Raw genomic sequence first — 57,671 nt, 5'->3', positions numbered from 1 at the left:
TCTCCGCCAGCTGGCGCAAACGCGCAGCCCGGCGGCTGTAGAGTTGCTTTAGCCGGGGGAAAAGGAGCGGCGGAATGGTCTCCGCCGTCATCAGATCGCTTTTCTCCAGCGAGTCCTGCGGGATAATGCGAATGGTCATCAGGGGCCTTTTTCCTGTTGTTTTTGCCGGTGTTGCTGCTCTTGCTCGCTACGATACCAGCGCGGATGGTGTTTTTTGGCCCAGCTGGCGGTGACCCAGCCTTCGACCATCGCGGTTATCGTGCCTTTTACCCACAGGGCGGCATAGACATGCACCATAATCACCGCAATCAGCACCACTGCCGCAACAGAATGCACCACCAGTGCGGCACGGATCAGCGGAATACTGAAAGCAGGGGCAAAGTAAGGCCGCCAGATAACAATGCCGCTGGCAAGCAGCAGTATTAAGCTGACGATAGCAGCCCAGAATACGCACTTCTGTCCGAAATTATAGCGCCCGGTATCGCCCACTTCCTTGTTTTGCACAATTTTATGGATGTTTTTCATCCAAATCATGTCCTGCCTGTCGAACAGGTTGTGCCGCCAGTAACGGAAAAACATCCGCAGGAAGGTGATAAACATCACGGTGCCCACAAAGGGATGCAGGATGCGCGCCAGTTGCGGCGTGCCGAAGATGTTCATCAGCCAGTTAAAGGAGGGAAAGAAAAAACCCAATCCGCTCACTGCCGCGAGAAGAAAACAGAATGCCATCAACCAGTGATTAAGCCGTTCTGGTGCGCTGTAGCGCTGAATACGCTGACGTGGTTTCATGGATTTTCCTCCTCATCCTCTTCTTCGGCCCGGTTTGGTCCCACCCCGACATAGTGAAACACGGCTGCCGCAAACGTGGCGGCAAAGCCCAGTGCGGCCAGTGGTTTCCACACCCCTTTCCAGAAGGTGACCGCCGGGCTGATAGCCGGAGCCTGCGGTAACCCGTGATAGATCGTGGGCCGATCCGCATGATGCAGCACATACATCACGTGGGTGCCGCCGACGCCCGCCGGATCGTACAGACCGGCGTTAGCAAAACCGCGCGTGTTGAGTTCGCTAACGCGTTCTGCCGCCCGCGTTTTCATCGCCTCTTTACTGCCGAAGTGAATGGCGCCGGTGGGACAGGTTTTCACGCAGGCCGGTTCCTGGCCCACGTTGACCCGGTCGACGCACAGCGTGCATTTATACGCCCGATTATCCTGCGGATTGATGCGCGGCACGTTGAACGGGCAGCCAGCAATGCAGTAACCGCAACCGATGCACTGCTCAGACTGGAAGTCGACAATGCCGTTGGCATACTGAATGATCGCCCCTTCTGACGGACAGGCTTTCAGGCAGCCAGGATCGGCACAGTGCATGCAGCCGTCTTTGCGGATCAGCCACGCCAGCCTGCCGTTCTCCTCCACTTCGGAAAAACGCATCACCGTCCAGGATTGGGCGCTCAGATCGGCGGGGTTGTCATACACCCCGACGTTACTGCCGACCTCGTCGCGCAGGTCGTTCCACTCGGAACAGGCCACCTGGCAGGCTTTGCAGCCAATGCAGGTGGTGACATCGATCAGCTTAGCCACCTCCTGCTGATGGTCGCGCGCCTGCGGCGGCGGCGTCAGGCCGCTGGTGGCCGAACGGCGAATGATGTCCTGTGATTGATAAGCCATCGTTTAATCCTTCTCCACGTTAACCAGGAACGCCTTAAACTCCGGCGTTTGTGTGTTGGCATCGCCAACAAACGGCGTCAGGGTATTGGCGAGGAAGCCCTGCTTCGCCACACCCAAAAAGCCCCAGTGAATCGGAATACCGATGGTATCGACCTGTTTGCCATCAACGAGCAGAGTGCGCAGGCGTTTGGTGACCACCGCTTTGGCTTTGATGTAGCCGCGCTGCGAACTGACTTTGACCCGATCTCCGTGCTGTATGCCCAGCTTGCCTGCCAGCGTTTCGCCGATTTCGATAAACTGCTCCGGCTGCGCGATGGCGTTGAGCCGCGCGTGTTTCGTCCAGAAATGGAAATGCTCGGTAAGGCGGTAGGTGGTGCCGACATACGGGAACTGCGTTGCCTGGCCCATATTGTCCAGGTCGCCACGGAACACGCGGGCAGCCGGGTTGGACACCACAGACGGGTGCAGTGGGTTAGTGCCAATCGGTGTCTCAAAGGGTTCGTAGTGTTCCGGGAAGGGGCCTTCCGCCATTTTATCCAGCGCAAACAGTCGTCCCATTCCCTCCGGCTGCATAATAAACGGACCCGCCTCACTGCCCGGCGGCGCGGTACTGTAGTCGGGAATATCCTGCCCGGCCCATTTTGCGCCATCCCAGTGCAACAGCTGGCGTTTCGAATCCCAGGGTTTGCCCTGCGGGTCGGCAGACGCACGGTTATACAGGATGCGGCGATTAAGCGGCCATGCCCAGCTCCAGTTCGGCGTGTTGCCCAGCCCGGTGGGATCGCTATTATCGCGTCTCGCCATCTGGTTACCTTCCGGCGTCCAACTTCCGGCGAAGATCCAACAGCCGCTGGCGGTACTGCCGTCGCTACGTAGCTGGGCAAAGCTGCTGAGCTGCTGACCTTTTTTCACCAGCACATTGCCGCTGGCGTCCGAAAGATCGGTCAGCGCGCGGCCATTGCTCTCCCGCGCCACCTCTTCGGAGGCAGGGGCTTCAGGCGTCTGGTAATCCCAGCTCATGTTTAAGACGGCTTCAGGTAACGCACCGCCTTCCTGCGCATACAGCTGACGCAGGCGCAGGTAGATGCCGGCTAAGATCTCCCCGTCATTACGTGCTTCACCCGGCCCGTCAGCGCCTTTCCAGTGCCATTGCAGCCAGCGTGCGGAGTTCACAATCGACCCGTCTTCTTCGGCGAAGCAAGTGGAAGGCAGACGGAACACTTCGGTGCCGATCAGCGACGGGTCGGTGCGGTTAAACTCGCCGTGATTTTCCCAGAAACTGGCGGTCTCGGTAGTGAGCGGATCGATGGTCACCAGGAACTTCAGTTTTGACAGTGATTCAGCCACTTTCTGCTTGTGCGGGAAGGATGCCAGCGGGTTAAAGCCCTGACAGATGTAGCCGTTAACCTCGCCGCGATGCATCATCTCGAAATACTGCAACACGTCGTAGCCCTTATCCCACTTCGGCAGCCAGTCAAACCCCCACTGATTTTCTTGCTGGGCCTTATCGCCGTAGAACGCTTTCATCATGCTGATAAAGAACTTCGGATAGTTGCTCCAGTAGTTGACCTGGCCGGGCAGCAGCGCTTTTGGCGTGTTGGCGGCAAGGTAATGATCCAGATCGGGCTGTTTGTCTGAAGGCAGCGTCATATAGCCGGGCAGGCTCTGGGAAAGCAGGCCGAGATCGGTCAGTCCCTGAATATTGGAGTGGCCGCGTAGGGCGTTAATGCCGCCGCCTGCCATGCCCATGTTGCCCAGCAGCAGCTGGATCATCGCCATGGTGCGGATGTTTTGTGCACCGACGGAGTGCTGCGTCCAGCCCAGTGCATACAGGAACGTGGCGGTGCGGTCCGCCGCGCTGGTGGCGGTCAGCAGTTCGCAAACGTACAGGAAGTCGGCCTGCGGTGTGCCACAGATGCGCTCAACCAGTGCAGGCGTATAGCGGCTCACATGGTTTTTGAGCAGATTCCACACACAGCGCGGGTGCATCAGCGTGGTATCACGCTGCGCAAAGCCCTGCTCATCCAGCGCATAGTGCCAGCTGGTTTTGTCATAGCTGCGGGTTTCCGGGTCATAGCCGCTGAACAGTCCATCATCGAAGCTGAAATCATCGCGCACGATGAGGCTGGCATTGGTATACGCCGCAACGTATTCATGCTGGATAGTGTCGTGTTGAATCAGATAGCGCAGCACGCCCGACAGGAACGTGATGTCAGTGCCGGATCGAATAGGCGTATAGAAGTCAGCCACCGATGCCGTTCGCGTAAAGCGCGGATCGATAACGATCAGTTTTGCGTTGTTATGGATTTTGGCTTCCATCGCCCAGCGGAATCCTACCGGATGCGCTTCAGCGGCGTTGCCACCCATCACAACAATCAGATTGGCATTGCGGATATCGACCCAGTGATTGGTCATCGCACCGCGACCGAACGTTGGAGCAAGACTTGCTACCGTAGGTCCGTGTCAGACGCGCGCCTGGTTGTCGACGGCAAGCATGCCGAGCGAACGGGTCATTTTCTGGGTTAAATAACCGGTTTCATTGCTGGCCGCCGAGGCGCACAGCATCCCGGTACTCAGCCAGCGGTTGACGGTGACGCCGTCTTTATTGCGGGCGATGAAATTGGCATCGCGGTCATCTTTCATCAGGCGGGCGATACGGGTAAAGGCATCATCCCAGCTAATACGCTGCCATTTATCGGAGCCGGCAGCGCGATATTCCGGGTATTGCAGGCGGTTCTCGCTCTGAATAAAGTCGAGTAATCCGGCACCTTTCGGGCACAACGCACCACGACTGACCGGATGATCCGGGTCACCTTCGATATGGAAAATACGCTCTTTCACGTTTTTCGCACCGTCACCCATGCTGTACATCAGCAGGCCACAGCCCACCGAGCAGTAGGTACAGGTATTACGGGTTTCACGGGAACGCAACAATTTGTACTGGCGGCTTTCTGCCAGCGCGGCCGTGGGTACAAAGCCCAGAGCGGCAGCGGTCGTACCTGCCATCCCACCGGCGCAAATTTTAAAAAATCGTCTTCTGCTGACTTTCATCATGTCATCCCTGGTTCCGTATGAGCCAATATTTTTGCGCAGCGTAGGTGAGAGGTTCACAATGCGCACAGGCGCTTTTCTAACGCGCATGAAGCAAAATAATACCACAAAAAAAGTGTGGTTGAATGGGGCGAATGGCACTCAGTGAATGAAGAACAGCACAAAAAAGAGATAAACCCGGCAGAAATTTCCGGCGCACGCCAGATAACGGTCTGGCAGCGTGATGCGTTGCAGCAGGCGCAGCCGGACTGGCTGGCAGACGAGGTGCCCGTTGCGCTGGTGTACAACGGCATCTCCCATGTGGTGATGATGGCGACGCCGAAAGATCTGGCGGCGTTTGCGGTCGGCTTTTCCCTGTCGGAGGGCATTATTGGCTCCCCGGCCGATATTTTTGGTATTGACGTCGTGCCGGTTTGTCAGGGGATTGAAGTGCAGGTTGAACTGTCCAGCCGCCGCTTTGCTGCCTTAAAAGAGCAGCGACGGGCGATGGCCGGGCGCACCGGCTGTGGCGTCTGCGGTGTAGAGCAATTGGCCGAGATCGGCAAGCCACTACAGCCGCTGCCATTTACGCAACATTTTGATTTTCAATACCTTGATCATGCACTGCGTCAGCTAAAGGATTTTCAACCGGTCGGCCAGTTGACCGGCTGCACCCACGCTGCGGCCTGGGTGACACCCACGGGAGAACTGAGCCTCGGCTGTGAAGATGTCGGCCGTCATGTGGCACTCGATAAACTGCTGGGGATGCGCAGTAAAGTGCTCCCGGCTGCGGGCGCGGTACTGGTATCCAGCCGCGCCAGCTATGAAATGGTGCAGAAATCTGCGATGTGCGGTGTTGAAATCCTGTTTGCCGTCTCAGCCGCGACACAACTGGCGGTGGAGGTGGCGCAGCGTTGCAATCTGACGCTGGTGGGCTTCAGTAAACCGGGGCGGGCAACGGTATATACGCATCCGCAGCGGCTGATTTAAGCCAGAACCACCCGCGGCAGCACCTGCTGTAAGGCGGCGAAAGCAGGCAGGATGGCCGCACTGCTGTCGGTGACGAGCGCGCTGACCTGCTCAATACTGGCATAATTCATGCGGCTGTTCAGACCGAGTTTGGTATGATCGGCCAGCAAAATCAGCCGCCCGGCTTGCCGGGTCATGGCGCGTGCGATGGCCGCTTCATGTGGCTGAAAACTACTGGCGCCGTGTTTGGCGTCCAGCCCGACCGGGGAGAGCACCGCGACGTCAGCGCGAAAGCGATAGATCTCACCCACGGTCAGTTCCCCGCGCGTCTCCTGCGCCCCGGCCAGCATATTGCCACCCAGCAGGATCACCTGATTATTCAGCGTTTCATGCTCTTCTGCGGCACAGAGTTTGAGAGCTGCGTTCAGGCTGTTGGTGATAATGGTCAGGCCGGACATCGAGCGCAATTCTTCGGCCAGCATGGTCGTGGTGCTTCCGGCATCGAGAAACACGGTCTGACCGGGCTCTAACAGCTGCGCGGCCGCGCGTGCGATGGCGCGTTTCTCTTTCGCCATCACGGAACTGCGCACCGTTAGCGGTGGTTCCGGTATGGCATTCAGCGCCACCACACCGCCGTGAACCCGTTTCGCCAGCCCCTGCGCTTCCAGTTCAATAATGTCCCGGCGGGCAGTTTCACGCGAAACCCCCAGCTCTTTAATGATCCGTTCGGTACTCACCTGGTTGAGGGTGCTCAGTAGCGCCCGGATGCGATGTAAGCGTGTTTCCTGCAGCATAAGTCTGATTTCCTGACGATAACTCACCGACATAGCCTAACCGACAATGCTGCGCTCTGCATGTGTATTTTATTGCATTTGTGTATTTTGTTGCATTTGACGTGGAAGTTGCCATGATGAAGGTCAGACATTGCTGACTGCCTGTCACCAGGCAAACCTCAATTTTGCAACGGGAGTGATTATGGCCACACGTTCAACCATCATGGATACCAACAGTTTCCGCGCCGAGCATGCCGACGGCCTGGATGCGGATGTGCGTAAACTGACCGACAAGCGCAGCAAGGTGCTGGGTGAGTCTTACCGCCTGTTTTACCGTAAGCCGGTGCATCTGGTCCGCGGGAAAGGCCAGTATCTGTGGGATGCCGCCGGGGATAAGTACCTGGATGTGTACAACAACGTCGCCAGCATCGGCCATTGTCACCCGGCGGTGATTGATGCGGTGTATCAGCAGATGAACCAGCTGAACACCCACACCCGTTATCTGCATGAAGCCATCCTGGACTACTCCGAACAACTACTGGCGACGGCGCCTGTGGAAATCGACCGTGCCATGTATATGTGCACTGGTTCGGAGGCCAATGACCTGGCGATCCGCGTGGCGCGTGCTTACAGCGGCGGCACCGGGATTATCGTTACTCAGGAGTCTTATCATGGCACCAGCGACCTCACTTCCGGTGTTTCTCCGGCGCTCGGCAGCGGTCAGCCGCTGGCCGCAACGACCCGTCTGGTGCTGCCGCCGGACCGCTACCGTGTAGATGCCCCGGATCTCGGTGCCTGGTTTGCCGGCGAAATTCAGAAACAGATCGATGATATGGCGGCGCACGGCATTAAATTTGCCGGCTTCCTCGCGGATTCCATCTTCTCTTCCGACGGCGTGCTACCGGGTCCAAAAGGCTTCCTGAAGCAGGCGATAGACGTGGTGCACAAAAACGGCGGCATCTTTATTGCTGATGAAGTGCAGCCCGGTTTTGCCCGTACCGGTGAGGCATTCTGGGGTTTTGCCCGTCACGATGTGGTGCCCGATGTGATCACCACCGGCAAGCCGATGGGTAATGGGATCCCGGTGTCCGGCCTGCTGGCGAAAAGCGATGTGCTGGCCGCATTCAGCGATGAGATACCTTACTTCAATACCTTTGGTGGCAACCCGGTGGCGATGGCAGCGGCGCAGGCAGTGCTGAAAGTGATCAAAGAAGAAGGATTGCAGGAGCACAGTCGCGTGGTGGGGGCGAAACTGCTGGCGGAGCTCTCCACGTTGAAGGATAAGTACGAATGCGTGGGAGATGTGCGTGGTGCGGGTCTGTTTATCGGCTTTGAGCTGGTGAAAGACAAGGCCAGCAAAACGCCGGACAAACAGCTGGCGCTGGATGTCACTGAGATGCTGCGTGAAAACCACGTACTGACTTCAGTGGCAGGACCGTATGGGAACGTTCTGAAATTACGCCCGCCGTTGGCGTTCCAGGAAAGCGATATTGACTGGTTGGTCGGTGCGCTGGATAAATCACTGGCGGCACTGGGGCGTTAACCCCGGGTCGGGCATGCCCGACCCCTACGGGGATTGTCGGGTGAACGGGTCGGTATGCCCGACCCCTACGGGGATTGCCGGGTGAACGGGTCGGCATGCCCGACCCCGATATGTTGCTCGTAGGGGCGAGGCATGCCTCGCCCAGGCTGACGAAACAATCGCTTAGATCATTTGGTTGTAACAAGACAGGTAAAAGGTATAACCACGCTGTCCCGCCGGCTGTCATCTATACCCTTATCAACATCGGGGCATTGATATCCCTTTTCCCGATCATTTATTTAACTATAATGATCCGACTGCTTACGCGGTGCTGAACAGCGAGCGCCGCCCATAATCTGAATGGAGACGATGAACATGAGTTATTCACTGCCATCACTGCCTTATGCGTATGACGCACTGGAACCGCATTTTGACAAGCAGACCATGGAAATTCACCACACTAAGCATCACCAGGCTTATGTGAACAACGCGAATGCTGCGCTGGAAGGGACTGAGTTTGCCAATCTGCCCGTTGAAGAGCTGATTGCTAAACTGGATCAACTGCCTGCGGACAAAAAAGGCCCACTGCGTAACAACGCTGGCGGCCACGCTAACCACAGCTTCTTCTGGAAAGGTCTGAAAACCGGTACCTCTCTGGGCGGCGACCTGAAAGCAGCTATCGAGAAAGATTTCGGCAGCGTTGACGCGTTCAAAGCAGAATTCGAAAAAGCGGCAACGACCCGTTTCGGTTCTGGCTGGGCGTGGCTGGTCAAAAAAGGCGACAAACTGGCCGTCGTTTCTACGGCTAACCAGGACAGTCCTCTGATGGGCGAAGCCATTTCTGGCACATCCGGTACACCGATCATCGGTCTGGATGTGTGGGAACACGCCTACTACCTGAAATATCAGAACAAACGTCCTGACTACATCAAGGCGTTCTGGGACGTGGTTAACTGGGATGTAGCAGCAGCGAACTTCAAAGCGGCTTAATCTCCTGAGTTATCGATGACCCTAACCGGCGACCTGTTCGCCGGTTTTTTTATATCTGTCCTCTGGCCGTGTCCGCTTTGATGCAGCATAACAACGATGCATCTGGTAATTATCTCCCGTTTTTCCACTGGTTATCGGCGGCATGCCAGCGCTTCTCCCTGTAGTGTCTGGACATCTGGATGGCTAATAACATTTTGTGTTAGCTTATGCCCTTTCAATCGTTGCCTGCCGTGACAATCCATTAAAAAATGCGGCGCACCCCTTAATTTATTGAGCTTGAGAAAACACGCCCATGACCGCGATAAATCGCCTTGAAATGCGCAAGATCTCCATCGCTTTTGGCGGTTTTTCGGCGCTTAAATCCGTCGACATCACTCTGGAAGGGCACTCCATTCATGCGCTGACCGGCGCCAACGGTGCCGGAAAATCCACGCTGATGGCGGTGCTCTCGGGCGCATACGATCACTATAGTGGCGAGATCTTGCTGGATGGTCAGCCCGTCTCTATTCGTTCCCCGCGTGATGCAAAACAGCTGGGCATCCACCTGGTACAACAGGAAGTGGATGTGGCGTTGGTTGCCGGCCTGAGCGTGGCGGAAAACATCATGCTCGACCGCCTGGCTGAAGGTGGTCAGCTTTATCGCTGGGGCGAGATGCGCCGTCAGGCGCGGGCACTGCTGGCGCAGTTAGATGTGCAGATTGACGTGAAGCGCCAGGTTGAACAGTGCACGCTGGCGGAAAAACAGCAGATCCTGCTGGCACGTGCGCTGTCGCATCACTGCCGTTTTCTGGTGCTGGATGAGCCGACTGCCCCTCTCGACCAAAATGAGAGTGAAAAGTTGTTCGCCGTGGTGCGTCAGCTGCAAAGCCAGGGCATTGGCGTGGTATTTATCTCCCACCGTATTCACGAACTGAATGCCATCTGCGACCGTCTGACGGTACTGCGTGACGGCGAACTGATTGAAAGCGGCCCGATGCAGGGATTAAGCGGTGAGCAAATTGTCGAGAAGATGCTGGGTCATCAGCTTAATGATATTTATCCCCCATCGCGTCCGCCGTTCAGTGAGGAAACCCTGCTGCACATTGCCGGGCTACATGATGAACACCTGTTAAAAGATATCAGCCTGACGCTGAAAAAAGGCGAGATCCTCGGTATTGCCGGGCTGGCTGGCGCAGGAAAAACGGAGCTATGTAAGGCGCTGTTTGGTGCCAGTAAAAGCCGGGTTCAGCATGGCGAACTGCACGGCAAACCGTGGAAACCCACATCCCCACATGCGGCGGTAGATAACCGCATGGCGCTGATCCCGGAAGAACGCCGCAAGGAAGGCATCTTTATTGAAGAATCGGTGGTGATGAACCTCAGTGTGACGGCGGATAACAGCTTTTCCCGCTGGAGCCTGTTTGGTCACCGCCAGGCGTGGCGCTGGGCAGAAGACGTCATTGGCAAACTGGGCATCCGCACCACCGGACCCAGGCAGACGCTGCGTCGCTTGTCCGGGGGGAATCAGCAAAAGGTGGCTATTGGCAAATGGCTGCGCAATAACGCTGATGTACTGATTTTCGATGAACCGACCAAAGGCGTGGATATTAAGGCCAAAACCGACCTGTTTGAGCTGATCGACGGGCTGGCCCGCCAGGGAAAAGGGGTGATTTACGCCTCTGGCGAATTTTCTGAACTGGTTGGCCTGTGCGACCGCATCTGCGTACTGTGGGACGGGCGCATTGTGGCGGAAATGGCGGCAAGTGACGTCGACGAAGAAACACTTTTACTTTATTCCACCGGAGGAACGCCTGCGTGAGCAGCAAAGAAATTTCCCTGAAGGCGGCACCGTCCGTCCGGCACCAGCTATTTGATTTTCTCTATAAGTGGGGAATGCTGCTGACAGTAGTGGCGCTGATCGCGGGCTTTGGCCTCGCCTCAGACAGCTTCCTGGAACCGACCAATATCATCAATATCCTGCGTTCAATTGCTATTGTTACGGTGATTGCCATTGGCGTATCGATTTCGCTGACTATCGGTGGTTTTGATCTGTCCGTGGGGTCGACAGCTTCATTGGCGAACTCGCTGGTGATCTCCCTGTTCGTCTGGGACGGATTCGGCCCGACGCAGGCGATTGCCCTGACGCTGCTGCTCTGTACCCTGGTCGGTCTGTTTAATGCTTTTATGATCGTCGTGCTGAAAATCCCTGACATGCTGGCCACGCTCGCCAGCCTGTTTGTGGTGCAGGGGGTGGCGATGACCTACAGTTTCGGTGGTTCGATTACCGAGAACATGGTGCTGCCAAGTGGCGATATGGCCGAAGGCACGATCCCGGCAGTGTTTTCATTACTGGGCCAGGTGCCGATTATTGTGATTGTGATGCTGGCGGTGACGGTGGTGGCACAGCTGCTGCTGTCGTTGACTAAACATGGTCGCCGTATGTACGCGATTGGCGGTAACCCGGAAGCCGCCAGGTTATCGGGTATCCGTACCACGCGCTATCGCGTGCTGGCCTATGTTATTTCGTCATTGCTGGCGGGGCTTGGCGGTATTTTACTGGCTTCGCGTATTGGTTCCTCGCAGGTGAACGCCGGTGGCGGGTATCTGATGGATGCGGTGGCAGCGGCCTGGATTGGTCTGTCGCTGGCGGGTGCTGGAAAACCCAACGCGCTGGGTACGCTGCTCGGCGCAGTGATCCTCGGTGTATTACAAAATGGTCTGGTGATGCTGTCCGTGCCTTATTACGCGATGGACATCATTAAAGGCCTGGTGCTGGCGGTTGCGCTGGCCATTACCTACGTACAGCGCCGTCAGGCGTAATCTTTTCAGACAGGGTAAATAATAATGAAAAAAATCACGACATCGCTGCTGGCTCTGAGCCTGCTGACTGCATTGCCTGCCATCGCTGCAGATACCCCCGTTCCGGCTGCCATCGCCAACCACGAAGGGCCTGTGCGTATTGCGGTGATCCGCAACCTCGGATCTGACGATAACACCACCCAGTTTGTTGCCGGTGCCATTCAGGAAGGTCGTAAGCTGGGCTTTAAAGTCAGCACCTTCCTCAGCAACGGCGACGACGCGCGTTTCCAGGATTTCGTTAATCAGGCTATCAGCCAGAAATATGACGGTATTATCCTGTCTCACGGCAAAGATCCTTACTCTACTGCGCTGGTAAAACGCATCACCGATGCTGGAATCAAAGTCTCTGTGTTTGATACCCCAGTTAACCAGCCGATCGATGGTGTAACCGTGACGGCACAGGACGATGCCTCTCTGGCACAGCTCTCCCTCGATCAGCTGGTGAAAGATACCAACGGCAAAGCCAACATCGTCAAGCTGTGGGTAGCAGGCTTCCCGGCAATGGAACGTCGTCAGGTCGTTTATGAGAAAGTGCTGAAAGCAAACCCGGGTATTCATCAGCTGGAGTCCATTGGTGCGGTGTCTTCCGATGTGCAGGGTGATACGGCCAACAAGATTGGTGCCATCCTGGCGAAGTACCCTAAGGGTAAGATTGACGCGATTTGGGGCTCGTGGGATGCCTTTGCTCAGGGGGCGTATAAAGCCTTGCAGGAAAATGGCCGTACCGAGATAAAGCTGTACAGCATCGATGTGTCGAACCAGGATCTACAGCTGATGCATGAGAAGAACAGCCCATGGAAACAGACCGTGGCTGTCGACAGTAAGCTGATTGGTGCAACGAACATGCGCCTGGTGGCAAACAAGATTGGCGGTGAAACCACGCCGGCAACATATCAGTTCACGGCATCAGCGATCTCTCAGCAACAGCTGGCTACCCAGACCGGAGCGGTCAATGTGGCCAACCTGAATAAAATCATCCCTGGTTGGGGCACATCAACCGATTTCGTGGCGCCGTGGTTCGCGACCCTGGAAGCAAAATACGCGAAGAAGTAATTCTCTTCGTTGTTGAATAAAATTAACGGCTTATCTGCGCGAGTGGATAAGCCTTTTTTTATGCCTTTTTATTGTGCAATGCAGATATACAGCGGGGTGCGGGTATCTGAGACCAGCAGTGCGTTATCACTGAACTGGGACAGCTTCAGAATGGACAAGTGGCTTTGCAGGATGGCATGAAAGAAAACATCCTCTGGCGCGGTATCAATATCTCTGACATGACTGCTCGCATAGTTCAGCTCCAGAATGTGGTTTTCCGGATGATAGCGATAGTCCATCATCAGCGTTCTGCTGAGGGTAAAGTGCCCTTGTTCAGTGAGTAACTGCCCTGAGAACTCTAATGCCAGTCGCTTGTCACCCAACGTGGTCAGGCTCATACTCCCTTTCATCACGACCGTGGAATTGGGCCTGACAAGATCAAAACTCACGTTCCCTTTGCATAAAAGACTCAGTTGGGGTTTATCTAAATCAGCCTTTTCCCAGGATAAGCTGATGAAGTAAATGACCATTAAAACAATGATAGCTCCGCTGGTTAAAATGATATTTCTCATGGTTTTTTTATAGTGGCTGAAAGGTAACTCTCACAATGTGTGAGCCTGTTTTTTCTGTCCAGATGACACTGAGTAAGAAAAATAGTGCTCTGCTCGTAATTTTTCTTTGGAAAGAAATTACTAAACCTAAAGTAGATCGTGCTTTTACCTTTTCTACAGTCGATCTTGTTTTTTTTTATTAAAAACTCTAATGCATTTAATTTTTATACTCTATTTTTTTTTTTTTACTCTGCTAAATCCAGTAACTGACATGTTCCTATCTCGATAAAATCCGCTTTATTTGAATTGAACGAGTAACGAATTAAGATAAGAGAAATAACAATAAGACTGATAATGATCGCTGAAACTAAACGCATTTTCTTGATTGTCGGTTTCAACGTGCACTTGTTCGATACAGACACAATAGAGGATACAATCTCATTCATCTTTTCGGCTTTTGTAATAGAGTCATTGTCAGAATGATGATTAAACCTGGTGAATGTCGTCTCTGCATCCAGGCGAAACCCTTTCTTAGGCACGGTAATAATGATGTTTTCAGTCATTCCAAGCTGTGAAAATGTTTTTCTCAGCAGGCTGATGTGGTTGCTTAAATTACTCCCTGAGGGTCTCAGGCCATGTTCTTCCCATACTAATCGGAGTAACTCTTCACGTGTCATTGTGTTACCACAACGCGTAATGAGTTCAGTCAAAAGTCTTGAACCTGGCCTGGAAAGTTGAATGATTGAATTATCATTATCGATAAGTTTAATTAATCCATTTATCGAGTCAAAATGGATGATCTGATTAATAAAATAGTCCATTTTTTACTTTTAAATTATATTCCATTATTTACTCTTCGATTATCTTAATCCTAAGCAGGTATGTCAATGTTTACCCCGTAACCATATGTTGGTGTTCTGCCAGGTAGCTGCGTTTACTTTTTATTATTAATTCAATATTAAGATTAATTGTTACAGTTTATTGATTTAATGGTTTTACCAGAAAAGGGGGTAAACGGTGTTTTGTTCTTTAAATTTTGGTTTTTGCGGGTTTTAATCTTGGTTAGATTTAATAATTGATATTAAGTTTTGTTTAATGTGGCTGCGTACTATCATGGCTTCGTTGTGAATTTACAGGGTTTAGTTTTATAACATATTTACTCGGCAGGAGCCGGATATATCATAAGGAGCATAACCATGAGTGAATCAATGGCTAAGACCATACAAAGAAGAGCATCAGTTGATAGGGTAATAACTGCACTGCATGATTTCTTTGAAGAGAAAGATTCCACCAATTCGTCCGTTGTCTTTGCCAGCACAAGAGATGTTGCTGATCGGTCTGAATTGAGTATTTATAATGCCAGACACATTTTAATAAAACTCGAGAGAGAAGGTGTAATCACCTCGATCAGGAAAGAAAATAGCAAGAGTTTGTACTGGAATAAAACTGACTCTTTTAAAGTGTAATTTTTTATGGCGCATCCACTCTATTAGAGGATGCGCTTTTTTTTAACATCCCATCATCGTACAAAATTCCAATCCCTACACGATCAGCGTATCATTGCATTTCTATATTTTATGGGTATACCTCAGCAATTCTCAGGTCATAAATTATCGTGGCATTTGGCGGGATTTTAGGTGGATAACCTTTATCCTTATATGCCAGTTCTGGCGGTACGACAATTTTAATTGAACCATGGTTTTTTAGTTTCTGTAATGCTTCACGGAAGATCGGTGGGAAATCAGCTATCGGCTGAGTTAGCATCGTATTAGTAGAATCCATATCAGTAACAACAACGCCATTTGTCAGACTTTCCTTCACGACGACATCAAGAGTTGCATTCTCTGGTATAGGTGCATCACCTTCGTAACTGATGTTATACCAGAATCCGGAAGGTGATTTTTTTGTCTTTTTCATTTTAGTGAAATTATTTAAGTACTTTTTAGTGGCTTCATCTAAATGAGAGATTAACTTTTCCTGATCTTTTTTCTCCCGGTTGCTGACTTCCGATAATGTATCTTGCAGTACATCAGTAGATAATTTTGCCTGGCCCTTGAAGGCATCAACGATCCCGGCCAGCACAAGGTTCTTCTCTGTTGCAGTGCCCCAGTTGTTATTGTCTTGCTGCATCTGCAAAATCTCATCGCCAAGAGACATGCCAATAGCGTAGCCTTCACGAGCACTTTTTTTCTTCAGTTGTTCTGGCGTGATGCCCGGCAGGTGACTGGTGGTTTTCACCTCTACTTTCTGATTTTTTACCGTAGCCAGTTCGGCCAGTGCTGCGTCTAACTTGGCCTGAAGTTCCGGGAGCTGCTTATCGTTGTCCTTATGACCTTCTTTTGGCGACGTTTCTTGGGGTACAGCACCGGCGACAGCAGGCTCAGGTTGCTGTAATTGCACCAGGTCCATCTTCGATTGTAGTGATTTCGCTATGAGCTGGCTCTCGGCTAACTGTGCTTGCAACTTATCTTTATCGCCTTGCAGCGCGGTTTTCAATTGCTGTGCCTCGGAAAGCTGCTGCTGCAGCGCTTGCTGTTGCTTCACGCTGTCGGCGAGCTGGCCTTCGGCCGGGCTTCCCTGGGCGATCTGGTCCAGAAGCTGCTGTTTTTCCTTATCAAACGCCTGTTTATCAGCGGCATTCTCAGCCGCTAATTGCTGCTCTTTGGCGGTGATTGCGTCGCGCTCAGCGGTAATCTTTTCAATGTCCTGGCGGCTGGAAGTGAGGTGCGCTTCCAGCTCGATGATCCTGGCGTTGTGCTGCTCGATCTGCTGCTGCAGTGCCTGCTGTTCTTTCATGCTGGCGGCGAGCTGGCCTTCGGCCGGGCTTCCCTGGGCGATCTGGTCCAGAAGCTGCTGTTTTTCCTTATCAAACGCCTGTTTTTCAGCGGCATTCTCAGCCGCTAATTGCTGCTCTTTGGCGGCGATGTCGTCGCGCTCAGCAGCAATCCTTTCAATGTCCTTTTGGCTGGAAGCGAGGTGTGCTTTCAGCTCGGTGATCCTGGCGTTGTGCTGTTCAATCTGCTGTTTAAATCCCTCTTCATGCGCGTTGACGATGCGATCTTTGCCCTCATTAAGTGTTTTAAGCTGGCTGCGCAGGGTGGCTTCAGCAAGCTGAACCTCTTTAAGTTGTTCTTTTGCCTGCGCTAATTTTGTCACCAGCGTGTTATGCGTTGGATGGAGGCTGAAAACCTGGCGTAAATCCTTAACCAGATCCAACATCGCCTCTTTATCTGCAGGGATTAGATGGGGTGCTTCATTGACTGCATCCGGGACGTGTGCTGTTTTTTTGAGTGCAACAATCTGCTTCTCAAGCGCGCTGATGGCTCCATTTTTTTGAGCAATTTGCCGGGTTTTATTTTCGATATCTCGTCGTAAGGCGGCCATCTGGCCGCGATCTACGGAGGGCTTTGCAGGGGTCGGCTTTTGCTTAGGTTTGGTCGTTTTACCGGGTTCGCTGGCTAAAGATGAAGGCTCAGGTACTTTGGCCGAAGACTGCTGTTGCTGCTGCAGATAGGAGGTCGCAAAGTTCAAAACGGCAGGCGCTTCGTGCTCTGCTGCATACAATTTACTCATACCCAGACATGCCACTACCAGGGCAGCGGCGCCTGACAAAGCATGGGGAATAGTATATTTACCAATCATGGACGTGCTTCACCTTTGCTGGTTAGGCTATCCATCAGTGTTTGTGCAATGCGGGCACAAAGCTGATTTGCGCGATAGTGATAAAGTGAGTCCACAGTTTCCTGAGTATTCTCATCAACGCTTTTACGCAGGCCAGTGTATTGAGCTGCGCTGTTCATCAGGTTGTCGAATGCCTTTTGCATTCTGTTGTGTTCTGACGGGCTGACGACTTCCAGCGCCTGGAGCTGAGTCTGGCACTTTTTCAGGTTCTCATTTTGTTTAATGTATTTTGCAGTGTATGCGGCCTGTGCGGACTGCGCGGATGCCGCACGCATTTTCTGCGATGTTGCCTGGCAGCCAGAAAGAGAGAAAATGAACAATATAGCGGATATATTGATGATAAATTTCAATGAAATATTACGAATTGCCATCATAAAAATAACTCTAATTGAATAACTTTACGGATGATGATTCACCCCGATAGGGTATCGGGATATCGCATTTTTGCGCTGTATCACATCCTGCCAGAATTAATGAAATTGGTCGCCAGTACGAATGGATTCACACCAGCCTTCCTGAATTAACCAGTAGTTCAGTTCAGCAGGGCGAATCATATTGAGTTTGCACATAATATTCCGTTTATGTGCACTGACGGTTTTTTCGCTGATATGGAGGAAACGTGCCACCCCACCATTACTGATACCGCGTGCCAGATAGCGGAGAATCTCTGTTTCACGTCTTGTCAGATTCGTATCCGTACGGCTAACCACTGAACACGGTTTAACAAAGGCGCTACGCGTACTATTGAGCTGCTCCAGTTGTTCATTGACCACCGATAACATGCTCTCCACTGGTTGGTTGCGATAGAGGGTGGTGTAGTGACTAATATTGTGCACTATCCCCTCTGATGGCTCGTCATCACTATCGCTATTTTTAATAATGAATATACACATCGGTCGTATCGACATCCGGCGATTTAAATAATGTATATTGGCGATGGAAAGTGATTCCTCCGCCAGGAAGATCATTTTTGCCCGGCTGTTAAAAGCACAATCGGTAAAATCAGTATGAATGTTATGGAGAGAAAAGTTTTCAGTAAGACAATTCGTTAACCCTCTAATATAAAAGCGATTTGGGTCACGGATGACAATGGTGATGTGATTTTTTCGCATGATTAATACCTGAAGTTGTCCTTAACCGGAGACGCCTTATCAATGTCCTGTAAACGTCTCTCCGTGCATTCTCAATACTACGCTTGTGGTATATTATATTGAATAAATTATCTTAGCGGTATCAAACTTCATTGAAAATTCCTATTGCGATATTTAATTCTGTTATAGGTGTTAATTCGAGCCTATGAATCGCAAGAGTATATGAATGGGGGTTTTTCGACATTTAATATCGGTGTGATATCTTTTTCGGAGACGGAATAATCATTGGAATAATATCGGAGCGTAAAAAAACAGGGTGCCAGGACCCTGTTTTTTCATCGATGGGATAGAGTTTTAAAAGGCCGTTTTTGCGAAGCCCGTCATCTCTTTCAGACCCATTTCACGGCCCAGTGCGGTCGTCGGATGTACCACCACAATGCCACGAACACTTTTCTTCAGTGCCCCCATGTTCGCCTGCTCTTTCTTGGTGATGGGGCGGCTAAACGGTAGCTTCTGTAACGCCTGGGCTTCTTTACTCAGGTTCTCGGCACGCACGCCGCGCAGACGCTCGATTTCTGCTTCTAATTTGTCTTTTTCTTTCAACAGTTCACCGAGTTTCTCGCTGTCGCCGGACGCCAGCAGAACGGGTTCTTTATGATTGAGCGCATCCAGCTTGTCGCTGAGGTCTTTGATTTCTGACTGTACTTGTTCTTTCATGACGATTGACCATTAAATTGATTCATTGCTGCAAAGGATACACGAAAGCGGAGCAAAGAGGGAAAAGGGCGGATTACTTTTTGAAAGCTTGCTTGAGACTGATTTGTGAAATCAGCGTGGTCAGTGACAGGACCATCGTGGAGCGCACCACCTGCTGATAGCGTTGTTGCTGCATAGCACGCAGTTCCGCATCGTCGCCGGCGAAATCAGGACGAGGCGGCAGGCCACTGACGCAGTGAAGCTCACCAAACGGCCCAAGAATTTCGTCATCAGTGAAACGATATTCGCTACCGTCATAATTCAACTCTTCGCGCAATGCCATGAGCAGTTCGCAGTCTTCGTACTCGCTACGGTTAATCATGCCGAGGCCGTAGACCAGCTTCAGGCGTACCGACAATTCACCCAGCGGACCATCGCCCAGTAGCAGCGGCTCCACGGCATATTTGACGGCATAATCATCCTTACGGAACACCTGTACCACCAGTATGTTGACCGCTTCTGCCAGCAGTTCAACAGTGGCGATCAGAAAGCTTCTTACCGATCGTCCGGCATTCAGGCGTTCGAGCACCCGGTTTTCAAAAGCCTGAGGTTGTTCCATGAGTGCCTGCATATCATTCATATGGCCTAATAACATCTGCGCGGGCACAGCAGCAGTGCTGTGCCCTGATTGTTCGTCCGTGAGGAGCGCTTGCGCCGACATTATGCCATAGCGTTCCAGGCCTTCACTACCGCCTTGACCACATCGCTGTCGATATCCAGACCGGAAATTTGTGCCAGCGTCGTCGCGACATCCTGGCTTGCCAGCAGGGCAGCCAGTTCCTGCGCCTGCGGATCGTGCTCGCTGCGATAATGCAGTGCGGCGGCAATCCCGGTGACCAGGTTGTCATGCGGCAGCTGGTACTCCAGTGTGCCCAGCGTTGGTTTGATCAGGCGGTCGCCTGCGCTCAATTTACGCAGCGGCTGGCGGCCCACACGCTCAACGTCATCTTTCAGATACGGGTTTTCAAAACGACCGAGGATTTTCTGGATGTAGGCCGCATGTTTTACCGCGTCAAAATCATAACGTTTGATCAGCACTGCGCCGCTCTCTTCCATTGCGCCCTGCACGACGGCACGCACTTTCTCATCGAGAATGGCTTCGCGAATGGTTTGATGACCGGCCAGCTGCCCAAGATAGGCGGTAATAGCGTGGCCGGTGTTGAGGGTAAACAGCTTACGCTCAACGAATGCCATCAGGTTATCGGTCAACTCCATGCCGGGGATGGCAGGCAGGTCGCCTTTGAACTGCGTCTGGTCGACGATCCACTCGCTGAAGGTTTCTACCGTCACTTCCAGCGGATCGCTGCTGCCGGCTTCAGAAGGCGGCACAATGCGGTCAACGGCGGAGTCGACGAAGCCTACATGTGCTTCGACCCAGGCGTGATACTGCTCAGGCAGTGCATTCAGCACGTGGCCTTTCAGCTGTGTGGTGCCGCGCACCATATTCTCGCAGGCAATAATGTTCAGCGGACGGGTATTAGCGCTATCACTGCGTTTGGCCAACCCTTTGGCAATGCTGGCGGCAATGCGCTCAAGGATCTGTGGACCAACCGCCGTGGTAACGATATCAACCTCTGCTACCAGCGCAATAATATCATCGCTGGTACTGTTAACGGCGTTCACACCTTTAACAACCTCAACCTGCGCCTGCTCACCGACCACATGCACCGGGTATTCGCCGCGCGCGTTCAGGGCATCCAGCACCACCTGATTGACGTCTGCGAAAGTGAGCTGAATGCCGGCATCAGCCAGCAATTTACCGATAAAGCCACGGCCGATATTTCCGGCGCCAAAATGTAATGCTTTCATAATTATTCCCGTATCAAAGATGTAAAGTTCGGACATGCCCAAACCAAAAAAGGGCCGGGCATGCCCAGCCCTACACAGAGGTGTGATGATGAAACCGGCTTACGCGCTGGTTTTACCGGACAGGAGGTCGAGAACTTCCTGCACACTGGTCGTGGTCGCCAGACGGGCGATCACGCTGTCATCATCCAGCGCATTGGTCAGGCTGGTAATGACCTGAATGTGCTCGTTATTACGTGCCGCGATACCAATCACCAGGCGCGCGATATCGTCCGGCTCTTCGCCAAAGTGAACCCCTGCCGGGTACTGGCAGAAGACCACGCCAGTTTTCAGCACACGGTCTTTTGCTTCCACGGTGCCGTGCGGCACGGCGATGGATTCACCGAGGTAAGTCGGTGTCAGCTTTTCACGTTCCAGCATTGCGGCAACGTATTCCGGCTCAACGTAGCCGCCTTTCACCAGTTGCTCACCGGCAAAGCGAATGGCCTGCTCTTTATTGTCCGCATGGTTACCCAGGAACACATTGCTGGCGCTCAGTTTGAACAGGTGATCCTGGCCTTCGTCAAAGCTGTCGCTCAGCGTGGTGCTCACTTTCTCACGGTGACCCGCGCTGCGTCCGGCTTCCACCAGGCGCGCTGTCAGGTCGTTATACAGGCCGCTGTCGAGGAAGTTGGTCAGCGAGATGTGCTGGGCATGAGGTGCCTGGCGCATCGCTCGTTCGGTCAGATCGCGATGAGTAATCACCAGGTCGACATCGCCCGGCAGGCTGTTAATCGCCGTGTTGGTCACGGAGATGTTGGTCAGCCCGGCATCGTTCACTTTCTTACGCAGTACACCAGCACCCATGGCGCTGGACCCCATACCCGCATCACAGGCAACGATGATTTTGCGTACGTGGCTCAGGTCGCTATGCAGGCCATCGGCAGCGCCAGCAGGCGCAGCAGACTGGCCTTTAGACTGGGCTTTCATTTCCTGTACGCGACGTGATGCCGCTTCGATGTCGTCATCTTCTTTCACTTTGCTGGTTTTCAGCAGAATGGCAGAGACCACGAAGGAGACAGCAAAGGCGGCAAAGATCGCGGCGATGTTCGCGAAGTAAGCCCCTTTTGGCGTCATTGCCAGCACCGCCAGGATGGAACCCGGTGAAGCCGGAGACACCAGGCCGCCGTTCAGCAGAGTCAGGGTGAACACGCCAGTCATACCCCCGAGGATCACCGCCAGAATCAGGCGCGGGTTCATCAGCACATACGGGAAGTAGATTTCGTGGATACCACCGAGGAAGTGGATAATGGCAGCGCCACCGGCAGACTGCTTGGCATTACCACGGCCAAAGAACATATAGGCCATCAGTACGCCCATACCCGGGCCCGGGTTCGCTTCGATCAGGAAGAAGATCGACTTACCGGCTTCGCTGGCCTGCTGGATACCCAGTGGCGAGAAGATACCGTGGTTAATGGCGTTATTCAGGAACAGGATTTTTGCCGGTTCCACGAAGATCGAGGTCAGTGGCAGCAGGTTGTTCTGCACCATCAGATTCACGCCTGCGGCGAGAATATGGGACAGACCTTCTACCAGTGGACCAATTGCCAGGAATGCGAGGATAGCCAACAGCATGCCGATGATACCGGCAGAGAAGTTGTTCACCAGCATTTCAAAGCCGCTTTTGATTTTACCGTCAACCTGGCGGTCGAAGGTTTTAATCGCCCAGCCGCCCAGAGGACCGGCAATCATGGAGCCGAGGAACATCGGCATGTCCGCACCCACAATCACGCCCATGGTGGTGATCGCCCCCACCACGCCGCCACGATCGCCGCCGACCAGACGACCACCCGTAAAGCCGATCAGCAGTGGCAACAGGTAGGTAATCATTGGGCCAACCAGTTTCGCCAGTGTTTCGTTTGGCAGCCATCCGGTAGGAATAAACAGTGCGGTGATAATACCCCAGGCGATAAACGCCCCGATGTTTGGCATTACCATGTTGCTCAGAAAGCGACCAAAGTTCTGAACCTTGATCTTGATATCTGATGAGGACATAAAAAACACCCCTTATTGGTACGCGCCGCCAAATAAGAGAGCGCGTTGAATTTTTGTTTTAGACCCGACAGTGGGAAGCCGTCAGTATCACTGTATGCAGGCGGACTCTATCACGCGAATATGACGCTGCGTAGCTGTCGGGATAAGTGTGATGTAGATCACTATGTTAGGTGGGGTGCATGGGTTGTTTTAGTGACGGTGATCACATTTAAGGAGTGTATGAAAAGGATGGTGGATAATATTTGAACAATAACGGCTGCATTATGTGATTCTTATCACAAATGTAGGTTGTTTGTTTGTTTTTGATTTGTGATGTTGATCACAAATTATTTGGAGGCCGAATGCGTGCGATCACACTTCTTCTGCCCGTCGAAACATGAGATGCGTCTTCTGTAAGAAAGTGACAGGTGGGAGGGAAAGGAAAATCAGAGCTGACGACTGCCAGCTCTGATGCTGTATTTACTGGAAATTGCCCTTCAGCGCGGCCTGCGCCTGGGTCAATGCCTGGGCATTGGTGCTCAGATTGCTCATCAGCGTATTGTACTGCGTGGCCTGAGGCTGGGTCGGGAACTGGATCGCCGAACCGTTAAAGCTGACGTTTGCGCCCTGTTGTTGCAGGAAGTCACCGGTCTGTACCGCGTCCTGGCTCAGGGTTTGTAACGCGGGCAGCAGCGGTGCCAGTGTCGCAGCAGGTTGAGTGACCACTTTGTTAAACACATTGTCGTACACGGTTTTTAAATCTTCCGGCTGTTTCAGTGCTGCCTTGCTGCTGTCGGCCTGCATTTTCGCGGACTGAATCTGCTGGGTCAGTACGCCAAGAGAACCGCTCACCTGGCGCAGGGCATCACGGCGTGTCAGGTAATCCTGCGGAGTGTGGATGGCTGACAGCTCATCAACCACCGGTTTCAGCCCGGAATCCACGGCGCGGTTCACCTGCTGAGAAAAACCGTACAGAATCGCGTAATCGCTGACGAAGGGACCAAATTTCTGCTTCTGATCTTCGCTCAGGCTGGGCAGATGTTCGCCGCTGCGCATGACGGTGTTTTGCAGGAAATCGATAAAGGCTTTACGTTGATCGGCTTCGTTATCGCCACAGCCAGTGAGTTGTAACACCATAAACAGCGCCATAACGGGCACCAGCAGACGCGTCAAGATGCGTGATGATCCTGTCATCATAAGAAATTAACTCCTGTTAACAAATACTTATCGGTTTTATTCAAACTACAAATGTTGGGTAAAGAATAGTCGAAATCACTTTTGATGGATAGCGATGTCTGTGTAACTTATTTTTGCGTGGCATTTGTGAGGCAGGTTGCAAAGCAAGATCGAAAAATAAACAAAAAATATGATCCCGATCTCGCAAAATGATCTCATACTTAGAATCCTGGCGTTTCCCTGTGCTGCCCCAAAAAGCGTCCCAGTGGCTGATGTATGCCAGCATTGAGAACCTGGATTTAAGGTTCTTTCCCTCTGGTTGTTCACGTTTAGTGAGTTTTCGAGGAGTGCTTATGGAGACTTGTGATCCAATGTCTGAACTGCTTTCCAGTCTGGAGCAGATTGTCCTGACCCGTAATGTAATGCATGCTATTCCTGCCCTGAAAAGTGATGTGGCATCCCCTGAACCCAAACGAGTTCGGGAAATTACCGGCATGCAGATTGATGAATTTGCTCAGGCGTTAGGTGTCAGTGTTTCTTCAGTCAAAAGCTGGGAAGCAAAAAAAACCAAACCGTCGGGTAGTGCGCAGAAATTAATGCAGTTGATTCAATCGAATCCGTGCCTCAGCAGACAGTTGCTGGGCTGACAGAAAAAACCCGCCTTCAGGCGGGTTCTTGTTTTCTGGGAGATGATGACTATTTCCCGGCTTTCATATCAATCACAAAGCGGTACTTCACATCCCCTTTCAACATCCGTTCAAATGCCTGCTCAACCTCATCGAGACGAATCACTTCCACATCGGACACGATATTGTGCTGACCACAGAAATCCAGCATCTCCTGCGTCTCTTTGATGCTGCCGATAGAGGTCCCGGAAATGCTCAGGCGTTTGAAGACGATAGGCGTAACGTCCGGCGACGTGTGCGGTGAGTCAGGAATACCCACCAGCACCAGATGACCATTGGTTTTCAGCGCGCTGAGGTACGGGTCAAGATCGTGCGGTGCGGCAACGCAGTCCATGATCATATCCAGGCTGTTTTTCACGCTGGCCATCTGCTCCGTATCTTTCGAAACCACAACCTGGCTGGCGCCGAGGCGCAGTGCATCGGCCCCTTTGGCTGGGGAGGTGGTAAACAGCACCACTTCCGCGCCCAGCGCAGCAGCCAGTTTCACCGCCATATGGCCGAGGCCACCCAGGCCAATGACGCCGACGCGCTGGCCTGCCTGAATGTTCCAGTGCTTGAGCGGTGACCAGGTGGTGACGCCCGCGCACAGCAGGGGGGCCACGGCGCTGAGTTCCAGGTTTTCCGGCACCGCCACCACAAACTTGCTGTCGACCACGATACTGTCGGAATAACCCCCAAAGGTTTTGCCGCCGATCACTTTCTCGTCGCTGTTGTAGGTCGCGGTGAAGCCTGCTTCACAGTACTGCTCTTCACCCTCGTGGCACTGGGCGCAGTGACCGCAGGAGTCGACCATCACGCCAACGCCGACCAGATCCCCGGCTTTAAACGCGCTTACCGCGCTGCCGGTGCTGACCACGCGGCCAACGATTTCGTGGCCTGGCACCAGCGGGAACTGGCTGACGCCCCATTCGTTACGCGCCATATGCAGGTCGGAATGGCAGACACCACAGTAGTGGATATCGATGTGGATATCGTTAGCCTGGAGTTCTCGGCGGGTAAATTCGAAGGGTTCCAGCGGGGTGTTTGCTGCTTTGGCAGCGAATCCATAGGATTGCATGATGTCTCAACCTGGTTGGCGAAAACCGCACAGGGTAAGGAAATGGGGGGAGGAGGGCAAGGCGGAATTGTAAAGCGGGATGTCGACGAGCGAAAAATACGGTGGGTGCAAACTATCGGCACGGGGCGACCGCAAAAAATGGTCGCCCCCTACGGTTCGGGGCAACCTGGATCCCGTAGGGGCGGACACCTGTTTCGGTCCGCCCGTAACAGCATCACATTACTGCAGCAGAGAGATATCCGCTACCTGCAGGAACAGCTCGCGCAGTTTCGCCAGCAGCGTCAGACGGTTGATACGCACTTCTTTCTCTTCGGCATTGACCATCACCTTGTCAAAGAAGTTGTCCACCGCTTCGCGCAACTGTGCCAGCTCAATCAGTGCATCCTGGTAGCGTCCTTCCGCGAAGAACGGCTGCAGTTTGCTGCTCAGCGCCGACACGTAGGTCGCCAGCTTGATCTCTTCATTCTCTTTCAGCAGTGACGCCTGCACGCTGTCGTTCAGCGGTTCAGTCGCTTTAGCGAGAATGTTGGAGACGCGCTTGTTGGCACCTGCCAGGCTGGCTGCCTGCTCCAGTGTACGGAAGTGAGATACTGCCTTCATACGCGCATCGAAGTCGGCCGGACGCGTTGGACGACGTGCCAGTACCGCCTGAATGGTATCGACGCTGTGGCCTTCTTCCTGGTACCAGGTACGGAAGCGACCCAGCATAAAGTCGATCACTTCATCCACTGCTTTAGCGTTAGACAGCTTGCTGCCATACAGGCGCACGGCTTCTTCGGTCAGGGTTTGCAGATCGAGCGGCAGGTTCTTCTCAACGATGATACGCAGCACGCCCAGCGCAGCACGACGCAGAGCAAACGGGTCTTTATCGCCTTTCGGATGCTGACCAATACCGAAGATACCCGCCAGGGTATCCATCTTGTCAGCGATAGCCAGCGCACAGGCAACCGGGTTGGACGGCAGCTGATCGCCGGCAAAGCGCGGCTGATACTGCTCGTTCAGCGCCACGGCCACGTCTTCGGCTTCGCCGTCATGGCGCGCGTAGTGCATCCCCATCACACCCTGGGTGTCGGTGAACTCAAACACCATATTGGTCATCAGGTCGCACTTGGACAGCAGGCCTGCACGGGTCGCGTGATTAACATCCGCACCGATCTGCGCAGCAATCCAGCCCGCCAGCGCCTGAATGCGGTCGGTTTTATAACGCAGCGATCCCAGCTCTTTCTGGAACAGCACGGTTTCCAGACGCGGCAGGTTATCTTCCAGACGACGTTTACGGTCGCTGTTAAAGAAGAACTCGGCGTCAGCGAGACGTGGACGCACCACTTTCTCGTTACCGGAGATAATCTGCTGCGGATCTTTCGATTCGATATTGGTCACGAAGATAAAGTTCGGCAGCAGCTTGCCCGCGTTGTCGTACACCGGGAAGTACTTCTGATCGCCCTTCATGGTGTAGACCAGCGCTTCGGCCGGTACCGCGAGGAACTTCTCTTCAAACTTCGCCGTCAACACCACCGGCCACTCGACCAGGGAAGTGACTTCTTCCAGCAGACTGTCGCTCAGATCGGCAATACCGCCAATTTTTGCCGCAGCGGCTTCAGCATCGGCTTTGATGGTGGCTTTACGCACGGCGTAATCCGCCTGCACCTTGCCGCGCTCCAGCAGGATCTGCGGATACTGGTCCGCGTTATCGATGGTGAACTCCGGCTCGCCCATAAAGCGGTGACCGCGAATGATACGTGCAGAGTCGATACCCAGAATTTTTGCCGGGATCAGCTCATCACCCAACAGCAGCGTGACGGTATGCACCGGGCGCACGAACTGCACCTCGGACGCGCCCCAGCGCATCAGTTTCGGGATCGGCAGCTTCGCCAGGGAGGTGGCGATCATCGCGGGCAGCAGGGCCTGGGCACTTTCGCCAGTGACCTGAGCGCGATACAGCAGCCATTCACCTTTATCGGTGCTCAGACGCTCGGCCTGATCAACGGTGATGCCGCAGCCCCGTGCCCAGCCTTCAGCGGCTTTGCTCGGGACGCCATTCGCATCAAAAGCGGCCTGAATGGCCGGGCCACGTTTTTCCACTTCGCGATCCGGCTGCGCAGCGGCCAGATTCGCCACTTTCAGTGCCAGACGGCGCGGCGCGGCAAACCAGCTGACTTCGCCGTGGGCCAGGCCAGCGGCATCCAGTTCAGCGGTAAAATTGGCGGCAAAGGATTCTGCCAGGCTGCGCAGTGCTTTTGGTGGCAGCTCTTCGGTGCCGATCTCCACCAGGAAGGTTTTTTCAGTCATGGCTGCCTCTTATTTCTTGTTATTGCACATCGGGAAGCCCAGTGCCTCGCGGGAGGCATAGTAAGCTTCAGCCACGGCTTTCGTCAGGGTGCGGATGCGCAGAATATAGCGCTGACGCTCGGTGACGGAGATCGCTTTACGCGCATCCAGCAGGTTAAAGCTGTGTGCGGCTTTCAGAATACGTTCGTAGGCAGGCAGCGGCAGGGGTTTTTCCAACGCCAGCAGGCTCTGCGCTTCCTTCTCGTACTGCTCGAAGCAGGTAAACAGGAAGTCGACGTCAGCGTATTCGAAGTTATAAGTGGACTGCTCCACTTCGTTCTGGTGGAACACATCGCCGTAGGTGGTTTTCCCCAACGGACCGTCGCTCCAGACCAGATCGTAAACGCTGTCCACGCCCTGGATGTACATCGCCAGGCGCTCAAGACCGTAGGTGATCTCACCGGTAACCGGTTTACATTCCAGGCCGCCAACCTGCTGGAAGTAGGTGAACTGCGTCACTTCCATACCGTTCAGCCACACTTCCCAGCCCAGACCCCAGGCACCCAGCGTTGGGTTTTCCCAGTTATCTTCCACAAAGCGGATGTCGTGGATGGTCGGGTCCATGCCCAGCTCTTTCAGGGAGCCGAGGTACAGCTCCTGAATATTGTCGGGTGAAGGCTTGATGATCACCTGGAACTGGTAGTAGTGCTGAAGTCGGTTCGGGTTCTCACCGTAGCGGCCATCGGTCGGGCGACGTGAAGGCTGCACATAGGCAACGGCCGTCGGCTCCGGACCCAGCGCACGCAGGCAGGTCATTGGGTGAGAGGTACCAGCGCCCACTTCCATATCCAGAGGTTGGATGATGGTGCAGCCCTGGCGTGCCCAGTAATCCTGTAAGGTCAGGATCAGCCCCTGAAAGGTCTTGGTATCAAACTTTTGCATTTGGATTCGCACGCGATACGAGTGGTGATAAAAAGTGGGCGTCAGTATACCCTTTGACCGTACCTATTACCAAAATGCCGTGAGGGGGGATTCAGGAATTTTTGTCGCCTCCACCACATAATCCCTTCATCCTGGTCCTATTTTTCCCCTCTCCGGTTGTTGAAGCGCAGCGACCTGGCTACCCTCTTTCTCGCATTAATGCAGATTTTGCCGGGAACAGAGGACGAAATGTCGCAAAAGATAGGATGGATAGAGAATTTACGCGCAGTTGCCTGTCTGATGGTGATTATGATCCACACCACCACCTGGTATGTGACCACCGGGATGTCGGTGGGTGAGCACAGCTGGGATCTCTCCAACCTGCTTAATTCGGCTTCACGCGTCTGCGTGCCGATCTTCTTTATGATTTCTGGTTACCTGTTCTTTGGCGAACGCAGCGCCCAGGGGCGGCATTTCCTGCGCATCGTGCTGTGCCTGCTGTTCTACAGCACGGTGGCGCTGATTTACATCACGCTGCTGACACCAATAAATGAAGCGATGTCGGTGAAGCATCTGCTGCAAAAGCCGGTGTTTTATCACCTGTGGTTCTTCTTCGCGATTATCGTTATTTATCTGCTGTCACCGTTGATCCAGGTGAAGCCGGTACGGGCGGGTTATCTGGCCGTGGTGACGTTGGTGATAGCCCTGCTGGCTAACCCCAACACCGTCGACAGCTCTATTGCCCGCTTCCACTGGCTGCCGATCAATCTGTATATCAACGGTGATACTATTTATTACCTGCTGTACGCCCTGTTTGGCCGGGCGATTGGGATGATGGAAACGCAAAAACGCGGCGTCTCCTGGCTGGCGGGTGGGGTGTTTGTGGCCTGTGTGCTGATGATTGCCTTTGGCACCAAACGGCAGTTCGCGATCAATGGGGCTTTTGCCGATACCTGGTACCTTTACTGCGGCCCGGCGGTATTTTTCGCCGCCGTCAGCCTGTTGGTGCTGTTTAAAAACACCCTGAACGACCACGTTAATCCGTTCTTTGCCCTGATTTCCCGCTGTTCACTGCCGATTTACGGCTTCCATGCGCTGTTTATTCACTTTATGCGCACCCACGACCTGGATAACACCGACCATCCGCTGATCGATATCCCGCTGATATTCGGCATTACCCTGGCAGGCAGCCTGCTGCTGGCACTCGGCTTGCAGAAGCTGGATAAACGCCACCTGGTTAGCTGACATTTTTCCCCTGCTCCGGGGCGTTTTTCAGCGGACGCAAACGGCGGATGCGTGGATTAAGGATCACCCCGGGCATGCGTACCAGCCTGCGGCGGTTAGGGTTAGGCAGCGGGCGCTCGTGCCACAGTTTAAGCAGAATCACCGTCAGCGCCAGCAGGGAGGTAATGCCGTTGGCGACCATCACTGGCACATCGTTCATCCGGTGGCCGTACCACGTCCAGCAGGAAACGCCAAAGAACAGCGCTGCCCACATCCCCAGCGACAGGCCGCTGGTATCCTTATTTTTCACGATATGCAGCACCTGCAGGCAGAACGAGCCGGTCGTCACCCAGGCCGCCAGCGTCCCCAGCCAGACCGGCCACGGCGACAAAAAGTAAATCGACAGCAGTGCCAGCGCCACGGTAGCGGCAACAATTAACAGGTTCTTCATAATGATGTGCCTCGTATTTTGTTAAGCCGGAATCGCCTCTTATGGTAGCTAAATCGGTTTAGCTTTTGAGGCGAATAAGGGCAAATGTTACGAGTAACACTAGCACAAACGTTGAGCAAATTGAAATCGGGTGGGGTGCTCACTGGTGAGAGTGAGCAGAACGGCCTTTTTTCTGACGACGATTATTGCAGGGTTTTATCACCCTCCTTTTTCACGCCTGCCAGCGCTGTAGCGCACGGCGCAGCTGGCGCGAGGAAGAGAACCCGGCCGACAGTGCTGCGCGTTCATTGCCTTCGCCCTGTTGCAGACGCTGTTGGGCAATCGTCAGCCGCAGCTGTTCGTGATAGTCACGTACGCTGATGCCCAGATGCTGGCGGAACAGACGCGTCAGATGGCGTGCGCTGACGTGCACTTTGGCGGCAATATCCTCCAACGGCCACTCCTGCTCCGGTTGCAGGGTCAGCAGATCCTGCGCACGGTGGATCGCCGGATGGATATGGTTGCGATAGCGCAGCCAGGGCGACAGCTGCGGATCTTCCCCCGAACGCCGGAAATAGACCACCATTTCACGTGCCACATCCATCGCCGTCTGCGCGCCGCACAGGCGGTTAATCAGATGCAGTGACAGATCGATCCCGGCGGTAATCCCTGCGCTGGTCCAGATCCCGCGATCTTCAACGAAAATGCGGTTTTCTTTCACGATCGCACCCGGTTCAGCCACTTTCAGTCGCTCGATCACCTCATGATGGGTGGTGCACTGTACGCCGTTCATCAGGCCGGCTTTTGCCGCCAGCAGGGACCCGGAACAGACGCAGACTAAGGTCACCTCGCGGGCATGAATGGCGGGCTGAATGCGCATCAGCCAGTTGCGGGCTGCCAGCGCCTGCGGCGTGTCGAACCACACTTTCGAGTCACTGACGCCGGGGATCACCAGCAGGCTCCCGGCGGGCAATGCCTCCGGCAGCGGTTCAATGCGGCTGATAACCATCTCTGTGGAGGTGAGAACGCTCTCATCCGGGCCGATATAGCGCAGTGAAAACGCATTCCCCGCCAGCTTCAGTGTTTCCGCCGGACCGGTGAGGTCCAGCGTCATCACACCGGGCAGGGTTAAAAACCACACCGGGGTTGTCATATTATGCAAGCTCCTGCAGGAGGCCCTCAACGGTACGGATATCGGCAAAACGATTGATCAGCACGCTTTCGGTACGGTGACGTAAATCGGCAATGCTCAGGGTAATCCCATCATGGGTGATTGGGAAGGTCAGCGTCGCTTCCGTCACATAGGTCACATGGTAGCCGAAGTCCGACGCCACGCGGGCGGTGGTTTCACAGCACTGCTCAGAGCGCAGGCCGGTGATAATCACGTGCTTCACCGCATTCTGCTCCAGCCACTGCTGCAGGCCTGACTCCGTCAGGGCGTTGTGCACTTTCTTACGGAAGCTGGCGACCGGTTCGTGATCCAGGAACGGCAGACGCACCACCAGACCGGATTCCGGCGCAAAGGCACCTTCACTTTCCACATGGAATACATCCACCACCGGAATGCCCTTCGCCTGGCAGCCCGCGACCAGCGTGCTTAACGCTTTTTCGAATGCCGGGGTTTCCGGGGCTTCATTGTAGCCACGCTCATAGAAGGATTGCTGCGCATCAATCACTAACAGTACGGTATCGGTCATTTCTGGACTCCTGCTGAATGGGATTAACGCTATGATGGACGGGATTAGGCAAGGAAAGAAGACCAAAAACGGACAGCTTACTGTCGGTGGCGGACATCAGTGAAACAATGCTAAAAACCGGAGTTTATTTGTGGTCATTGGCGATGCTATACTCAGCGCCTCTGCAGTAAGGGAAGATCGTCGTCTCCGGTGAGGCGGCTGGACTTCAAATCCAGTTGGGGCCGCGAGCGGTCCCGGGCAGGTTCGACTCCTGTGATCTTCCGCCAATCAGCATCTCCTGAACTCCACTATCTCAAGTAAATCCATTATAATACAATAAATTACTGCTAATTATGTTCTCCCGAGGTCAACTGTCTCTACCGGAATAAAGTGCATTCTGGAGTCAAAATGAAGCCATTCCTAACATCGGAGTGTACTAATCAACGGGGAGCAGGCCACCGTAGCCGCAGCTGATGTGGTAATATTTACACTTCAAAAGTTATTTAATTATTGTTTTTTGTTTTTCTCGAGGAAGTTATTTATAGAAAAATAACTGGAGAGGAACATACATACAAAAAAAACACAGTAACTTATTGAGAATTTTATAAAAACTCCACTTTCATTCTCTATGGAAGATGTCATCATTGAGTAAAGTGCTGAGCACGTCACACCAATAAATATCAAAGTTAAGTAACTAAAGACTCTCGCCAAAAATATTCTATGCTTATAACTTGATGGTTTTATTAGTACGACTGTTGGTTTTTTAGCAAAAGATTTTTTAACCATCCATAAAGAAACTATTATGATCAATAAGAAGAGAAACCAATTTGGTGGGTTATTTCCATTCTCTGGCCTATCTATGACTGAGTATATCATAGCCCCTATGAGGGATATGCTTAGAGTGCTTAAATACTCTTTCATATTGTGATAATAGAAGTGATTTTCGTCGTTGATTGGGATTAGGTATTGTTTGAACATTTTTAAATATTCCATGCTGAGAAAATATAGTCATAGGTCGTAGAAGTTCTGGTAAACCTGGCCGTTGATGGCGTTCTCATCCGGGGTCTGACCCGGATGGGCTTTCACCCAGTCTTTCTGCGCCCTGTCCCGGTCTTCCTGGCTGATACTGCCCATCTTGTCCCTGGCATCTTTCGCCGCGCTGATGGCGCCCTGGGTACGCACGATATCCGACACCTGGGTGCTGATTTCGCCAATCAGCTGGGCCTGCTGAATGCGCTTCTGCTCTTTCTCTTTGTCGAATATCTGGCTGATGCTGCCGTTGGCGTTCTCCGCGTCGCGGCTGAGGTTCGCCACGTCCTGGGCCTGTTTATCCTGGTCGCGGATGAGCAGGGTGCCCTCGCTGACGGCGGCTTTCGTGGTGCCGCTGTCGTGGCCGTCTTTGTTGACGCCCGCCAGCAGGGTGTTGGCCATGTTGCCGATGGCCTGGCCGCCGATGCTGCCCCCGGTGCTGAGGCCGATACTCTGGTGCTCGACCTTATAGTCGGCCCGGTTGTGGATATCGCTGAAGCCGAGGGTGCCGGTGTCGAGCTTATTGTTGTCCGCGGTGGCGGTGGAGCCGATGACCGCGCCGTTAAGCTGGGTGTGTTCACCGACGGTGACGTCAAAGCCGCCTTTGCCCGCGAAGATGCCGGTCTGCTCAACCACGCTGTCGTAGTTGCTGTGCATTTTGTCACGGCTGAGGTTGACGCTGGCGGAGCCGGTCATGGAGCCGAAGGTAAAGCTGCCGCCGACGCTGGCGTTCTGCTGCTTCGAGTCGTAGCGGTCGCTGTCCTGCTCGCTGGTCATCGTCAGGTTGCGGGCGACGTCGGCCCTGACCGTCTCGCCGCTGACGATACCGTCGATATTCCGGTGCTCAAGCGTGATCGTTACGATTGCCTGAAACACAGCCGCGACTGACAGATCAATAGATCCCGGCGGTGTTGGCCGGGATTTTTGCAATTATCTGCTACGTTGCATATTGGAACGGTATCTATACCAAGTATATATAGCGCATATTCCACCACCACCAATGCCGAGTTTTACAGCCAGGCGACACATCTCCCACCATGGAAAAAATAACTCTCCACTCTTGAAAGCTGAAAAAGCACACACCAGAACAATCAATATAAAGAAAGTGATAGACATCATCAGAACAACAAAAGCAACAATAAAAACAAAGAGGCAGATTTCATTTCGCATTATCCGCAACTTTTTTCTTGAGATAGTCAACAATTTTAGGCCCTCCCTGTGATCCACCTTCAGTTGCCGCCGCAGCGCCGGCATTACCTGATATCCCTGGTACATTACTAGGCAATAACGGCCCGCTAATCCCCATCCCCATGTCTGTCCATTCCCAATTTTTCCAGTTCGGATTGAGAACCTTATTCAACGGCGTTTCAATGAGATATTTACCCATCCCATAACCAAATGCAGATCCCGCAGCACCCCAGCCAGCCCCAGTTAACGGATCATCACCCTTCAGATAATTCGATGTCGCACCACCTGTTGCATTCCATCCAACCGTTCCCCAGAACCCAGAGCCTGCTGTGGCAGCCCCAATATAACTTGCTATCAGCACATCTGTCGGATTGATCTCGCCATTGATAAGATACTGAATACCCGCGTTTGCTGTTCCACCAATCCCGGCGGTCATTTGCATCCCTCCCGGCAGATAAATCAGGCCAGCAGAAGCCAGCGCACCCGCATAGGCTTTATTTTCCGCAATTCCTCGCTGGCAGGCATCTCCTCCGGGATTATCCGAGCAGGAGAGAACATCCGCACCATGTTCTCTGGTTTTTACTTCGTGAGTCCATTCAGTCCCGCCCATCAGGTTATTCTCCGCCGTCGTCTTCCCTGCCTGCGCGGCATAAACTGCACTTCCGGTACTGTCTCCGGCCAGGCCACCGGCCAGCCCGGATGACAGGGTTGCCAGAGCGCTCAGCGTCTGTTTCTGCGTTTCGGTCAGGTCCGCGACCGGGGTATCACCGTACAGCTGGTCCTTCAGTATCCCCGCGGTTATCTCGCCGAGCGCCGCGCCGGTCGCGCCCGCCGCCGCATTCTGCCCCTGGGCGGCCGCCAGCGCTGCGCCGACGATGGCGTGGGCCACCGCTTTTGCTTCGGGGTTATTGTCGATACCCATTCTGTGACCAATCGCCTCGGCCAGATACGGTGCTGAACCGTTAGCGATGGCCGCAGCGATATCGCCGCCCCCCAGGCCCTGCACCACGGCGGTGGCGGCCTGGATACCCTGCTGGACGGCGCCGCCGGTGCCGAGCCCGGTGGCGTTAAAGGCCTGGTCGTAGAAGTTCTGGTAAACCTGGCCGTTGATGGCGTTCTCATCCGGGGTCTGACCCGGATGGGCCTTCACCCAGTCTTTCTGCGCCTGGTCCCTGTCGGCATCGGTGATACTGCCCATCTTGTCTTTTGCATCTTTCGCCGCGCTGATGGCGCCCTGGGTACGCACAATATCCGACACCTGGGTGCTGATTTCGCCAATCAGCTGCGCCTGCTGAATGCGCTTCTGCTCTTTCTCTTTGTCGAATATCTGGCTGATGCTGCCGTTGGCGTTCTCCGCGTCGCGGCTGAGGTTCGCCACGTCCTGGGCCTGTTTATCCTGGTCGCGGATGAGCAGGGTGCCGTCGCTGACGGCGGCTTTCGTGGTGCCGCTGTCGTGGCCGTCTTTGTTGACGCCCGCCAGCAGGGTGTTGGCCATAAAGGGCCGCTGGATGGAGACGTTTGGGTTTGATACCGGTAAGCTGGCGATTATCACCTTGGAGCTTGGGCGCATGGTGATTAACTGAATATTAATATCTGAACAGCAGGCAAAAATCCCAGCCAAACGGCTGGGATTTTCAGGGTTAATGAGAATCTGATGGCGGCTTTTTACGGGCTTTGCGTTCATCCAGTTTGGCGAAAAGCCATGAACCTGAACCTCCTGCAACCCCTGCAATAACACTTACAACTATAATATCTATGATTACTTTTCTGGTTAAAATTACCTTGCCATCAAAAATTAAATCAATAGCAGCATTAGCTATAAAAAAGAAAATAAAACAACAAAAAGTAAGATAAAAAACACTTAAAAATAAAAGTGTTAAAGTTATCTTATGCTTTTTTTTATTTAATAACATTATTAGTATCCTTTTCATTAATTTTATCTTTCACTTGATTACCAATAAACTCTCCCCCAACAGAGCCAATAACCTCACTTACAAAACCAGATCCGGGGCCTAAAACTGGATCTAATATCGGCGGTGCAATCGCACTAACTACACTACCAACTGCCCAGCTAGAGGCTGTTCCGGTTAAAGCGCCTTTATCTAGGCCATCAGTAAAGAGCGTCCCTCCCGCTGAGATCCCTGCGTTCTGCCACACTCCCCGCCCCGGAGCAAGCGCTCCCGTAATTCCTGCTGAGATACTTCCCTTATAATCCCAGGTTTTCTTTTCGTTTCCAGGCTGGCTCAGATCGAACCACTGATAACTGCCGTTGGCAATTTCAGATATTATTGCCCCACCCACCACTTTACCCGCCGATGCCGCTGGCCCTAAATAAGCCGCACCCGCGACCAGCGCGATATCCGTATAACCCTCAACGATAGCCTTCGTTATATTCGCACCATCGGGTAAGTCCCCTTTCACATTTTTGCTTAATGCCGCATTCACTTCTTCCGTTGTCACTCCGGCATCGATCATCGACATGCCAAGCGTAGAAGCCCCCTGACTGTAGTCGGTCATACCTTTTGGCAGACTGAACATCTCGTTATTTTCTGCGGTATTTTTCCCGGCCTGCGCTCCGGCTAATGCTGATGTGCTGCTATCTCCCGCAAGTCCGCCTGCCAGACCACTTGCCAGTGTCGCCAGTGCACTGACAGTCTGTTTCTGCGTCTCTCCCAGGTTATTGAAGTCATCCGTACCATACATCGCTTTTGCAATCGCTGACGTCCCGATGGCTGCTGTAGCCGCTCCGGCAGCAGCACCTGCTGCGTTTCTTCCCTGCACCTCAGCCAGCACTCCTGCAACCACAGCATGAGCCATCACACGACTCGCTTCATCGGGTGCCCGCTTATGGATTTGTTCAGCCAGATACGGGGCCATACCGCCCGCTATCGCGCTGGTGATATCACCGCCCGCCAGGCCCTGCACCACGGCGGTGGCGGCCTGGATACCCTGCTGGACGGCGCCGCCGGTGCCGAGCCCGGTGGCGTTAAAGGCCTGGTCGTAGAAGTTCTGGTAAACCTGGCCGTTGATGGCGTTCTCATCCGGGGTCTGACCCGGATGGGCTTTCACCCAGTCTTTCTGCGCCCTGTCCCGGTCTTCCTGGCTGATACTGCCCATCTTCTCTCTGGCATCTTTCGCCGCGCTGATGGCGCCCTGGGTACGCACGATATCCGACACCTGGGTGCTGATTTCGCCAATCAGCTGCGCCTGCTGAATGCGCTTCTGCTCTTTCTCTTTGTCGAATATCTGGCTGATGCTGCCGTTGGCGTTCTGCGCGTCGCGGCTGAGGTTCGCCACGTCCTGGGCCTGTTTATCCTGGTCGCGGATGACCAGGGTGCCGTCGCTGACGGCGGCTTTCGTGGTGCCGCTGTCGTGGCCGTCTTTATTGACGCCCGCCAGCAGGGTGTTGGCCATATTGCCGATGGCCTGGCCGCCGATGCTGCCCCCGGTGCTGAGGCCGATACTCTGGTGCTCAACCTTATAGTCGGCCCGGTTGTGGATATCGCTGAATCCGAGGGTGCCGGTGTCGAGCTTATTGTTGTCCGCGGTGGCGGTGGAGCCGATGACCGCGCCGTTCAGCTGGGTGTGTTCACCGACGGTGACGTCAAAGCCGCCTTTGCCCGCGAAGATGCCGGTCTGCTCAACCACGCTGTCGTAGTTGCTGTGCATTTTGTCACGGCTGAGGTTGACGCTGGCGGAGCCGGTCATGGAGCCGAAGGTAAAGCTGCCGCCGACGCTGGCGTTCTGCTGCTTCGAGTCGTAGCGGTCGCTGTCCTGCTCGCTGGTCATCGTCAGGTTGCGGGCGACGTCGGCCCTGACCGTCTCGCCGCTGACCTGCGCGCCCGTCAGGGTGGTGTCGCGGCCGCTGACCAGGTTCACCGCCTGCCCGGCGTTAAGCAGCGTCTCCGTATGGGTGGTGCCATTGCCGCTTTCGTGGCCTTTGCCCTTGTTGAGGCTGGCGGAGACGCTGATGCCGAACCCGCCGGAGCCAACGCCGATGCCGACCCCGACGCTGCCGCCGCTGCTCTTGTTGCTGCCGGTCAGCAGGGAGGTGTTCTGCGCGGACGTCAGGGTGATATCGCGGTTAGCCGTCAGGTCGATGTTTTTTCCGGCCTGCACGGTGGTGCCCTGGAGGAGGATATCGCCGTCGGTACCTTTGTTGCCGCTGCCGTTAGCGGTGATTTTTACGTTATCCCCGGCGGTCAGGCTGCCGCCCCGCGCGGTAACCTGCTCGCTGTGCTGGGTAGAGGTCGACGACTGAGAACCGTAAGAGAGGCTGATCCCGACCGTATTGTCTGACGCGCCCGGCGTCCCGGACTGGGCACTGGCCAGGCTCGCGGCCTGAGCGGCCTGCACCCCGGAGAGTGCCGCTTTGGTCTGCTGCAGGGCGGCGATGCGGCTGTCTTCGGTTTCCTGCGCCTGGTTGGCGGTCTCGACGGCGGTATTGAGCGCGCTGCCGACGGCGCCGGAGAGGGCGAGGGTAAAGCCGCTCTGTTTCTGCTCGACCCTGTGAGTCTGTGCGCTGCTGTCGCTGGCGGCGGTAATGGCAACGTTTTTGCCCGCCAGGCTCATCTCTTTCGCGGCAATCAGCTCAGCGCTGCGGGCGGAGAGGTCGTTGCCTGCTTCAAGGCTGAGGCTGCCCGCGCTGCTGCCGACGGTGCTGATGGCGTGGGCGGTGCTGTTGCCGTCGTCGGTGGTTTTGACGCTCTGACGGCCGTAAGAGAAGCCGATACCGCCGGTCCCCATCAGGCCGGATTTGCTCTCTTTGATAAGATGGTTTTCCTGACGCTGCTCTTCGGCGGTGTCGAGGGTCAGGTTATTGCCCGCCGCCAGCCGGACGTCGTTTTCGCCCGCCACGTTGCTGCCGCGTACCGTCAGATTGTTACCTGCCAGCAGGGTCACGCTGTCGCCGGTCACGTTGCTGGCGGTTGCCTGGGTGGCCTCGATCTCATCGTGGGTCTCCAGCGAGCGGCCGGAGAGGAAGCCCTTGCTGGTCTGCCTGCTGTGTTCGGTCAGATGATACGCGGACTCCCCGGCCACGATATTCATATCGTTCCCGGCCACCGCGCTCAGGGCGTCGGTGGCATTGATCGAGGCCGCAAGGGCGTTCAGGTCATTGCCTGCCGACAGCTGCACGCTGCCGTTGCCGGCGATCTGGCTGCCGACGTCGCTGCGCTGGGTGAGGTCGCGATAATTATCGCCGCCCCAGTCGCCGCGTTCGCTGTGGGTGGTGGCGATCGTGCCGAGATTAATGTTGTGCCCGGCGCTCAGCACAGTGGTGCTCTCTTTGCCGTTATTACCCACCAGAGTGGCGTTAAGGTTGATGTCGTTCACGCCCTGCAGGACCAGTTTGCCGCTGTCATTCTGGACATAAATCCCGGCGGTGCGATCCAGGCTGCGGTTGCTGTCATCGCCGCTCAGGGTGCTGGTACTGTTCAGGTTGCGTCCGGCAGTGACCTGCAGGGCATCGTCCGCCAGCAGTGTGCCTCCCACGTTGTTGAAATCGGTGAGGGTGGCGATATCGATCGTGCCGCCGCGGATCAGACCGCTGTTAGTGACGTTGTTCGCCGCGATGGCAGTGATCTCGCGCCCGGCGAGGGTGCCGCTGTTGTTGAGGTCGTCTGCGGTCTGCAATGCCACGCGGTTGCCCGCCATCAGGGAGCCGTTACCATCCACGTCGCCCTCTTTCACCCGCACATACACCTGCGGGACCAGCACGCGCTGGCTGCTGCCGTCCGGGAGCTGAACGGTCTGCTCTACCATCCACACCATATCTGATGTCAGCAGGGCCATCTGTTCCGCGCTGAGCGCCACGCCCGTGGTGAGGTTGTGCTCACGGGTAAAGGCGACACCGGCATCCATCAGGGCTTTGTACTGGGCATTATCATCGTCGAAGCCGCTGAGATAGCGCTGGCCGGTCAGGCTGGTGACCTGGTTGCGGATCAGCTGCTGTTCATAGAAGCCGTCGCCGAGGCGTTTAAGGATCGTATCCCCGTTCGGTGACAGGGCGTTCTGCATATAGTCGGAGCCCAGCCAGGTGCGCTCTTGGGTAAAGCGCGGATCGGTCTCCACCAGGTAGTGGCTGGTCGTGGAGGCGTGAACCGTATAGAGGCTGCCTGAGGGAACGCGGGTGTCCCCGACGCCGGTGCGCACGACTTCGCCGCTGCTGTTCTTCGCGCTTTCCCACGTCTGGCCTGCAGGCAGCGCCACCGGGCGATCGCTGCCGCCCTGGGCCGGGTTATTGTCTTCCCATGCCATCGTACTGAGGGAGATAGCCTGGGTCACCGGAGAGGGACGGTAGCTGTTGGTATCTTTCCCCTGCGAGGTTTTGGTACCGCCCAGTTTCTTTTTCTTTTTCTTCGCATACCAGCGGGTCTGGCTGCCAATGTCGGTGATGATTTTCACCCCACTGGTGGCATCATTATTGAGCAGGCTAATCACCCCACCCAGCACCTTCGCGGCGATGACCTGGCTGTCCAGGTTATTCATCTGGTCGCTGTTAATGGTGAGGTTGCCGCCGGAGAGAATTTTCCCCGGATCGCTCTCAATAACACGCGTTTCCTGGACGGTGCGGGTGTAGTTGTATTCGTAGAATTTATCGCTGCTGCTGCCGTCCGGCATTTTCGCCGAGTGGACGCCGTACTTATTTTTCTGACTGGTGTTAACCTGGCTCCAGTCGTAGCGCTGAGTCTTGCCGCTCAGCACGGCTTCATGGTGGCGGCTGGTCCCCGTCACCACCACGTTCGTCACCAGATGGTTGTTCAGGTTATGGATAGTCTCCATATCAAGGCGCATATCGCCGCCCGACTCAATGGAGGCACCGCGATTGGTCAGCACTCCGCCGCGCCCGGTGGCGTTCAGATTCGTGTCCAGGCTGCCGCCTATGCCCATCGCACCCGCGCTGTAGATCAGGCCATGGCCGGTGTTGTTCAGCGCCCCGGCGGCGATATCCAGCCGATCGCGGGCCGCCAGGGTCGCGGCCACGCCGGTTTCTGCCCCGTTATCCAGGGTGTTCGCCTTAATAGCGATATGGTCGCCGTAAATACGCCCGGCGCCGAGGTTGGTGAGGGTGCCGGTGTCAATATGGGTCAGGGTGCCGTCGATCAGGCCCCGGTTGACCAAAGAATCGCTCAGTAAGAGATGGGATTCACCGCCCCCCAGCTCCGCGTCCCGCGCATTGGTGGCGCTGGCGGCCTGCAGCGTCAGCGTCTTACCCGCCAGCAGTTTGCCCTGGTTGTCCACGGTGCCGCCGCTGGTCAGCGTCAGGTCGCCATTTGCCAGCAGCAGGCTCTGGTTGGTCAAGCCCTGCTGCAGGCTGAGGTTCAGATCGCCTTCGGAGAGGATTTTTCCGTCGCCGCTGACCGTATCCGCCGTGATGTCCATGCGCTGCCCGGCGACAAGGTTGCCCTCGCGGTTAGTGATGCTGCGGGAATTGAGGTCCACATTTTTGCCGCTCAGGGTGCCGCCGTCATTCAGCAGGCGGCCTGTGCTGCGGGCCTCAAGCTTGCCGGTGGCGTCCACGCTGGCCAGGCGGAGATCCAGATCGCCATGACCGGCGTCCAGGGCGGTATTGCCTGTTGCCGTCCGGCTGCCGCTGGCATCAATCCCCTGAGCGTTGGCGGTGAGGGTGCCGCCGGCAATATTTTGTCCCTGCAGGGTCAGGCGACCGTGGCTGGAAAGGGTGACGTTGCCATGCTCGCCTGCCTGCCCGTCTTTATCGATACCGGCGGCAACGGTGCTTTGTGCGGTCGCGGTGATGCGGTTTCCGCGCAGGGTCAGATTATCGGCGGTGGCGAGGGTGCCGCTGTGTTCGATTTCGCCGCGACTGTTCACCTCCGCACTCCCGCCAGCGTAGATTTTTCCACTATTTCTGACGCTGCCTGCGGTCAGCCTCATATCACCCGCGCTGTTCAGGTTGCCGCTGTTGTCAATCTGGCCATCGGCGGTGACCACCACCGTTCCGGCCTGGGCCCCGATATTCCCGGCGTTGCGCACGCCGACACCCGCTTCGCTCCCGGTGAGGCGGATTTTTCCTGCATACATTCCGCCAAGGCTGGCGACATCCACGGCAAGCTGAGGACGCGTCGCTGCATCACCGTTTTTGGCCACGACCTTTTCATGGGCGGCATCAACGGTGCTGGCCCCGGCGGTGACCTTCAGGTCATTGGCCCAGAGTCCGGCGTTCACTTTTACCGAACGGGCGATAATGTCGGTGTAATCCTGGCGGGAGGTATCCATCCCTTTGCCCTGAATAACGATATCGCCCTTGCTGACGTCGTAGCCGGTCAGGTTGCCGTTGTTCAGCTGCGCCTGCCCGGTAGTCAGGGTGGCGCGGTTGGCGTTGATAAAGCCGCAGCCGTCGCAGGTAATGCCCGACGGGTTGGCGATCACCACCTGGGCCTTTTTGCCCGCCACTTCGATGTAGCCGTTAAGCTGACTCGGATTGCGCGAGTTTACTTCGTTAAGGATGATTTTGGCTTCACCGCGCGACAGCCACGGGTTGCTGGCCACCATACCGCCGATCTGGGTGGAGGCATGAGTACGGCTGTTATTGAGGATGACGCCTTTGTTGTTCACGTCGAACTGGCTGTAAACGTTGCGGGAGACCCCGCCCTGGCTCGGTGTCTGGATATTGACCTGGGGTGTACCGTTGGCGCTGCTGATAATAGTCGGCTGCTGCGAACCCGGCGCGCTCTTATCGGCCACGACATTGGCCGTTGCCGGTTGCACTGCGCCCAGCGCCAGCAGCAGGCCGAAGGCGAGGGCATTCAGGCGAGTAATGCACTGACGCTGCACGCTGGCGGAGCCAGACGCCGGGCAGGCTACCGCACGACAGCTTCGGGTGATTTCTGCCACCACGACCAACATACCGCGTGCTTTATTGAACACGATACGATACAGATTTTTATTCATCCTTAAATCCCACTCATCAATGGAAACCCGTTATGTCGTGAGGTGACGACTCAGTAACTCCAGTTCAGGCTAAAACCCAGGGTGTAAGGGCTGGTTTTAAAGCCGTCAGGTCTCGAGAAGGGCACGCCCGCGAAGGCGTCGTACCCGGTATTAAAAACAGTGCCGCGCAGGCCGGCAACGCCGCCTGCAAGATGTTGACCAATCAGCATGCCTGCGCTGCTGGTGCCGCCGACTTCGCCGTAATCCGCGCCCAGATAGAACTCCTGTTGCGGCAACGGCGTTTGCCAGGCGAGGTCATTGCGCACGAACCAGCCACGGCTGGCGCTCAGGTTGCGTTCGCCATCGAAGCCGCGCACCGTCCAGCGTCCGCCGATGGAGAATTCATCCTGCGGCGTCAGGGACATTGAACTCATCTGGCGCAGATACTGCACGTTGTAGCGGAACGACTCGCCGACGATCTCAAAGGGAATATCCAGACCGGCGCTGAGGGTAACGATTTTGCTCTTTGCCGTGGCTTCGCCGTTGTACTCCTCCGGGGCCGGGATGGCCCCAAACCAGCGGGTACCGCGCTGATAGCTGATGCCCGCATCCAGCGTGCTTTGCCCGATATAGTGACGATGGGACAGCCCCAGCCGCCAGGCGGCGGTCTTGCGATGCTGCACCTCGACCTCGGTATCGGCGATGTAATTGCGCGATTCACTGGTCAGCACGTCCCAGCTGACGGACGTCTTCTGCGTGCCGCTGCGGTGCAGTACCCGGCTGAGCTGGACGTCGAGGTTTTTGCGTTTTCCGCTGTAGAGATAGTCCTGATTCAGGCCCGCCACCGTCTGGTGATAGTCATAATCGCTGGCCGTGGCGCTGGCCATCCAGTAGCCAAAAGGCACCGAATAATGGGCGGTGATGTTTTTACTGCCTTTATCGTCGCCGGTTTTGAGGCTGCGGGTGCCGGAAAGATAAAAGAGATCGCTCAGGGAGAAGGGGTTATCCAGCGACAGGGTCGCACCACCCTGATAACGCCCGGTGGCGACGGAACCTGAGTCATCCAGCGAGGCCCCCAGGCGCCACATCTTGCGCTGTTGCCACTGCACCACGATATCGCTCTCGCCCGGCAGCTCGCCGGGTGCCACTTCCATATTGGCCTCCACCGTCGGCAGACGCTGCAGGTTTTCCAGCCCCTGTTCGATATCACGCAGGTCGAGCAGGTTTCCGGCATGAGCCGGGAAAGCGGTCCAGAGGGTCAGCCAGCGATCGCTGTCGGGGCTCCGTTTCACCTCGTGAACGTAGCCGGGCATGATCACCAGCGACAAGGTTCCACGGGTCAGATCCTGATTCGGGGCCAGTATACGGGAAGTTACATAGCCGTGGTCAATCAGGCGATTTTGCAGGGTGCTCATCAGCTGATTAATGCCCTTCCCGCCGAGGCAGTGGCCTTCACCCTGACGGGCGAGGCGCTGCAGTGGCAACCAGTGCGGCAGGGCCTCCTGGCCGCTCAGTGTTACCCGGTCTATCTGAAAGCAGGGAGTTTCTGGCGCAAAGTGAATGCGGCCAAAAGAGGAGGAAGGCGCCGAAAGGCGCACGTCCGGGGTGGGCGGTGTCAGGGTTTCTTCCAGCGCTCTTTGCCGCTGCTGCTGGGACTGAAGCGTCCGGTCGATCATGTTCTTTTCAGCCGCAGGACGCTCAGGTGGAGGGACCGGGGCGGCAGACGGGGAAGAGGGGATCATCAGCGCGATAAGCGTGAAAGCTGAAAAAATGAACGGCGTTGTGCCGCGGGCCGTCCCTGTCGGTGTGTTGCGCATCATCCCTGTGACTTCTCTTGATTTTTTTATGAAAGTGCTTAATAAACAAACTGCGCGGATGATAAAAGAATTGTTAAGAGCTGTAAATATAAGTGTGAGTGTTAACAGGGAAGTTTCCGATAATTCTTAGAATGAAATTTTAAAAAATCTCTGGGACTGAGAGTGGCGTTTACAGCCCGGTTTTATCCGGTACTACGGATGGTTTTTTCGTGTTTATTCCGCAATTTCAGGCGCTTTTAGGGAGGGTTTCTGCTGGAGAACTCGGTGTTGTCCAACACAGCAGGGCCAGTTGTTTCATGAATTATTCAGCAATCCCTCGTCCCAATCGCAAGTCTCTCGGGGTTGGCGAGGGACGGATACCCGCAAAAGGGAAAGAGGACCGTTCAATATCGTTAATGGAACGCCTGGTCGACATTTTTATCAGAAATGAACGGCTGGCCCGCGGTGTGCTCACTCTTTCCCCGGCGTACCCCGACCAACACCAGGCCCCGGAAAGACGATGCATCGTCACCCCTTGCATCTTCCCCTCACTCCCTTAAAATTTCCCCCTCTCTGGCGTAAGGAACATCGGATGTCACAGTACTGGTGGAAGGACCTGCACGACCGCAATCATGCCTGGCTGGGGCTGGAATTACAGAGCCCGAAACCCACCATGCCGCCCATTCTGGAGATGCACAGCGGGCATCATGGCCGCATGGCGCTGTCACTGCGCGGTGTGCCGCTGTTCTGGGGTTCGATGCTAAAAGATCATTCCGGCCTGTGGCGGGTGTTTAACGCTGAGCATCCTGATCCATATGCGTTATTACCGCCCATTACTTCGCTGGCGCTGGAGTCGATTCGTCGCTCCGGGCCAGAGGCGTGGATGGGCGAGTGGTGCCGCTATTTTGCCCGCCATTTGCTGACGCCTGACGTTCCACTGTTATCCGCGGGCCGCTGGCTGCTGCGCCCGATGTTACCCACCGCACCCGTCGCACCTTATTCCCTTCAGCAAACGTCTCCGGTGGAAAGCTGGCGTTTTCACGCCCCTGCCCGCAGCGGGAATATCGGTTTTAGCTGGTCACTCTTCGCGGAAGATATGCCGAACCTGATGGCCCCGACGCGCGTCTCGCAGGTTGACTGGTGGTGGAATGGCACCCCGCTGCTGGCCCGTTACGCCCTTCAACCGCACGCAGGGCGCCTGAAATGGTGGCGCAAGAAGAGCCGGGAAGGGGCGCTGCCGCCGGTACTGGTGCGCTTCATTGCCGGGCTGGGTTCATTCGTTATTCTGGATGGTCACTACCGTTTACAGGCCGCCATCGAAGAGGGCATGCCGCCGCCGTTTCTGGTGCTCAGTGAACTGGGGGAAAGAACCTTCCCGACGGACCCGGCGCATCAGGAAAAGATCGTGCGTGCGCTGGCTGCCCAGCAGCAAAAGAACCCCGCTGTGAATCTTGATGGCGTGAATCAAACGCTGATTAATCTGTATGACAGCCACGATCTCTATGCCCCTGCGTACAGTCGTGCCGTGCTCGGTGATGGCGAAGGCTGGGCGCGGGAGGTCACGGAGTATTTGTGCAGAGATGATGAGCAAGCGGTATTAGAGAAAATCCTGAAGCGTATCGTCTGACCGAGTGCTTGCGCCCCTCAGGCGGTCCCGCCCCCCTAAAAGCCCCTCTCCTCCATTCGTAGAAGAAAGCCTGAACGGTCAGGTTCAAATTTGATTACATTTATTCATGAAACAATGTATAAAAACATAAAAAAATTTACGAATAATCTTATGTACAAAAAATAACCAGAATCAGGATGTCGAGCACTTGCGCCCCCCGATGAGATTATTTAATCCTCTCTGCTGGCCGCCAGATGTTATCCCGCGATAACACCTCTTCCGTTGCGCGATAATCCTGAAAGAATATCTCTTCTTAAGACAAATTTTCACAAAAATGAAATTAACGGGTCACACACACAGCCCGTCCATTATTTAAGGATGAAACACTGATGAAGATTTTTAGCCGTAGCGCAACCTGTTTACTTGTTTCTGCCACTCTGCTTCTGAGCGGCTGTGCCAATACCGGCAGTTCTCTGTTGTCCGGTACAAAAGCCGACCCGCGACTGACCAGCGGTGAGCAGGCTAAGTTCTTTAGTGCATCGGGCGCACAGGGTTGTGGAGTGGGTGCCTTAACGGGTGCTCTGGCGGGCGCGGGTATTGGCGCGCTGGCCGGTAACGGTAAAAAAGCGCTGGTCGGTGCTGCCATTGGGGGCGCCGCGGGTTGTGCGGTGGGGATGACGGCTAACTACTACCTGGATAGCCTGAAAAAAGATTACGCCACCACTGCTGCTCGCCTGCAGGCAATGGGCACCGACATCCGCAAAGATACAACGGCGGTAGAGAAAACCTCTACGGCGATGAAACAGGTCATCAGTGACAACCAGGCAACTCTGACCCAAATCAGCATCCAGAAAGATAAAGCCGGTTTTGATAAAGCCAGCGCCAATAAGCAGCTGGATCAGATTGATGCCAATATCAAAGAAATGAAAAGCCAGATTAAAGTCATGAAAGACAAAGATGCTGCTTATAAAGTCGCCCTGCAGGGACAATCAACGACGAATAAAACAGATAAAACCAATCTGACCGCATTAAATAAAGAATATACCCAGCTTAATAGCAAAATCGCCGCTCTGGAATCAGAAGCGAACGGTCTTTACAGTCAGCGCCAGGCTATTTCACTGGGTTAATGCAGAGGGGCTGACAGAACTGTCAGCCCCTTTTCACACCTGTCACTGGCCTTAAAACCTTATTTGTTTTCCTCATTTCATGGAACATTTCATGAGAAAATATGTATTACTCGCTTCAGTATTGCTTACCGGTTGTGCCACCTCTCCTCAGGACTGCGACCTGCAGGCGCAAGATCCCAGCTTCCTGACGAAATTGAGCTGCACCACCTCCGGTGGCTATCGGCAGAAAGTCAGTGAAGAAGAGCAGAAGGTCCAGCTCAGTCAGTGGGAAAATCAGCGCGCCAAACAGGATCTGGCCAATACCCAGAACCGGCAGCAGGTCACGGATCAACAGCTGAGCAATGAACAGGTGCGACTGCAGGCAGCGCGTACCGATCTGGCGCAGACAATGAAACGCCTTAAATCCGACAACGTCAAAAGCAAAGCCAGCCAGAAAGAGATTAAACAGTTGCAGGCACTGCAACAGCAAGCGCAGCAGGCCACCAGCGCCAGCGACGTTGCCGCTATTGAGAAAAAAGTGGCCGACGCCAGGAAAAGGGTGGAAGCACTGGAGCAGGCGAACACGCTGCAGTAACGCGCCCTTTGATGTGACGATATGCTGATCCGCCGCGAACCGGCGGCGGATGCCAACGATAACCACAAGACGACCCTGTGTAATGCAACGATTAACACGTGCAGCGCCGATTAATGATTCTACTCTGGCCACCTATGAGGAGACGGTTGCGATTATCCAGCGCTATCTCCCTCCGTCTCTTGCGCTGGTGTTTGCCACCGCCCGGCGCGATCCTGCCGGGCATCTGGAGTGGTGGACCGACCGCCAGGGCGTTGCCCGGCCATTGTCGGCACTGAATGAAGCGGAACAGCAGGCGCTCCACAGCAAGCTCCAGAATTACCGTGGAATACTGGCCGGGCTGATTGAGCAGCTGACCGCCCGTGGCGAGGAGCAACCCGCACAGGCGTTGCAGCAGTTACTCGTCCATTCACAGCAGCTGGACTGCTATGCGGTCGGCGATGAACCGGTTCTGGTGAACTGGGTCATTGTGGCACCGGAGGCCCCGCCCCCGGTGGTGGTGGTGCCGTGGTGGCGACGCGCGCTGCCCTGGCTATTGCTGTTGTTGCTTTTACTGTTACTGCTCGCCCTCGCCTGGTGGTGGTATCACCATCGTACTCACCCCGAGCCCGTGGTGCCGGCACCGCGTGAAACCCCCGCTGCCGTTGCCCCCACGCCACCCGCCAGTACTGAACTGACGCAGGATAACCCCAGTATTAACCTTGCGAAACGCAAGGATTTCGGGCGCATCAAAATCAACCTGACCTGGAAACAGGGCCAGCAGCAGCAGCCTATCGACCTGGATATCGCCGCGTTTGTCCGCTTTAAAAATGGCGACATCAGCGGGGTGGAAGCCCTCAGCCACGCCGCGGGCGACTATGAAAAACCGCCTTACATCCAGTTGAAAGAAGATTTGCGTAACGGTAACAACCAGGACGGTGAGTGGCTCTTCATCAACGGCAGCCGCTGGGCGGAGATTGATGAGGTACTGATTTACAGCTTCATTTTTGGCGGAGCCAGTAACTGGCAGGGCACCGATGCGACGATCACGGTGCATGTACCGGGCCAGGCGCCGATCAGCACCACCTTGAAGGAGGGCAGTCAGCGCAATAATGTTGCGGCGATCGCCCGATTAAAAAACGTCGATGGCGAGATAAAAGTGGAACGCCTTAACCGCTTCTTCCGCGATCGGGAGCCGATGGATAAGTATTACGGCTGGGGATTTAAATGGAAGCCGGGTGCGAGCAAAAACTAGCCACATTCATTATAACGTTCGTTCATTCACAGCGTGACAAGGTTTAGACAATGCGAAATGCGATTCAGGGACCACTGCTACGTACCGGACATAACTCCTCATTTAAGGCGCTGGGTGAAACGGGCTACCCCGTGTTCAAGATGGCATTTCAGCTACGCGAAGCGATCTACCGTCTTGATGCCGGACGTGACCTGGCCCGTCACCTTGCCGTCCCGCATAACGATCAGGGGGGCGATCGCACCGACTGGTACAGCAGCTTTCCTGGCGACATTATTCCGTGGAGCAGCGCCAGTGAAACGGAGCGCGCCTCCGCGCGTCAGCAGTTCAGCGAATTCCAGATCGCGGTACAGGCACTCAGTGAACAGCTGCTTAACGCTGAGAACAGCGGTGCCGGTGGCGATCGCCGGGTCTTTGCTCAGCTGCTGAAATCAGTCAGCCATTTCCCCGATTATGATTTTGTCTATCTGGTCAACGGCGTGCTGGTGATCACCTTCTGGGGCTTTGTTCATCCCGGTGGTGAAACGCGCAGCCCCCTGCACTGGCTGGAACCTGCATCGGTGCCTGCGCCGTCGGCGGCGATGATCCCTGGCACCACGCCGCCGCGTGCGGCCGCTACCGTGGCCAGCCCGCCAGTGGTGGAGACGGTCACACGTGGCCGCCGCTGGAACTGGCGCTGGTTACTCTGGGCGCTGCTGGGGCTGCTGTTACTGGCCCTGCTGTTTGGCCTGCTGCGTGGTTGCGTTCCTACGCTGTCATTGCCGGGCCTGCCGGGTTTCCCGGGGAATAAACCCCCCGCGCTGTCGGTCAACAATGAGGGCCATCCTCAGGTGCCCGACGTGAAGCTGCCGGAAATGCCGGCCATGCCGGACCTGAAATTGCCGAATGTCGCAGGGCAAAACGGTGCTGTCGCAGGCGCGCCTGGCGCCAGCCTGCCGGGCAGCGCTCAGGACGTGGGGGGTGTTCCGTCAGCGACGGAAGCACCACAACCCTTCGCCAGCGACACGCCACCCGCGGCAGACGATGCGCAGGCTACGGAGCCCGCAGCCACGACGGATCCGGTTCAGCCCGCACTGACGCCGGAAGCTGCAGCGAATCCAGAGGCCGCGCCCACCACGCCGCCAGAGCCGGGTGCTGAAACGCCCGCAGTGGCACCCAATACCGTCCCGCCGGTGATCCCGCCTGCGGGCAAACCGCTGGCAATCCCGCCGACCCTGCCTAATGGTCCGGCACAGTTTCTCAACGGCCAGTGGCGGGTAAACGGCGGTATCCAGGACAAACTCACGGGCCGCCCGCTGCAGTTGCAATACAACTTTAAGCAAGGTGAGGGCACCGTCAGCGTGCGCCAGTCGAGCGGTGTCACCTGCCAGGGCCCCGCCAGGGGCGACGTGCAGCAGGGGGCGCTCAGCATTACTAACCCAGAGCAGATGAAATGTAGCGACGGTTCAGACTTTATTGCGCCCGTCATCGCCTGCAAATCGCCTGCCGCCGATCACGCCGAGTGTGTCGGCAGCAACGACGGGGAAAAAACCTTCCCTATTCGTATGCTTCAACCCAATACCTGAACAGGGACGGATTAAATTATGTTGCCTGAGATTGTTTCTTTTGATCGTCAAATCACCCTGGTCGGCGACTCCGGTATCCAGTTTATGGATTTCGGCCTGACGCCAAAACGTCTGCCTGCGGGGGAGTTTGTTAAATTAGCCAATGGCGTGCTCACGCGTCTGATTTACAACGAGCAGCGCGATTACTATTTCTATCAACCGACGCCTGACGCGATTGAGAAGGCCAAAAGCCAGTACGATATTCCGGTGGATGCCAGCCTGGCGCTACTGGACAGCGTCTGGTTACCGCTGCCCCTGTTCCGTTTCAGCCCGCCGAATGTCTATCAGGAAGGGCCGCTGAACTGGGCGCGTTTTCGTCTGGTCAAACAGCCGGAACCGGACATGGATGGCCACACTCACCGCATGACGCTGGCGATGGATACCCGCATCATGGCCCGGCAGCAGTCGGCAGCCGACCTCAGTCCTAATCAGGAAGACGTCAACGCCGGTGCGACCTTTGCCGTGGCAACCGCCACCTATGCGCTCAACTGGTATCTGACGCAGGACTGGGTCAAAGACTGGCTGAAAGAGGTGTTCAAAGAGAGCAGCAAAGGCCGTGACCTGGATGAACAGGAGCAGGAGCTGGCGCAGCACTATCCTCTGGCGCACTACCTTAACCTGCTGTCACTGATGGCCATTCCGGTGGAAGGGCTGCAAACCCAGACCGCGCCTGCCATCGAACTGCCGCAGTTCCGCATGATCGCCAATCGCGAAACCAATGCCATTAAACCGATCCCGGTGGATCTGATCCTCGACGTCGGTAACTCACGCACCTGCGGGATCCTGATTGAAGATCATGGCCAGTCAGGTTCCGGTCTGATGCACAACTATGTGCTGAAACTGCGCGATCTCAGCAATCCTGAGCACATCTACACCGATCCCTTTGAAAGCCGGGTGGAGTTCTCTCAGGCCTTTTTCGGCAAAGACCATTGCTCTGTGCGCAGCGGCCGACATGACGCGTTCCAGTGGCCGACCATCGCCCGCATCGGCGGGGAAGCCACACGTTTAGCGGCACGCCGCCGCGGCAGTGAAGGCTCCACCGGTCTGTCCAGCCCTAAGCGCTACCTGTGGGATGAGAAGTTTTATGGCCAGGGCTGGCGTTTCAACGGCAGCTACGTGCAGGACACCAACCCGCTGGCGACCGCGGCCCCCTTTGCCAACCTCATCGACGAAAAAGGCGAGGCGCTGCACACCATTGAAGACGAGATGGATCGCATTCCGGTCTTCACACCGCGCTATTCACGCAGCTCGCTGATGACCTTTATGCTGTCGGAAGTGCTGACCCAGGCCATCAGCCAGATTAACAGCGTGGAACAGCGTACCCGTCAGGGCCACGCCGGTATTCCTCGCCAGCTCCGTCATATCATTCTGACGGTGCCGCCAGGCCTGCCGATGGCTGAACGCTGTATCCTGGATGACCGCATGCGTCAGGCGGTGGGGTTAGTGTGGAAATCGCTGCGCTGGCACAACGGCGAGAATGACCCGTATCTGGATGAACAGGAGTTATCCACCCAGGGGAATATCCGTATCCCCTTACCAAAAATTCGCGTGGAATGGGACGAGGCCTCCTGTGCGCAGCTGGTGTATTTGTACACCGAGATCAATCAGAACTTTGCCGGCCACCCGGAGGTGTTCTTCAATACCCTTGGCCGCCCGGACCGCAAAGATCGTGAAACCATCACGCTGGCATCCCTCGATATCGGAGGTGGAACCACGGACCTGGTGATCACCGACTACCGTCTGGATCGCAATGGCCTGGAAGGCAGCGGCGCTAACGCACATATCATTCCCCATCAGCGTTTTCGTGACAGCTTCAAAACCGCCGGTGACGACATTCTGCTGGATGTGATCCAGGCCTATGTGTTGCCCGCCTTCGAGCTGGCGCTGCGTGATGCCGGAGTAGTCACGGTTGAAACGCTGATGTCGCAGCTGTGCGGATCACAAAATATCAGTGCTGCTGAAGCCGTACTGCGTCAGCAACTCAGCCTGCAGCTGTTTGTGCCGCTGGCGCTGCATATTCTGAGCAGCTACGAGCACTTTGATCCGCTGGATGAGCAAACCCACCTGCTGATCAACCGCAAGGTGAGTGAGTTACTGCCTGCTGGCAGTATTCGTGACGAAGTCGATGGCTTTGTGCGTCGCGAAGTGCAAAAAGCGGGTGGCCCGAATGATTTCAGGCTGGTGGATATCACCCTCAACCTGTCGCTGGTGAAGGTGCATAACGATCTGTGCTCGGGCAAGTTCAACATTGATAAGGTGCTCACGGCCCTGTGCGAAGTGTTGTCCTGCTATCACTGCGACATGCTGCTGCTGACGGGGCGGCCTTCGCAGTTACCGGGCATCCAGGCGATCATTCGTCGCAATCTGCCGTTACCGCCGGGACGCATTCTGCCACTGCATGGCTACCAGACCGGCACCTGGTATCCGTTCCACAAAAATGGCTATATCGACGATCCGAAGAGCACCGCCTCGGTCGGCGCCATGCTGGCACAGCTGTGCGCCAATCACAGTATTCCTAACTTCCATTTCCGTGTCTCGGCGCTGAAGCCTTACTCGACCATTCGCCATATTGGCATTATCGATATGGATAACCTGCTGCGTGATGCCGATGTGGTCTACCGCCATATCCAGTCAGAGAACGGCCAGATCACCCTGCCGGGAGAACGCAGCGAAGAGGGCGAGGGCGCAATGCAAAGCATCGTGATGCGTGGCGATCTGCGGCTGGGATATCGCCAGCTGGATGCCGAACGCTGGTCTGCCGCTCCGCTCTACACCCTGCGTTTCAACGAAAAGGGCCGTCAAAAATTCTCCACGGCGCAGTCGAGTGACAGCGGCTCCCCTTATCTCAGGGTGCGGCTGACCGTGGATAAAGGCAAACGCGCGCGCCAGTTAGGGCTGATCAGCGATCGCCTGACCATCGCAGATGTCAGCAGCAACACCGATAAATCCTTTAGCAAAGGGGATTTAGAACTGGAACTGAATACCATGCCCGATACCGGGCTCATTGACAGCCGGCACTGGCTCGATAGCGGGAGTGTGAAAAAATAATGAACAGCGAACCAGAATCTCTTACCCAAGGTTGGGCAGCGATCGCCCGGAGCTGTCAGGATGCACGCGGCTGGGTAGAAACCGTGCGTGTCGGCTCGCGCCGCCTGGATAACGAGGCGGACAAACTCAACCTCAGTTTGCTGCGTACCCGCAATCTGGCCAACAATCTGCAACATGTCGCCTCGACGCCGATGACGGTGGGTTTTTTCGGCATTTCTCAGGCGGGCAAGTCCTACCTGATCTCAGCGCTGGCAGCGGGCAGCCACGGCAGCCTGAAAGCGGCCTATGGCGACCGACGAGTCGACTTTATTAAAGAGGTCAACCCGGTTGGGGGGGGTAAGGAGGCCACGGGCCTGGTCACGCGCTTTACCAGACAGGCACCAGAAGCACCTGCGGGTTACCCTGTCCCGCTGCGTCTGTTTAGCGAAATCGATATTGCCAAAATCCTGACGAACACCTGGTTTAACGACTTTAATCAGGAGCAACTGGGCGATGAACTCGATGAAAGCCACATTGAAGAACACCTGCGTCCCTTCCTGCTTCGTGCCGAACAGCGTGAAATCTGCGCCGGCGTCAGCAGCGAAGATGTGGTGTCTTTATGGGACTACCTTGATACATCGTTCAAAAGATCCGTGGGAAAACTCAGATCGGTTTACTGGCCGCAGGTACTGAAAATAGCCCCTGGGCTGCGTCCGGAGGAACGTGCAGAATTGTTCTCTCTGCTGTGGGGTAAACAGAGCGCACTGACGGAAACCTATCGTTCACTGGCCAGGGTGCTGGTGAAAATAAACCATGCCAGAATGGTGTTTGCGCCGCTGGAGACGCTGACCGATCACAGTAGCGGCAGCATCATGAACGTCGACAGCCTGAATCGCCTCGGTTCCCATCAGGATCGCAATGTTGATATCCGTTACTGGAACGACGATCAACAATCCGTCAGCGCCTCTTTGTCACAAGCCGAACTGACCGCGCTCACCGCGGAGCTGATTTTCCCGCTGGCGGAAGTCCCGCAGGACAGCATTGTGGAGCAGGTCGATTTGCTTGATTTCCCGGGTTACCGCGGACGCCTCAAAATTGACAAGCTGGAAGATGCCGGTCAGGGCGGGCTCAACCCCATCTCGCAGTTACTGCTGCGCGGTAAAGTGGCCTATCTTTTCGAGCGCTACACCGATAACCAGGAGATGAATGCGCTGGTGGTGTGCGCCAGTGCCGCCAAGCAGAGCGACGTGGCCGATGTCGGCCCGGTGTTAAACCGGTGGGTTGAAAAAACTCAGGGTAAGGCGGGTGAACGCAGCGGCGCCCCGGGTCTGTTCTGGGCCATCACGATGTGTGACAAACGCATCAGCGACAGCCTGGAACATACTGACACTCAGCTAAAAATGGGCTGGGAAGATATGTTGCATATCACCCTGCGCGAGCGTTTTGCTCATTACGAATGGCTCCAGGAGTGGATGCCAGGGAAACCGTTCCAGAATGTCTTCCTGGTGCGTAAACCGGGGATTGATAATCCCTTCCTGGACCTGGTGCGTGAACCCGGTCAGGAGGTACTTAAAGAAGTGTCCCTGGCTGAACGCTATCACGAGGTGCTCGACAGAATGGGCAATACCTTTATCGATGGCGAGCTGGTGCGGAAATATCTGGCCGAACCGCAGGATGCATGGAAGGCGATGCTGACGCTGAACGATGGCGGGATGCGTCGCCTCACCGAAGCCCTGCGCCGCGTTGCTCATCTGGATTTCAAACTGAAGCGCCTACATCAGCAGTTAGTGCAGTGCCGCCATGAAACCGGCGATCAACAGCTTGGCCGCTGGTACGAACAGGGTGGCGAAGATCAGCGGGCGAAGAAACAGGCGATTGCCAAAGATCTGTGGCAGGGGTTATCCGCCAGTGCGCACAGCATCGGTGAAATGATCAGTCGCCTGGAACTTCCCACGCCTGAACTCAACAACATCTATCTGAGTATTCGCCATGAGGATCAGGCATCCGCGGCGGCCGGTGACCCGCGCCCCGTTCAGGTGCTGGCGAGCAATCCGTTTGGCGATAATCCGTTTGGCAGCAATCCGTTTGCCAGCGATCCCTTCTCCGGTTCAGTGACGGCGGAGGTGGCCGCCGTTGCCGACACCGCGCCTGCGTCTGTAAGGGTGAGCCAGGAGGACGAGTTCGCCCATCAGGCCTTCAAAGCCTGGGTGGCTCATCTGAGGGAGTTACCGCAGCAAACGGCCCACTGGTCCGCCCTCGGCCTGAACAGCGAGCTGATGAATCTGCTCACTGAAGAGTTGATTGCGGCCGCCACTCGCCTCGATCTGGAGGGCACCCTGAAACAGGCGCTGGCGGGTCAGGAGCAGGCAGATACCCATCATGACCAGCTGAGGGCGCGTCAGGTGCTGCGTACCCAGCTGGCGATGCGTGATTTTATTGCCTGGTTCGGCTATCTCTCTCTGCCGGAAGAACAGGTGCCCAACAGCTATGTGGGTGAGAAAAAGAAAGTGTTTGCGCGTCAGACACCGCTGACCGGCGATGCGTTACCTCAGCTGGCAGCCGTGGCACCGCAGCCCGGTGTGGCCTGGATGGGTGACTGGTTATCGGCCTTGATGACCGTCATTCTGGACAACGCCGGCCACAGCGCCACGCGCGATATCTCCTTCGAACATAACCAGCAGCTGGGTCAGATTATCCGCCAGTTGAAACAAGAGAACACCCCATGCTAGCTAAAATCTTCGCCTGCCAACCGGCAGCGCCGGGTACGGCACAACTGATGGTACGCCTGCGCGGCGAGCAGGCCATCCTGTCTGACCTGACCTTTATTCTTTGCAACAACGAGCAGGATTACCTGCAACCTGATGGCAGATGGGGGGCGGCACAACACTGGTTTACCGTCGCTGGTGGCTATGCGCTGGCAGGCGGCAGTGGTTTTCGTCTTGGCCCAACGATCCTTGACCCACTGCTGGCCAATGCCAGCCAGGTGCAAATCCAGGTCAAACTGGCCTCAGGTGAAGTGCGTAACACCACGCTCCAGCTGGCGCGCGATGAGCTGTTCTCGTCGGAGGCGCGTGGCCAGACCGGCAACTACAGCAGCAGCAGCGTGCTGCCCACGCCGGAACCGGTGTCCCCGCCGGTAGCCGCCCCGGTTGCCCCGCCCGTTGTCCAGCCTGCGCCCACGGCTGCCGTGTCTGCCGCGGATAAACCCAAAGGGAAAAGCACGCCATCCCGTGTACCGCTGATCGGTATTATCGCCGGGGCCGTGCTGGCCCTGCTGTTGATTGCCGCCGGGCTCTGGTGGTTCCTGGGGCGCGATACTGCCACCCCTGCTGCTGCCGATGCGCAACAGGAAGCCACGTCCGCCGCCGCGGTGCCGCCAGCGTCCGCCACGACGGAACCCTCTTCGGCACCTGCGGCAGGCGCAGAAAAAACGGCAGAGACCA

At 55.5% G+C, this 57,671-nt stretch carries 43 protein-coding genes, 1 tRNA gene and 1 pseudogene (2 of these 45 cut by a window edge); 19 read left to right on the top strand and 26 right to left on the bottom strand.

The genetic code is table 11. The features are described from left to right. The 4 genes in view from fdhE to fdnG are tightly spaced (at most 3 nt apart) and all read right to left on the bottom strand, a layout consistent with a single transcriptional unit that may run on beyond the window. A protein-coding gene (gene fdhE / locus WH279_RS02020) for a formate dehydrogenase accessory protein FdhE (RefSeq protein WP_339454851.1) crosses the window boundary here: on the bottom strand, nucleotides 1-139 show its start. It extends 788 nt beyond the left edge of the window; 139 of the gene's 927 nt are visible here — the first part of the coding sequence; the start codon lies at nucleotides 137-139; its stop codon lies beyond the left edge, outside the window. Beyond that, nucleotides 139-789, bottom strand: coding sequence for a formate dehydrogenase cytochrome b556 subunit (fdoI, locus tag WH279_RS02015; protein ID WP_339454850.1), 651 nt, complete (start codon nucleotides 787-789; stop codon nucleotides 139-141). Before fdoI ends, fdhE begins: the two co-directional genes overlap by 1 nt. After that, a complete protein-coding gene (gene fdxH, locus WH279_RS02010; protein ID WP_339454849.1) occupies nucleotides 786-1,667 on the bottom strand; it encodes a formate dehydrogenase subunit beta in 882 nt (293 codons plus the stop codon). Before fdxH ends, fdoI begins: the two co-directional genes overlap by 4 nt. Before the next feature lie 3 nt (nucleotides 1,668-1,670). Beyond that, nucleotides 1,671-4,718: a formate dehydrogenase-N subunit alpha gene (fdnG, locus tag WH279_RS02005; protein ID WP_339454902.1), complete on the bottom strand. Its 3,048-nt coding sequence runs from the start codon at nucleotides 4,716-4,718 to the stop codon at nucleotides 1,671-1,673. A 144-nt stretch (nucleotides 4,719-4,862) separates the two neighbouring features. Between fdnG and fdhD the strand changes: the two genes are divergently transcribed. Continuing rightward, complete coding sequence (gene fdhD, locus WH279_RS02000; protein ID WP_339454848.1) at nucleotides 4,863-5,687, top strand: formate dehydrogenase accessory sulfurtransferase FdhD; 825 nt, start codon at nucleotides 4,863-4,865, stop codon at nucleotides 5,685-5,687. On the opposite strand, the gene WH279_RS01995 is transcribed toward fdhD, so the two are convergent. Continuing rightward, nucleotides 5,684-6,460, bottom strand: a complete 777-nt coding sequence (locus tag WH279_RS01995) for a DeoR/GlpR family DNA-binding transcription regulator (protein WP_339454847.1) — start codon at nucleotides 6,458-6,460, stop codon at nucleotides 5,684-5,686. The genes fdhD and WH279_RS01995 overlap by 4 nt on opposite strands. A 181-nt stretch (nucleotides 6,461-6,641) precedes the next feature. Here WH279_RS01995 and WH279_RS01990 point away from each other — a divergent pair, with 181 nt between their 5' ends. The 5 genes from WH279_RS01990 to WH279_RS01970 all read left to right on the top strand — a co-directional run bounded on the left by WH279_RS01990 (nucleotide 6,642) and on the right by WH279_RS01970 (nucleotide 12,842). Then, nucleotides 6,642-7,982, top strand: a complete 1,341-nt coding sequence (locus WH279_RS01990) for an aspartate aminotransferase family protein (RefSeq protein WP_133844748.1) — start codon at nucleotides 6,642-6,644, stop codon at nucleotides 7,980-7,982. A 354-nt stretch (nucleotides 7,983-8,336) separates the two neighbouring features. Then, on the top strand, nucleotides 8,337-8,951 hold the full coding sequence (sodA, locus tag WH279_RS01985) for a superoxide dismutase [Mn] (protein WP_339454846.1): 615 nt from the start codon (nucleotides 8,337-8,339) through the stop codon (nucleotides 8,949-8,951). Between the two features lie 292 nt (nucleotides 8,952-9,243). Then, nucleotides 9,244-10,749: a sugar ABC transporter ATP-binding protein gene (locus WH279_RS01980; protein WP_339454845.1), complete on the top strand. Its 1,506-nt coding sequence runs from the start codon at nucleotides 9,244-9,246 to the stop codon at nucleotides 10,747-10,749. After that, the gene (locus tag WH279_RS01975) at nucleotides 10,746-11,750 is read left to right on the top strand and encodes an ABC transporter permease (protein ID WP_339454844.1); all 1,005 of its coding nucleotides are present in this window, start codon (nucleotides 10,746-10,748) and stop codon (nucleotides 11,748-11,750) included. Before WH279_RS01980 ends, WH279_RS01975 begins: the two co-directional genes overlap by 4 nt. Nucleotides 11,751-11,774: 24 nt before the next feature. Next, a complete protein-coding gene (locus WH279_RS01970; protein ID WP_167863223.1) occupies nucleotides 11,775-12,842 on the top strand; it encodes a sugar ABC transporter substrate-binding protein in 1,068 nt (355 codons plus the stop codon). 68 nt (nucleotides 12,843-12,910) lie between these two features. Here the strand turns inward: WH279_RS01970 and WH279_RS01965 are convergent, their stop codons facing one another. Both WH279_RS01965 and WH279_RS01960 read right to left on the bottom strand, forming a co-directional pair. Continuing rightward, a complete protein-coding gene (locus WH279_RS01965; protein ID WP_339454843.1) occupies nucleotides 12,911-13,219 on the bottom strand; it encodes a hypothetical protein in 309 nt (102 codons plus the stop codon). Nucleotides 13,220-13,617: 398 nt separating this feature from the next. Then, a complete protein-coding gene (locus WH279_RS01960) occupies nucleotides 13,618-14,193 on the bottom strand; it encodes a winged helix-turn-helix domain-containing protein (protein ID WP_339454842.1) in 576 nt (191 codons plus the stop codon). Between the two features lie 375 nt (nucleotides 14,194-14,568). Between WH279_RS01960 and WH279_RS01955 the strand changes: the two genes are divergently transcribed. Next, nucleotides 14,569-14,838: a FaeA/PapI family transcriptional regulator gene (locus tag WH279_RS01955; RefSeq protein ID WP_200642225.1), complete on the top strand. Its 270-nt coding sequence runs from the start codon at nucleotides 14,569-14,571 to the stop codon at nucleotides 14,836-14,838. Between the two features lie 109 nt (nucleotides 14,839-14,947). Here WH279_RS01955 and WH279_RS01950 read toward each other — a convergent pair whose 3' ends face one another. The 8 genes from WH279_RS01950 to WH279_RS01915 form a co-directional block, all read right to left on the bottom strand. Continuing rightward, nucleotides 14,948-17,014 carry an FKBP-type peptidyl-prolyl cis-trans isomerase N-terminal domain-containing protein gene (locus tag WH279_RS01950; protein ID WP_339454841.1) on the bottom strand — a complete coding sequence of 689 codons (2,067 nt, stop codon included), beginning with the start codon at nucleotides 17,012-17,014 and terminating at the stop codon, nucleotides 14,948-14,950. Continuing rightward, nucleotides 17,011-17,328 (bottom strand): hypothetical protein, encoded by a 318-nt coding sequence (locus WH279_RS01945; protein ID WP_339454840.1) that lies wholly within the window; start codon nucleotides 17,326-17,328, stop codon nucleotides 17,011-17,013. Before WH279_RS01945 ends, WH279_RS01950 begins: the two co-directional genes overlap by 4 nt. Before the next feature lie 195 nt (nucleotides 17,329-17,523). After that, a complete protein-coding gene (locus tag WH279_RS01940; RefSeq protein ID WP_339454839.1) occupies nucleotides 17,524-18,165 on the bottom strand; it encodes a helix-turn-helix transcriptional regulator in 642 nt (213 codons plus the stop codon). A gap of 333 nt (nucleotides 18,166-18,498) precedes the next feature. After that, complete coding sequence (locus WH279_RS01935; protein ID WP_133844727.1) at nucleotides 18,499-18,861, bottom strand: YibL family ribosome-associated protein; 363 nt, start codon at nucleotides 18,859-18,861, stop codon at nucleotides 18,499-18,501. Nucleotides 18,862-18,934: 73 nt separating this feature from the next. Next, nucleotides 18,935-19,495, bottom strand: coding sequence for a mannitol operon repressor MtlR (mtlR, locus tag WH279_RS01930; protein ID WP_200642329.1), 561 nt, complete (start codon nucleotides 19,493-19,495; stop codon nucleotides 18,935-18,937). A 65-nt stretch (nucleotides 19,496-19,560) separates the two neighbouring features. Next, complete coding sequence (gene mtlD, locus WH279_RS01925) at nucleotides 19,561-20,709, bottom strand: mannitol-1-phosphate 5-dehydrogenase (protein ID WP_339454838.1); 1,149 nt, start codon at nucleotides 20,707-20,709, stop codon at nucleotides 19,561-19,563. Between the two features lie 99 nt (nucleotides 20,710-20,808). After that, nucleotides 20,809-22,740 (bottom strand): PTS mannitol transporter subunit IICBA, encoded by a 1,932-nt coding sequence (locus tag WH279_RS01920; RefSeq protein ID WP_339454837.1) that lies wholly within the window; start codon nucleotides 22,738-22,740, stop codon nucleotides 20,809-20,811. Between the two features lie 459 nt (nucleotides 22,741-23,199). Further along, nucleotides 23,200-23,916 (bottom strand): DUF3053 domain-containing protein, encoded by a 717-nt coding sequence (locus tag WH279_RS01915; protein ID WP_133844721.1) that lies wholly within the window; start codon nucleotides 23,914-23,916, stop codon nucleotides 23,200-23,202. Between the two features lie 332 nt (nucleotides 23,917-24,248). Between WH279_RS01915 and WH279_RS01910 the strand changes: the two genes are divergently transcribed. Then, on the top strand, nucleotides 24,249-24,542 hold the full coding sequence (locus WH279_RS01910) for an HTH-type transcriptional regulator (RefSeq protein WP_159338291.1): 294 nt from the start codon (nucleotides 24,249-24,251) through the stop codon (nucleotides 24,540-24,542). Nucleotides 24,543-24,591: 49 nt separating this feature from the next. On the opposite strand, the gene WH279_RS01905 is transcribed toward WH279_RS01910, so the two are convergent. The 3 genes from WH279_RS01905 to glyQ form a co-directional block, all read right to left on the bottom strand. Beyond that, on the bottom strand, nucleotides 24,592-25,638 hold the full coding sequence (locus WH279_RS01905; RefSeq protein WP_339454836.1) for an NAD(P)-dependent alcohol dehydrogenase: 1,047 nt from the start codon (nucleotides 25,636-25,638) through the stop codon (nucleotides 24,592-24,594). A gap of 219 nt (nucleotides 25,639-25,857) precedes the next feature. Then, on the bottom strand, nucleotides 25,858-27,927 hold the full coding sequence (glyS, locus tag WH279_RS01900; RefSeq protein WP_339454835.1) for a glycine--tRNA ligase subunit beta: 2,070 nt from the start codon (nucleotides 27,925-27,927) through the stop codon (nucleotides 25,858-25,860). 9 nt (nucleotides 27,928-27,936) lie between these two features. Continuing rightward, nucleotides 27,937-28,848, bottom strand: coding sequence for a glycine--tRNA ligase subunit alpha (glyQ, locus tag WH279_RS01895; RefSeq protein ID WP_012443081.1), 912 nt, complete (start codon nucleotides 28,846-28,848; stop codon nucleotides 27,937-27,939). A gap of 228 nt (nucleotides 28,849-29,076) precedes the next feature. Here glyQ and WH279_RS01890 point away from each other — a divergent pair, with 228 nt between their 5' ends. Further along, complete coding sequence (locus WH279_RS01890) at nucleotides 29,077-30,072, top strand: acyltransferase (RefSeq protein WP_133844713.1); 996 nt, start codon at nucleotides 29,077-29,079, stop codon at nucleotides 30,070-30,072. Here the strand turns inward: WH279_RS01890 and WH279_RS01885 are convergent. The 3 genes from WH279_RS01885 to WH279_RS01875 all read right to left on the bottom strand — a co-directional run bounded on the left by WH279_RS01885 (nucleotide 30,065) and on the right by WH279_RS01875 (nucleotide 32,178). After that, nucleotides 30,065-30,502 (bottom strand): SemiSWEET family sugar transporter, encoded by a 438-nt coding sequence (locus WH279_RS01885; protein ID WP_339454834.1) that lies wholly within the window; start codon nucleotides 30,500-30,502, stop codon nucleotides 30,065-30,067. The two genes, WH279_RS01890 and WH279_RS01885, sit on opposite strands and share 8 nt — an antisense overlap. A 211-nt stretch (nucleotides 30,503-30,713) precedes the next feature. Continuing rightward, complete coding sequence (locus WH279_RS01880; protein WP_133844709.1) at nucleotides 30,714-31,634, bottom strand: GlxA family transcriptional regulator; 921 nt, start codon at nucleotides 31,632-31,634, stop codon at nucleotides 30,714-30,716. 1 nt (nucleotide 31,635) lies between these two features. Next, a complete protein-coding gene (locus tag WH279_RS01875) occupies nucleotides 31,636-32,178 on the bottom strand; it encodes an isochorismatase family protein (protein WP_159338253.1) in 543 nt (180 codons plus the stop codon). Nucleotides 32,179-32,349: 171 nt separating this feature from the next. Between WH279_RS01875 and WH279_RS01870 the strand changes: the two genes are divergently transcribed. After that, nucleotides 32,350-32,444 (top strand) — tRNA-Sec (locus WH279_RS01870). Between the two features lie 850 nt (nucleotides 32,445-33,294). Here the strand turns inward: WH279_RS01870 and WH279_RS01865 are convergent. The 5 genes and pseudogenes from WH279_RS01865 to WH279_RS01845 form a co-directional block, all read right to left on the bottom strand. Then, a pseudogene (locus WH279_RS01865) lies at nucleotides 33,295-34,005 on the bottom strand (hemagglutinin repeat-containing protein); the annotation flags it as partial. A 340-nt stretch (nucleotides 34,006-34,345) separates the two neighbouring features. Continuing rightward, complete coding sequence (locus tag WH279_RS01860) at nucleotides 34,346-35,944, bottom strand: VENN motif pre-toxin domain-containing protein (protein ID WP_339454833.1); 1,599 nt, start codon at nucleotides 35,942-35,944, stop codon at nucleotides 34,346-34,348. 70 nt (nucleotides 35,945-36,014) lie between these two features. Beyond that, the gene (locus tag WH279_RS01855) at nucleotides 36,015-36,287 is read right to left on the bottom strand and encodes a hypothetical protein (RefSeq protein WP_339454832.1); all 273 of its coding nucleotides are present in this window, start codon (nucleotides 36,285-36,287) and stop codon (nucleotides 36,015-36,017) included. Beyond that, a complete protein-coding gene (locus WH279_RS01850) occupies nucleotides 36,274-43,287 on the bottom strand; it encodes a hemagglutinin repeat-containing protein (protein ID WP_339454831.1) in 7,014 nt (2,337 codons plus the stop codon). The genes WH279_RS01855 and WH279_RS01850 overlap by 14 nt, the downstream gene beginning before the upstream one ends. A gap of 50 nt (nucleotides 43,288-43,337) precedes the next feature. Further along, nucleotides 43,338-44,942 (bottom strand): ShlB/FhaC/HecB family hemolysin secretion/activation protein, encoded by a 1,605-nt coding sequence (locus tag WH279_RS01845; RefSeq protein WP_339454830.1) that lies wholly within the window; start codon nucleotides 44,940-44,942, stop codon nucleotides 43,338-43,340. Here WH279_RS01845 and WH279_RS01840 point away from each other — a divergent pair. The 9 genes from WH279_RS01840 to WH279_RS01800 all read left to right on the top strand — a co-directional run. Further along, a complete protein-coding gene (locus WH279_RS01840; protein WP_339454829.1) occupies nucleotides 44,941-45,213 on the top strand; it encodes a hypothetical protein in 273 nt (90 codons plus the stop codon). The genes WH279_RS01845 and WH279_RS01840 overlap by 2 nt on opposite strands. A 441-nt stretch (nucleotides 45,214-45,654) precedes the next feature. Beyond that, nucleotides 45,655-46,689, top strand: coding sequence for a hypothetical protein (locus WH279_RS01835; RefSeq protein ID WP_339454828.1), 1,035 nt, complete (start codon nucleotides 45,655-45,657; stop codon nucleotides 46,687-46,689). A gap of 368 nt (nucleotides 46,690-47,057) precedes the next feature. Further along, nucleotides 47,058-47,795, top strand: coding sequence for a hypothetical protein (locus WH279_RS01830; protein ID WP_133844693.1), 738 nt, complete (start codon nucleotides 47,058-47,060; stop codon nucleotides 47,793-47,795). A 91-nt stretch (nucleotides 47,796-47,886) separates the two neighbouring features. After that, nucleotides 47,887-48,369, top strand: a complete 483-nt coding sequence (locus tag WH279_RS01825) for a hypothetical protein (RefSeq protein WP_133844691.1) — start codon at nucleotides 47,887-47,889, stop codon at nucleotides 48,367-48,369. A gap of 82 nt (nucleotides 48,370-48,451) precedes the next feature. After that, nucleotides 48,452-49,600: a tellurite resistance domain protein gene (locus tag WH279_RS01820; RefSeq protein ID WP_159338597.1), complete on the top strand. Its 1,149-nt coding sequence runs from the start codon at nucleotides 48,452-48,454 to the stop codon at nucleotides 49,598-49,600. 50 nt (nucleotides 49,601-49,650) lie between these two features. Then, nucleotides 49,651-51,162, top strand: a complete 1,512-nt coding sequence (locus WH279_RS01815; protein WP_339454827.1) for an SrfA family protein — start codon at nucleotides 49,651-49,653, stop codon at nucleotides 51,160-51,162. A gap of 18 nt (nucleotides 51,163-51,180) precedes the next feature. Continuing rightward, entirely contained in the window at nucleotides 51,181-54,249 is a 3,069-nt protein-coding gene (locus WH279_RS01810; protein ID WP_339454826.1) for a virulence factor SrfB, read from the top strand. Next, nucleotides 54,249-56,957: a virulence factor SrfC family protein gene (locus WH279_RS01805; RefSeq protein WP_133844683.1), complete on the top strand. Its 2,709-nt coding sequence runs from the start codon at nucleotides 54,249-54,251 to the stop codon at nucleotides 56,955-56,957. Before WH279_RS01810 ends, WH279_RS01805 begins: the two co-directional genes overlap by 1 nt. Further along, on the top strand, nucleotides 56,951-57,671 hold the 5' portion of the coding sequence (locus WH279_RS01800; RefSeq protein WP_339454825.1) for a hypothetical protein. Its footprint extends 353 nt past the window's final position; only the first 721 of its 1,074 coding nucleotides appear in the window; the start codon lies at nucleotides 56,951-56,953; the stop codon falls past the right edge of the window. The genes WH279_RS01805 and WH279_RS01800 overlap by 7 nt, the downstream gene beginning before the upstream one ends.

The sequence above is a fragment of the Erwinia sp. MYb375 genome, assembly GCF_037479175.1.
In the GTDB taxonomy this organism is placed as follows: domain Bacteria; phylum Pseudomonadota; class Gammaproteobacteria; order Enterobacterales; family Enterobacteriaceae; genus Erwinia; species Erwinia rhapontici.
This window is presented reverse-complemented; position numbering and strand designations above follow the sequence as displayed.

Excerpts from the sequence above, each read along its gene's own strand:
- fdoI (WP_339454850.1), bottom strand. The coding sequence starts at position 789 with ATGAAACCACGTCAGCGTATTCAGCGCTACAGCGCACCAGAACGGCTT.
- WH279_RS01915 (WP_133844721.1), bottom strand. The coding sequence starts at position 23,916 with ATGATGACAGGATCATCACGCATCTTGACGCGTCTGCTGGTGCCCGTT.
- WH279_RS01815 (WP_339454827.1), top strand. The coding sequence starts at position 49,651 with ATGCGAAATGCGATTCAGGGACCACTGCTACGTACCGGACATAACTCC.
- WH279_RS01970 (WP_167863223.1), top strand. The coding sequence starts at position 11,775 with ATGAAAAAAATCACGACATCGCTGCTGGCTCTGAGCCTGCTGACTGCA.
- WH279_RS01935 (WP_133844727.1), bottom strand. The coding sequence starts at position 18,861 with ATGAAAGAACAAGTACAGTCAGAAATCAAAGACCTCAGCGACAAGCTG.
- WH279_RS01950 (WP_339454841.1), bottom strand. The coding sequence starts at position 17,014 with ATGATTGGTAAATATACTATTCCCCATGCTTTGTCAGGCGCCGCTGCC.
- WH279_RS01905 (WP_339454836.1), bottom strand. The coding sequence starts at position 25,638 with ATGCAATCCTATGGATTCGCTGCCAAAGCAGCAAACACCCCGCTGGAA.
- WH279_RS01810 (WP_339454826.1), top strand. The coding sequence starts at position 51,181 with ATGTTGCCTGAGATTGTTTCTTTTGATCGTCAAATCACCCTGGTCGGC.
- WH279_RS01955 (WP_200642225.1), top strand. The coding sequence starts at position 14,569 with ATGAGTGAATCAATGGCTAAGACCATACAAAGAAGAGCATCAGTTGAT.
- WH279_RS01855 (WP_339454832.1), bottom strand. The coding sequence starts at position 36,287 with ATGTTATTAAATAAAAAAAAGCATAAGATAACTTTAACACTTTTATTT.
- mtlR (WP_200642329.1), bottom strand. The coding sequence starts at position 19,495 with ATGTTATTAGGCCATATGAATGATATGCAGGCACTCATGGAACAACCT.
- WH279_RS01920 (WP_339454837.1), bottom strand. The coding sequence starts at position 22,740 with ATGTCCTCATCAGATATCAAGATCAAGGTTCAGAACTTTGGTCGCTTT.
- sodA (WP_339454846.1), top strand. The coding sequence starts at position 8,337 with ATGAGTTATTCACTGCCATCACTGCCTTATGCGTATGACGCACTGGAA.
- WH279_RS01995 (WP_339454847.1), bottom strand. The coding sequence starts at position 6,460 with ATGCTGCAGGAAACACGCTTACATCGCATCCGGGCGCTACTGAGCACC.
- WH279_RS01990 (WP_133844748.1), top strand. The coding sequence starts at position 6,642 with ATGGCCACACGTTCAACCATCATGGATACCAACAGTTTCCGCGCCGAG.
- WH279_RS01805 (WP_133844683.1), top strand. The coding sequence starts at position 54,249 with ATGAACAGCGAACCAGAATCTCTTACCCAAGGTTGGGCAGCGATCGCC.
- WH279_RS01845 (WP_339454830.1), bottom strand. The coding sequence starts at position 44,942 with ATGATCGACCGGACGCTTCAGTCCCAGCAGCAGCGGCAAAGAGCGCTG.
- WH279_RS01945 (WP_339454840.1), bottom strand. The coding sequence starts at position 17,328 with ATGCGTGCGGCATCCGCGCAGTCCGCACAGGCCGCATACACTGCAAAA.
- WH279_RS01890 (WP_133844713.1), top strand. The coding sequence starts at position 29,077 with ATGTCGCAAAAGATAGGATGGATAGAGAATTTACGCGCAGTTGCCTGT.
- WH279_RS01980 (WP_339454845.1), top strand. The coding sequence starts at position 9,244 with ATGACCGCGATAAATCGCCTTGAAATGCGCAAGATCTCCATCGCTTTT.
- WH279_RS01940 (WP_339454839.1), bottom strand. The coding sequence starts at position 18,165 with ATGCGAAAAAATCACATCACCATTGTCATCCGTGACCCAAATCGCTTT.
- WH279_RS01860 (WP_339454833.1), bottom strand. The coding sequence starts at position 35,944 with ATGCGCCCAAGCTCCAAGGTGATAATCGCCAGCTTACCGGTATCAAAC.
- WH279_RS01835 (WP_339454828.1), top strand. The coding sequence starts at position 45,655 with ATGTCACAGTACTGGTGGAAGGACCTGCACGACCGCAATCATGCCTGG.
- WH279_RS01885 (WP_339454834.1), bottom strand. The coding sequence starts at position 30,502 with ATGAAGAACCTGTTAATTGTTGCCGCTACCGTGGCGCTGGCACTGCTG.
- glyQ (WP_012443081.1), bottom strand. The coding sequence starts at position 28,848 with ATGCAAAAGTTTGATACCAAGACCTTTCAGGGGCTGATCCTGACCTTA.
- WH279_RS01830 (WP_133844693.1), top strand. The coding sequence starts at position 47,058 with ATGAAGATTTTTAGCCGTAGCGCAACCTGTTTACTTGTTTCTGCCACT.
- WH279_RS01825 (WP_133844691.1), top strand. The coding sequence starts at position 47,887 with ATGAGAAAATATGTATTACTCGCTTCAGTATTGCTTACCGGTTGTGCC.
- WH279_RS01965 (WP_339454843.1), bottom strand. The coding sequence starts at position 13,219 with ATGAGCCTGACCACGTTGGGTGACAAGCGACTGGCATTAGAGTTCTCA.
- mtlD (WP_339454838.1), bottom strand. The coding sequence starts at position 20,709 with ATGAAAGCATTACATTTTGGCGCCGGAAATATCGGCCGTGGCTTTATC.
- WH279_RS01910 (WP_159338291.1), top strand. The coding sequence starts at position 24,249 with ATGGAGACTTGTGATCCAATGTCTGAACTGCTTTCCAGTCTGGAGCAG.
- fdxH (WP_339454849.1), bottom strand. The coding sequence starts at position 1,667 with ATGGCTTATCAATCACAGGACATCATTCGCCGTTCGGCCACCAGCGGC.
- WH279_RS01880 (WP_133844709.1), bottom strand. The coding sequence starts at position 31,634 with ATGACAACCCCGGTGTGGTTTTTAACCCTGCCCGGTGTGATGACGCTG.
- WH279_RS01820 (WP_159338597.1), top strand. The coding sequence starts at position 48,452 with ATGCAACGATTAACACGTGCAGCGCCGATTAATGATTCTACTCTGGCC.
- WH279_RS01840 (WP_339454829.1), top strand. The coding sequence starts at position 44,941 with ATGTTCTTTTCAGCCGCAGGACGCTCAGGTGGAGGGACCGGGGCGGCA.
- glyS (WP_339454835.1), bottom strand. The coding sequence starts at position 27,927 with ATGACTGAAAAAACCTTCCTGGTGGAGATCGGCACCGAAGAGCTGCCA.
- WH279_RS01960 (WP_339454842.1), bottom strand. The coding sequence starts at position 14,193 with ATGGACTATTTTATTAATCAGATCATCCATTTTGACTCGATAAATGGA.
- WH279_RS01875 (WP_159338253.1), bottom strand. The coding sequence starts at position 32,178 with ATGACCGATACCGTACTGTTAGTGATTGATGCGCAGCAATCCTTCTAT.
- WH279_RS01850 (WP_339454831.1), bottom strand. The coding sequence starts at position 43,287 with ATGAATAAAAATCTGTATCGTATCGTGTTCAATAAAGCACGCGGTATG.